Here is a 50,794-nt window from a genome sequence, read left to right as displayed (position 1 = left end):
CGATCTTCCAGGTAGCCGACTACGGCCTGGTGGGGGATCTGTTCGAGATCCTGCCGGAGCTGGAGAGCAAGCTGTAAACCTCCTCTAAAAAGCCCCGAAAGGGGCTTTTTTCGCTTCCAGCTTTTAATAACAATTAGCGAGTAGCTTATGCTGACCCAACTGACTGCCTCAATGACGCTGCCGGTCATCGGCTCTCCCATGTTCATCGTTTCCGGTCCTGAGCTGGTCATTGCCCAGTGTCAGGCGGGGATTATTGGCGCGTTTCCGGCGCTGAACGCCAGGCCTGCGGAAGTGCTTCGGGAGTGGCTTCAGCAGATTACCGCGACGCTGGACGCCTATAACGCTCAGCACACGCAAGAGCCCGCGGCACCGTTTGCGGTGAATCAGATCGTACACCCCACCAATGACCGCCTGGACCACGATGTAGCGCTGTGCGCGGAGTTCAAGGTGCCGCTGATCATCACCAGCCTGCATGCGCCCAACCGGGTGGTCGAGCAGGTACACGCCTACGGCGGCCTGGTGTTTCACGATGTGACGACGATCAGGCACGCCCAAAAAGCCATCGATACCGGAGTGGATGGGCTGATTCTGGTGTGCCATGGCGCAGGCGGCCATGCGGGGCGGCTCAACCCCTTTGCCTTCGTGGCAGAGGTTCGGCAGTTCTACGATGGGCCTCTGGTGCTGGCGGGGGCGATTACCAAAGGCGAGCAGATCGCCGCCGCGCAGGCGCTGGGCGTGGACATGGTGTACATGGGCACGCGCTTCATTGCTACCCGGGAAGCCAATGCCCAGCCTGCTTATAAGCAGATGGTGCTGGAGGCTGCTGCCGGGGATATCGTTTACACCAACCTGTTTACCGGCGTGCACGGCAACTATCTTCGCCAGAGCATCGAGCTGGCCGGGCTGGACCCGAATGCGCTGCCCGAGGGCGACAAGAGCGCCATGCGCTATGGGTCAGGTGGCAGCAGCAAAGCCAAGGCATGGCGGGATATTTGGGGCGCAGGGCAGGGGGTGGGCGGTATCACGACGCTCAACAGCGTGGCCGATGAAGTGGCCACCCTGCGGGTGGATTACCAACAAGCACGGGATCAGTTGCGACGGCGCTGACGAAAGGCGGCCACGCGCGCTTGAAAATCCTCCGTGGCTTTACACGCATCCTGCAGCGAGCCTTCCAGCGTCAAGGTGTCGTCGAGCGACAGGTTGGCTGCCTGTCGCAAGGCGCGTTTGGTGGCTCCCAGCGCTTGGGGAGATTGCGCCACCAGCGCCTGTGCCAGCCCTCGGGCTTCCGCGAGCACCTGATCATCCTCCACCACTCGATTGACCAGACCCAGCGCCACGCAGCGCTCGGCGTCGATGGGGGTGGCCAGCGCCGCCATTTCAAAGGCCTGGGCATGACCCAGCTTGCGCACCAAATGCCAGCATGCGCCGCCATCAGGAATCAGGCCAATAGTGATAAAAGCCAGCTTCAGGTACGCCGAGCGGCCCATGACCACCATGTCGCTGGCCAGCACATAGGAGACGCCAATCCCCGCAGCGGCACCGCTGACCGCTGCGATCACCGGCTTCTCCATGGTCATCATGGTGCGCAGCGCAGGAAGAAAGAGCGTCGCCAGCCGCTCGCTGGCGGGCTGTGTGGTGGCTTTCTCGAACTCTGCCAGGTCGGCACCGGCGCAGAAGGCGCTGCCTTCGCCGCTGAGAATCACGCAGCGCACCTGTGAGTCTGCCGCCGCCCTGACAAGGGCTTCGTTGAGTGCCAGGGCCGTGGGCTCGTTGAGAGCATTGCGCACCGCTGGGCGCGCAATGGCGATGTGGGTAATACCGTCTGCTGTTGGGTGGACCCGCACCAGCGGCGTGGCTTGCTGACTCATATTCGGCTCCTCAGGCGGCGTCCAGCTGTTCGCTCAGCGTTTCAAGGTGGAAGTCGCTATCGCCCAGGTAGTGATCGAACATGACCAGGTGCTTGGCATAGTGGGCCACGTAGCACTCTTCGGTCATGCCCATGCCGCCGTGCAGCTGAATGGCCTGTTCGGCAATGAAACGCGCTGATTCACCGCAGTACGCCTTGGCCGCGGCCAGCTTTGCATCCCGTTCCTGGGCGGGCAGTGAGAGGCTGGTGGCGGCAAGAATCGCCATGGAGCGCGACTGCTCCAGGTGCAGGTGCATGTCCACCATGCGGTGCTGCAGCGCCTGAAACGTGGCCAGCGGCAGGCCAAACTGCTTGCGCTCTTTCAGGTACGCCAGCGTCTGGTCGCAGGCGGTTTCCATGGCGCCGATGGCGTCGGCGCACAGCGCTGCCCGGCCCAGGGCCAATACCTCTGCCAGTGCCTCACCGGCGTCTTCGCTCAGGCAGTGCTCCAGCGGCAGGGACACGTCGTCCAACATCATGTCACCGGCGGGCTGGTCATCCATGGTGCGATAAGTGCGCTGCGAAACGCCCTGAGCATCGGCAGGCACGATGAACACGCCTAACTGGCCATTGGGCAGTTGGGCGGTGACCAGCGTGGCGGCGGCATTGGCCAGGTTCATGACCACGTCCTTGCGGCCATTGAGCAGCCACTGGCCGTTGTGCTGGCGCGCGTGGGTCGATATATCGAACGCGTCATAGCGGGCGGCGTGCTCTTGCCAGGCCAGGGCAAGCTGGTGCTCGCCTTCCAGCAGCGGCGCCAGCCAGCGCGCCTGCTGTGTCGGACTGCCACATAGCGCCAGCAGTTGCCCCGGCATGACCAGCCCAAACAGGTAGGCTTCCGGGACCAGGCCGCGCCCCAGTGCCTGCATGATGATCATCAGGTCGGTGCCGTCGCCGCCCAGCCCTCCCACGTCTTCGCTGAACGGCATATGCAGCAGCCCCAGTTCGGCAAAGGTGCGCCACAGGGGGCTGGCGGCGTGTGACGGCGCTTCCAGCAGGGCGCGGCGTTGTTCAGGGGATACCTGGTCGGCCACCAGGCGTGTCAGTGTCTCTTCGAGCATGCGCTGCTCGTCGGTGAGTGCGAAATCCATGGTGACCCCTTACATGCCTAGAATGGTTTTAGCGACGATGCTCTTTTGAATCTCGTTGGCCCCGCCATAAATCGACAGCTTACGCCGATTGAAATACTGAGCGCTCGCAGCAGCGCTCTGGGCGGCGTCGTCTTCCAACGTGTCGTCACCGTGGAGAAACTCGGGAAAGAACGGCAGCGCGGCAGGCCCCAGCGCACGGCGGGTCAGTTCGCTGAGCTCCTGGCGCAGCTCCGAGCCGCGTACTTTCAGTAGGGAGCTTTCTGCCCCGGGAACGCCGCCCTCCCGGGAGGCGGCAATCACCCGCAGGTTGGTGACTTCCAGCGCCATCAGCTCCAGCTCGGCTTTGACCACCCGTTGGCGAAAGCTGGGCAGCGCCAGCAGCGGCTTGCCGCGATGCTGCATACGGGAGGCCAGCGACTTCAAATGGCGCAGCGCCTGCTTGGCGTGGCCCAGCCCGGCAATGCCGGTGCGCTCGTGGGTGAGCAGGAACTTGGCGCAGGTCCAGCCCTGGCCCTCGTCACCCACGCGGTTCTCCACAGGTACGCGCACGTTATCGAGGAACACCTCGTTGACTTCATGGGCACCGTCGAGGGTGATGATCGGGCGCACGGTAATGCCGGGGGTCTGCATATCAATCAATAAAAAGCTGATGCCTGCCTGCTTTTTGGCCTGGGGGTCGGTGCGTACCAGGCAGAACATCATGTTGGCGTGCTGACCCAGGGTGGTCCAGGTTTTCTGGCCGTTGACCACATAGTGGTCACCGTCACGCACCGCACGGGTCGACAATCCGGCCAGGTCCGAGCCAGCGCCCGGCTCGGAGTAGCCCTGGCACCACCAATCCTGATTGTCGAGAATGCGCGGCAGGTAGTGTTGCTGCTGCGCGACACTGCCGAACTTCATGATCACCGGCGCCACCATGTTGACGCCAAAGGGGACGACCGTGGGAGCGTGGGCGGCGGCGCACTCTTCATCGAAGATATGCCGCTGCACCGGCCCCCAGCCCGGGCCACCGTGTTCGACTGGCCAGTTGGCGGCGAGCCACCCCCGTTCACTGAGAATGTTCTGCCAGCGCAGGTGGTCGTCGGCGCGCAAATGGCGCCCCAGGCGTACCCGCTCACGGATGTCCTCGGGCAGTGAGTCGCTGAGAAATTGGCGGACTTCCTCGCGGAACGCCTGCTCTTCGGGGCTAAACGTCAGGTTCATGAGTGTGCATTCCTGGCAGTGGTCGATGAGGTGTCGGAGGCGGGCTGGGCCAGCGTGGCCTGGCGGTGAGCCCCGCCTGAATGCCGGGGGTAGCCCAGGGCTTCCACCGAAAGCAGATCGATATCGCTTTCCCGGTAGCAGGCTCCCTGCTGGGCCAGGTCCAGGCTGGCCTGCTCCAGCGCCGTTTGGGTGCCCTGGGCAGGCGCTTGCGCGGCGGCGTCATGCAGGGTACTCAGCACGCCAGGGGAGCGCGTCACGACCACACTGGCCCGCAATGCCTTGAGGGTTAACGCCGCCCGCTGCTGGTCCAGCGCGCTGGCGTGGTGATTGACCAGTTCATGGAAGGCGCCATGCTCAGCCAGCACCAGGCTCAAGGAGGCCGAGGGCAGGTCTGTGTCAATGTGTTCGTCAATGTCTTTGTCAATGGCTGCGTCAATGGCTGCGCTGATGGGGGCAGTAAGTGGCCGCAGCGCTAGCGTGACGGCTTGGCCGGGGCAGGTGCTGGCATCCACGCCGGGCGCCAGCAGGCACAGTTCGGTGTTGGCGTCTGCTGTGGGTGTCAGCGTTATCCCCGCCCGCTGGGCGGCCTGCTGCAGCGTGTCGAACAGCGGGTGTTCACCGATCAGCGCTAGCTGGGTGAAGAGGGCCGCGTTCTCTACGCCGGGCACCAGGTGAGGGTTTCGGGCGGCAAAAAAGAGGTGGATCAGTCCTGCCCGTTGTGGGGAGTCCATGCAGGCCAGAAACAGTGCCCGCTCCTGGCGCAGGCCCTCTTCCAGCGATGCCGCCTGGGTGCAGGCATCGATGGCTTCGACGATGCGAAATGGCGAAAACAGCTCCGGGACGCTGCTTTCGAGCTGCGCCCGCATGGCAGCCATGACCTGAGGGTCGGCGTCGGGTGCGGGGAGCTGCCCGGTAATACGCGTTGTCTGCTCTCCCGCCAGCACTGCCCGTGCAGCGGTAAGCCCGGCTTCCAGCGGCGTTGCGGCGTCGCTGATGGCATCGAGGATTCCGATGGCATGGGCTTCCGTGGCCTCCACGAAGCGCCCGCTGGTGATGATGTCCAGCGCATTTGCCACACCCGTCAGCCGGGGTAGACGTTGGGTGCCGCCTGCGCCGGGCAGCAGGCCGAGCTTCACTTCTGGCAGGCCAACCCGAGTGCTTGCCAGCGCCACGCGATAGTGACAGCCCAGCGCGACTTCCATGCCACCCCCCAGCGCCGTGCCGTGCAGCGATGCCACCAGCGGTTTGGGGCATGCTTCCAGTTGGCTAATCACGTCTGGCAGAAGCGGCGCCTGGGGCGATTTGCCAAATTCGCGGATATCTGCCCCGGCGATGAACGTGCGCCCCTCGGCCATGACCACCAGCGCCTGGGCCTGCTGGTCGGCGATGCCTGCTTGCAGCGCGTCGAGCAAACCGCGCCGCACGGCCTGGCTCAAGGCGTTGACCGGTGGGTTGGCGATACTGATGACACCCACCTCGCCATGCCGCTGGTAGTGAACACTCATGATGGCTCCCGTGTTTCGCTATATGAAACTAAGCATTGTTATTTGGAATATACATCGATCATGGCGAAAGACGCCGTTGGAGTCAATAATTCAAAACATTGTTTTGCATTGCGGAATTTATGGCTTTGAATAAAAGGCCGCACAGTGGCGGCCTTGGGTAAAAGATGAGGCGAAATATGAAGCGCGGCGTGGGGCAGGCTTGTCGAGGTAGGCCTGGCGATAAGGTGCGCATGGGACACCCGCCACGTCAGCGTAAAGTGGCCCACCGCAGCTCGCCGTCTTTTCAGACAGAGCCTAGAACACTGGTTTCAACCCAGCCTCTTCCAGCGCGGTGCGACGCACCTGCATCCAGCCGTCGATGAACGCCGTTTCGTCTCCGGGGGCATCGGCTTGATACGCTTCCCAGGTCTCCATCAACAGCTGTTGCCGCGCTACCAGGGCGTTCTGATGGGCCTCCATGGCATCGTTCCACACGCCGGTCTGTTGGTAGTAAGCCACCACGGCATCGTGGAAGGGCACCACCCAGGTCAGGTTCTGGTTTTCCAGCGCATAGCCGCTGGCACCGGGGGCGTTGTCCTTGTAGTCGTCAAAGGACTCCACCAGCGTGGTGATCAGCCCGGTAACGGTTTCCGGTGCCAGGTCGGCGTTACTCACCATGATCGGGTAGGGGTAGCTGGCGCTGGCCAGCGGCTGCTCGGCATCGATACCCGCGCCAGAGGTCACGTCGTGGGGCTGAAAGTAGGGGGCTACCTCCAGCATGCGTGCCCAGCCTGCGTCATCGTCCGTGGGTAGCGCTGGCCACTGCAAGCCGCGTGGGCTAGCCGCCAAGCGCTGGGCCGCCGGAGTGACCGTGGTGGTAATCGCCGCATCGGCACGGCCGCTGATGATGCCGTCGAAGGCGGCGTTGTAACCGGGGAAATCGACACGCTGCACGTCATCCCAGGTCAGCCCGGCAAATGCCAGATAGGCTTCGGCGGCCTTGTTCAGGGCATCGTCGCCACGCAGGTAGGCTAGCCGCTTGCCCTTGAGGTCGGCGATGGAGTCGATCTCCACATCGCCAGCTACCGCCATGCCCAGCCCGAAGCTGGCCATGGCGGTGGAAATGACGCGAATGGGCTGAGGCCCCCAGTCCGGTCCGGCAAACATCATGACGCCTTCCGAGCCGTAGTAGCTGGCAATGCCGCAGGCACACAGATCCACGCGGCCGGTTTTGAGCGGCGTCATGCGCATGGTGTCGTTTTCACCGGGAATGACCCGGGACTGAGTGCCATGCTCCTCCTGAAGCAGCTGGCTGATCGCCATGATCTGGGCGTGGCCGCTGGTGCCCGTGCCATACGCCGTCCAGTTCAAGGTGCTGGGCATGGCGCTGGCGCTGCCCGCTGCCAGCAGGCCAGCGGTGACGCTACTGAGGGCGAGGGTAAGCGTTGTTCTTGTGTTCATGATATCTCCTCGTGGTGGGTATCAAGCGTTGGCCGTCAGCGAACGCTGGTGGTGGCGCTGGCTAAGCCGCGCAAGGGCAACCCCTGGCAATAGTGCTGCCGCGGCCAGGCCAATCAACTCCCACTGGCTCAGCGGAACCATGCCGCCCCCGGGGAGCGCCAGCAGCAGGCCCGCTACCAGCACCAGACCACGAATGACTGCCTCTTGCAGCATGCCGTATCCCAGCCGCCCGACGCCCATCAGATAGCCCTGCATGGCCGATGCGAACAGGATGATGCCGATGATGGCCTGAATGAATACGGCGACGATCACCAGTGGCTCGCCCTGCATGATCAGCGCCGGATTGAGGACGAACAGGAAGGGAATGAAGTAGATCACGCTGCCCAGGCGCATGGCCTGCAGGCCGGTCTCCATGGGGCGGGCGCCCGCCACCGTGGCGGCGGCAAAAGCTCCCAGCGCCACGGGGGGCGTGATGAAGCTCAGCATGCCCCAGTAGAGAATGAACATGTGCACTGCCATGGGGTCCAGGCCGCCGCCTTGAATCAGCGCCGGGGCCAGCGCCACGGCCAGGAAGATGTAGGCTGCGGTCACGGTCATGCCAATGCCCAGCACGAAGCTGGTGACCGCCCCCATGATCAGCAGCAGCGGTACGCTGCCCCCGGCGATGTTGATGAAGTCGTTGGCAATGGTGCCTGAAAGGCCGGTCATGGAGAGCGCGCCCACCAGCATGCCCACCCCTGCCAGAATGGCGATGAGTTCGGCAAACAGCTTGGCGGCCGAAGATAGCGTGTCGGCAACATCCTTCCATCCCCAGCGGTTCTGGCGGGAAAGCTGGTTGAGTACCAGCAGCAGGGCGGTTGCGTAGAACGGTGCCACCGCTTCGCGCTGCATGACCAGCAGCATCCACACCAGCAGGCCAAAGACGAAGATGAAGTACCAGCCCTCCTTGAGGGTTTGCCAGACCGACGGCAGCTCTGCCGCAGGCAACCCCTTGACATCATGGCGGGCAGCGTAAGCGTCGATCTGGATGAACAGCCCCAGAAAGTAAAGAATCGACGGAATGACGGCGGCCAGCGCAATGGTGGAGTAGGGCACGTCCAGGAACATGGCCATGACGAAGGCGGTGGCGCCCATGACCGGCGGCATCAGCACGCCCCCGGTGGATGCACAGGCTTCGACGCCGCCAGCGAACGAACGGCTCATGCCGATGCGGCGCATGGCGGGGATCGACAGCACCCCGGTGGTCAGGACGTTGCTGATCACGCTGCCGCTCATGGAGCCCATCAGCCCGCTGGAGAAAATCGATACCTTGGCAGGGCCGCCGCGCACATGGCCCAGCAGTGCAAAGGCCAGATTGATGAAAAACTTGCCGCCGCCGCTTTTTTGCAGCACGACGCCAAACACCAGAAAACCGATGACCAGCCCGGCAAAGGCCTGCAGTGGCACCCCCATGATGCTTTCGGTGCTCATGGTATGGTACATGGCCGTTTCAGACAGGCTGGACGGAAACGCTTGAATCGGGCCCGGCACGATATCCGCCACCAAGGGGTAAAGAGAGAACAGCCCGGCAATGATGGCAATCGGCAGGCCGCCCGCCCGGCGGGCAGCTTCGATGATGAGAATCCAGTAAGTGTAGCTGGCGTAAATGGCGATGTCCGGGGCCGAAAACGCCCAGCCGCGCTCGAGAATAGACACCGCGTTATAGACGAAGTAGCCGCCAATCAGCAAAGTGACGGCGCTGAGCAGGTAGTCGTACCAGGGGATGGGCTGGTCCTGCTGACGGCTGAGCATGGGCCATAGCAGAAAGACCAGCGGCAGCAGCAGTGCCACCACTGCGTAATAGAACTGGGTCTCGAGCCCGGTCACGAAGGTGAGCCAGCCCCAGTTGAACAGGTAATCCAGCGTCATCATCATCAGCAGCACGGTGACGGCGGCGGGCACCCAGCGAAGCGCGGGTGGCAGTTCGCGGATTTGGCTGATCTTTTCTTTGACCTGCGGGGCATTGGCAGGCGCGGTATCGGTGGTCATAGTGCGTTCCATCAATCAGCTGGGGCGGCGAGCGCCGCCCCGAGGCGAGTTACTCGAAAATCGGCTCGAATCCGGCGTCGGTCAATGCCGAGGCGCGGGCCGCCATCCACTCGGTAGTGAACGCGTCCGAGTCGCTGGGTGCGTCTGCCATGAACGCCTCCCAGGCTTGCAGCAGGACATTTTGCCGCTCGACCAGCTGATCCTGATGAGCCTGCATGTCATCGGTCCATACGTCGATTTCCTTGTAGTACTCCACCACCGCGTCGTGGAACGGCACCACCCACTGTAGATCCTGGTACTCCAGCGCGTAGCCCACGGCTCCCGGCGCGTTGTCCTTGTAATCGTCGTAATGGTCATTCATGGCTCGAATCAAACCATAGGCGACCTTGTCATCCAGGTCCTGATTGGCCACGACGATGGGATAAGGGTAGCTGGCGCTGGGGACCGGGTTATCGGCGCTGATGCCGCCCGCGCCTGCAGTGACTTCATGGGGCTGAAAATAGGGGGCAACTGCCGCCATGCGTTCCCAGCCTGCTTCATCGTTTGGGTCGAGTACCGGCCAGCTGATGCCTCTGGGGCTGCTGGCCAGCTGCTGCGCAGGGGGCGTCACGGTCGTCGTGAAGGAGGCATCCACATCCCCGGCGATGATGCCGTCGAAGGAGCGCCCGTAGCCCGGATAGTCGACGCGCTCGACATCGTCCCAGGTGAGCCCACCGAAGGCCAGATACGCCTCGGTGCCTTTATTCAAGGCATCGTCACCACGAACGTAGGCAATGCGCTTGCCGGCCAGGTCCGCAGGGGTTTCAACGCCCAGGTCGCCGGCCACGGCCAATGACAGGCCGAACGACGCGGTAGACGTGGTGATCACGCGCAGCGGCTGTGGGCCCCAGTCGCGATCAGCGAACATCATGACCCCTTCGGCGCCATAGTAGCTGGCGATACCGCAGGCGCACAGGTCGACACGCCCTTGTTTCAGGGGCGTCATGCGGGAAACGTCGTTGTCGCCGGGCAGTATGCGCACCGAAGAGCCGTAATGGTTCTGCAGCATGTTGCCGATGGCAACGGCCTGGGCGTAGCCGCTGGAGTTGGTGCCGTAGGCCGTCCACGCCATGGTGCGCGGCAGTTCTACTTCGCTGGCGTGGCTGACGGCCGCACCCAGTAGAGAAAGCGGCAGGGCGGCGATGAGCAGGCGGTGAGCAAATGGATGCATTTTCATGCTCCTTTATTGTGGTTGTGATGGTCGCTATCAGGTTGTTACGCTTTGCTACATTGTGTTTTGCTATGCGGTATTTGATTCTGCTGAGTGGTCAGGTGATAGTAGGTAAGCCGGTGGAGGCTGTCAACGCCGTTTGATGAAGTACCCAAAAAAGCCGATTGCTAAACGCAAAAAGCCGAGCAATGGCTCGGCTTTTCAATTGATTTTCAATGGCTTGGAAGATTGGGTTATGGGGAGAATTCACGCCAGGCAGCATAGGTGCTCAAAAATACCCGGCCAGACAGCGCTTCGAGAAAGTCGCTCTTTTTCAGTTGGTCCATCACCGGCCCCTTGACCTCGGCAAGGTGCAGCTTCACTTCGGAATCCTTCAGCCGTGCGTTGATGGCATCCAGGCTTTCCAGGGCAGAGGCGTCGATCAAATTGACGGCCGAACAGATCAGTACCACGTGTTCCAGCTCGGGTCGGCTGGCCACCAGGTTGTAGACGGTATCTTCGAGGTAGCGGGCGTTGGCGAAGTAGAGGCTCTCATCGATGCGCAGCAGCGCTGCATTTGGAGCGGTTTCGACATCATGGCGCTCGGTATTGCGAAAATGTTCGGTGTCGGGCACCCGGCCTACCAGCGCGCTGTGGGGGCGGCTGGTGCGATAGAGAAAAAGCGCGATGGAGAGCGTGACGCCGCCAATGATACCGGCCTCGATGCCTTCGACCAGGGTCAGCAGAATCGTGACCGCCATGGCGGCAAAGTCACTGCGGGAGTAGCGCCAGGTCTGGCGCAGCATGGGCATGTCCACCAGCGTCAGGATGGAGACCGTGATGGTGGCCGCCAGGGTGGCGATGGGCAGGTAATAGAGCCAGCCGGTGAACGCCAGCGTCACCAGCCCAATGCCCAGGGCGGCAAAGGCCCCTGCGGCCGGGGTCTGTGCCCCGGCATCGTAGTTGATCACGGTGCGCGAGAGCCCGCCGGTGACCGGCATGCCACTGGTGAAACCTGCCGCCAGATTGGCGGCACCCAGGCCGATCAACTCCTGATTGGGCGAGATACGCTGGCGGCGTTTGGCGGCCAGCATCTGGCCCATGGAGACCGACTCCACAAACCCCACCAGACTGATCAAGAGGGCAGGAACCAATAGTGCCCGCCAGAGCGAGGCATCCCCCCAGGGCAGGCTGAACGCGGGCAAACCGCTGGGAATCGTACCCACCACCGCCACACCCTGATAGGCCAGCTGCCAGTGCCAAGTGACCAGCGTCGTGATCAGCACGGCAAATACCGGGCCTGCCTTGGTCAGCAGGTCAGCCAGGGATGCAGGCACGCCTAGCCAGATCAACGAGCGTTTGCCGTAGCGGCGCAGCGCCACCAGAAACAGCAGCGTCCCCACGCCAATGGTTGCTGTGTAGGGATTGATGTCAGGCAGGTTGGGCAGCAGCGTCATGAGCCGTTCGACGAGCGTAAAGCCGCTGCTGGCAATTCCCAATAGGCCGCCCAGCTGGCTCACCGCAATCAGAATGCCGGAAGCCGTCAGGAAGCCAGAGATGACCGGGTGGCTCAGGAAGTTGCTGAAAAGCCCCATTTTCAGGCTGCCCATGACCAGCAGAATCATGCCCGAGAGCAGCGACAGCACCAGTGCGGCTTGCAGGTATTCGGCGCTACCGGGAGCGGCCACCGACGAGAGTGCCGCCCCCGTCATCAGCGCGATGATGGCCACAGGGCCCACCGCCAGGGTCCGGCTAGTGCCCAGCAGGGTGTAGAGCAGTTGGGGCAGTAGACTGGCGTAAAGCCCTACCACGGCAGGCAGCCCGGCCAGCAGAGCGTATGCCAGCGACTGGGGAATCACCATGACCGTCACGATCAGGCCCGCCATGAGGTCGGCCCCCAGCAGGCGCCGATGATAGTGGGGTAGCCAGGCAAGAATGGGCAAATAGCGCTTCAACATGAGCTCTCGCAGCGTTGGCCATATCAGGAAAAACGGGACCTGCAAAACGGAACATAGTTTAGCCTGTTTAGTTATAAAAATGTCATGTTCACTCGCCCAGGGGCCAAATATTACCTTTTGCTATCCCCCCAAAGTGCTACTTATTTCACCTGTGGAACTGGTTAAGCTGACTGAGTGGTAAACGCGGTCTGTATTGCGCCATGACTCGACGATCTCAACAATAAAAGAGTACTCATTATGCGACTGCTTCGCTGGCTGTTACCGCTGCTATTGATCAGTGCTGCCGTCGGGATGACCTGGCGAGGAGGCTTCTGGGCGTATGCTGGGCTCGCCAGCGCCCTTTTCGCGGGGGGCGCGCTGGTGGCCGCCGCCCTGTACGACGTGTACCGTGCCGATCATCAGCGTTTGGTATCGGTGCCCCGCAGTATCAGGCCGATTCAGGACTATGGTGCGCTACGTGGCATGGCGTATCGCCTGATGCATCGCGCCAGCAGTACTGCCATTGCCTCGGCAGAGGTGTCCCATTACGCCGACCTGATGGCCCAACGTCTCGCCAAACAAGAAAACATGGCCAGTGAGGCCTCTTCCAGCATGAGCGCCATCAACGCTGCCATCATGCAAGTCAGCGCCAGCGCGACACAGGTAGCAGCCCTGGCCGAGAGCGCCCAGCGGGCGAGTCATGACAATCATGATGCGCTGGCCGATATCATTCAGGACATGAGCGATGTTGCCGAGCGCTCCGGCCAGGCGTTGGATATGCTCACCGAGCTGAATGACAAGATCGAACGGGTGCGCAGCGTGACCTCGATGATCGAGGGGGTGGCCGAACAGACCCACTTGTTGTCGCTGAATGCGTCTATCGAGGCTGCCAGGGCCGGTGAGCATGGCCGAGGCTTTGCGGTGGTGGCGGGGGAGGTGCGCGACCTGGCGCTGAAAACGTCCACGGCCACCCAGAGTATCGATGGGCTGGTCAAGGATATGCACCAAAGCGGCCAGAGTGTCGTCAGCACCATGGGCGGGCTGATGACCCGGGTGCGAGACCGGGCTGAGGAGATGCAGCAGGTAGGGAGCAGCCTGGCCACCATTACCCAGGAGTTCGACCAGGTGCAGCAGGAAATCACCAGCGTGGCGGGTGCCATGGACAGTACGCGGGCCCACAGCCAGACCGTGGCGGACAGCCTCGACCAGCTGGAGCACGATGTAGATGAAGGGAACCGCCATATGCACGCCCTTGCCCAGCAAGCCCATGCCCTGATGGACGCGGCCGAGAGCGTGGACGCAGAGTTGGCCCAGCAGCGGCTGGAAGGGCGCCATCAGCAGGTATTCAAGGTGGCGCGTCAAACTGCCGACCAGATTGGCAAGCTGTTCGAAAAGGCCTTGAGCCGAGGCGAGCTATCGGAGGCCGCGTTGTTCGATCCGGATTATGCGGTGATCCCTGGGACCCAGCCGCCGCTTTATCATACCGGCTTCGATGCTTTCACCGACCAGCAGCTGCCCGCCCTGCAGGAGCCGCTGTTGGCAGGTCACGGCCTGAGCTACGCCATTGCCTGTGACCGCAATGGCTATGTGCCCACCCACAACGCGGCGGTGAGCCGTGAACCCACCGGCGACCCGCAACACGATTTGAAATATTGCCGCAGCAAACGCATTTTCGATGACCCCACCGGTCGCCGCTGTGGTGCCCATGAGCAGCCGCTGCTACTGCAAACCTACAAGCGCGACACGGGCGAGATCATGCACGACCTGTCGGTCCCCATTCATGTGCACGGCAAACACTGGGGTGGCTTCCGTGTGGGCTATCAGCCCGAACAAGCCGCACAGGCTCAAGCCCCAGAGCAGGTGCCTGCCACGCTGGCCTCAAGCGGCCGCCTGGCGCGGGCGTGATTGCCAGGACGACCATGAATAGAGCGCCAGGCCTGTCCAGATCATCAGAAACGTGACGAGCTGAATCAGGCCCAGCGGCTCTCCAAACACGGTCAGTGCAATCAAAAACTGAATGCTGGGGTTGATGTACATCAAGAACCCCAGGGTGGCCAGCCGCAAGCGGCGTGCGGCCCCGGCAAACGCCATCAGCGGCAGGGCCGTAAGAATACCGCTGACCACCAGTAACGCCGACATGGGCACGTCGTGCAGAAAATGCGACGTGCCTTGCCAGCTCATCCAGCTCAGCGCCATCAGTGCCAGCGGGAAGAGCAGCAGTGTTTCCACGAACAGGCCGGACAGCCCATCCAGCGGCACCTGCTTGCGAAAGAGTCCATAACTGCCGAAACTCAGCGCCAGCAGCAGGCTGATCCACGGCAACTCCCCCAGCATGACGAATTGCACGGCAATCGCCAGGCTGGCGAGACCAAGTGCCACCAGCTGTAGCCGGGCCATGACTTCCCTGAGCACCAGCATGCCCAACGCAACGTTGACCAGCGGGGTGAGAAAGTAGCCCAGGCTGGCCTGCAGCACCTGCTTGCTCTCCACGGCATAGATGTAGATGCCCCAGTTGAAGGCGATCAACAGCGCGCAGGCCAGCACCCTACCCAGGCGCCTGGGCTCGACCAGTGCGGCCACCACCGGAGGCCAGCGGCGCAGGACGCTGATCAGCCCGACCAGGAACAGGCATGACCACAAAATGCGGTGGATCAGAATTTCAAACGCGGGTATTCCATCGAACAGCGCAAAGAACAGCGGAAAACAACCCCACATGGTATAGGCGGTCAAACCGAACATGACGCCCTTGACCGCTTCAGGGTCTCTGGGTGCAGAGGGAAGCATAGCAGCCTCATTAACTAAAAATGCTAATCTAGCACACAATCGACCAAGACATTGATGCAAAGGAGGCATGGCATGAGCCAACTGAAAACCAGCCTGGTGCAGTGTGACTTGCGCTGGGAAGACCCCCACGCCAACCACACGCATTTGGCCAAACTGCTGGGCGACCTGGATAGCCGGGACACGGACTTGATCGTGCTGCCCGAAATGTTCGCCACCGGCTTTACCATGAACTCACGCGAGATGGCCCAGCCCATGGCCGACAGCCAGAGCGTGGCCTGGCTGCAAGCGCAGGCGCAGGCCAGGGGCTGTGTGATGACCGGCAGCGTGGCCATCGTGGAGGATGGCCACTACTACAATCGCATGGTGTGGGCGACGCCCGACGGCGAACTGCGCTACTACGATAAGCGCCACCTGTTCCGCATGGCGGGAGAGCATCAGCGATACGGCATGGGGTCGGCGCGGCAGATCGTCGAACTCAAGGGATTCAAGCTGCAGCTCAGCGTTTGCTACGACCTGCGGTTTCCCGTGTGGATGCGCCAGCAGCCAGCAGAAGGCGAGCATTTCGAGTATGATGCCGTGCTCTGCGTGGCTAACTGGCCCGCCCCGCGTCGCCATCCGTGGCGTACGCTGCTGCAAGCTCGCGCGGTGGAAAACCTCGCCTATGTGATAGGCGTCAATCGCGTGGGCGAAGACGCCAAGGGGCTGGCCTATAGCGGCGACTCCATGCTGGTCGATTTCAAGGGCGAACCGCTCATCGACCATCCTGCCCATACCGCGTTCATCGACACCGGAACGCTCGACAAGACGGAACTGGATGCCTTTCGTGACAAATTTCCTGCCTGGCAAGATGCCGATCGCTTTTCGCTGCTGCCGGGAGTGGGGCAATAATGCGCCTTGATCGTTTTTTGAGTGAAACCTCTGCGCTGACCCGCAGCCTCGCCAAGCGCGCCTTGAAAAATGGCGAAGTGACGCTGAATGGCGAGCCCATCAAGCAAGCCGCTACCCATATCGACACGGCCCAGGACGAGGTGCGTTTGAATGGCGAGCGTCTCGAGCTGGTGGGGCTGCGCTATATCATGTTGCACAAGCCCAGGGACGTGGAGTGCACCGCACGCCGGGGTCTGTATCCGCGGGTCATCGATATCATCGATGAGCCCAAGGTAGAACGCCTTCAGCCGGTAGGGCGCTTGGATGTGGACACCACCGGACTGCTGCTATTGACCGATGACGGGCAGTGGTCCCACCGGGTGACCTCGCCGCGCCACCGCTGTGCCAAGGTGTATCTCGCCGAGCTGGCCGAGCCCATGGAAGGTGAGGCGGCTCAGCAGGCGGTCGAGCGCGTGGCCGAAGGCCTGCTGCTGGAAGGTGAAGAGACTCCCACCCAGCCGGCCACGCTGCGTTTCATTACCCCGCAGCAGGCGGAGCTGACCATTACCGAAGGCCGCTACCATCAGGTAAAGCGGATGTTTGCTGCCTTGGGCAACCACGTCGAGGCGCTCCATCGGCACTCGATCGGTAGCCTTGCGTTGCCCGACGATTTGGCACCGGGCGAGTGGCGGGCGTTGACTCAGGAAGAGATCGACAGCTTTTAAACGGGCCATATTTATACCGTTATCTTATCTAGCCTGAAAAAATGACCACACCTTTGGATGTTTTCAGACGCTGGCGGAGAGGCTCGGATCGAGCGCTATCCGCCAGCGATGGATTTTGCCAGAAATGCCCTTGGTGATCAGCTTTTCAGCCTGCTCACGAAAGGTGAGCGGCATTCAAAAGCGCTTGGGTATACGGGTGGCGAGGGTTGGCCAGTACGTCAAGACAATCCCCCTGTTCGACCACCTCGCCATCTTTCAGCACCATGATGCGGTGTGCCATGGCGCGGACGACGGCCAGGTCGTGGCTGATGAACAGATAGCTGAGCTGCCGCCTGGCCTGCAGTTCCCGCAGTAGCGTGACCAGCTGCTTTTGCACGGTGCGGTCCAGGGCAGAGGTGGGCTCGTCGAGGACCAGCAGCTCGGGCTCCAGGATGATGGCCCGAGCCACGGCAATACGCTGGCGTTGGCCGCCTGAAAACTCGTGGGGGTAACGGTCGGCACAACTTTCGGGCAGGCCGACTTCCGTCAGGGTCTGGCGGACGCGCTCGCTGACCTCGTGGTCGCTCAGGCGCGGAAAGTGAAAGCGCAACCCTTCGCTGACGATGTCGAATACGGGCATGCGCGGAGAAAGCGCGCCGTAGGGGTCCTGAAACACCATCTGCAGCCGATGGCGCTGGCGCCGCAGGGCGTCTCCCGTCAGCTCGCTCAGCCGTGCATCGCCCAGGCTCACATCTCCCTCGCTGGCCACCAGCCGCATGATGGCCGAGGCCAGCGTGGTCTTGCCCGACCCGGACTCGCCCACGATGCCCAGGGTCTCACCGGATGCTATGTGCAGATCGGTGGCTTTCAGCGCTTCGAAAGCCGGGGGCTGGCGCTGGAACAGCCGCGTCTTGGGACGTTTGAAGCTGACGCGCAGCTGGCGGGCGCTCAGCAGGGCAGCGCTGCTGAGCGGCGCTGCAGGTCGGCCCTCCGGCTCGGCGGCGATAAGTGCTCGGGTGTAGTCGCTTTGCGGGTTGGCGAAGACCTGTGCGACGGGCCCGGTTTCTTCTACCTTGCCGCGATACATCACGCAGACACGATCGGCATGGCGACGCACCAGGTTGAGGTCGTGGCTGATCAGCAGCAGCCCCATGCCGTGGTGATCGCGTAGCTCCTTGAGTAGCGCCAGAATTTCCTGCTGTACCGTGACGTCCAGCGCCGTGGTGGGTTCGTCGGCAATCAACAGTGCGGGGTTGTTGGCGATGGCCATGGCGATCATGACGCGCTGGCGCTGGCCTCCTGAGAGCTGGTGAGGCCAGGCGTCCAGCAGCTCGTCGGGGCGGGGCAGTTGGACCTGCTCCAGCAGCGTACGCGCCCGCTGCCTGGCGGCTTGTCCGCTCAACCCCTGATGCAGGCGCAGGGTTTCCCCTATCTGCTTGCCAATGCGATGCAGCGGGTTGAGCGATGTCATCGGCTCCTGAAAAATGAACCCGACGCGGTTGCCCCGCAGCGTGTTCCAGTCCCGCTCACGCAGCTGGCTCAGGTCACGGCCTTCCAGCAGGCGCTGGCCAACGACCTGGGCATTGCTGGGCAGCAAGCCAATGGCGCCCAGCGCGGAGACCGACTTGCCCGAGCCAGACTCTCCGACGATGGCCAGGGTTTCCCCCGCATTCAGCGACAGTGACAGTTTGTCGACCACCACTTGGCCATCGAACGCCACGCTGAAGTCGTTCAGGTGCAGCAGAGGGGTGGAGCTAAGTTCAGACATGGGCGGCTTCCCCGGCAGCATTGGCGCCTTGCTTGACGTGGCGAGGGTCGAAGGCATCCCGCAGGCCCTCACCGATGAATACCAGCAGTGACAGCATAATGGCCAGCGTCATGAAGGCCGTGATGCCGAGCCAGGGCGCATGCAGGTTGTTCTTGCCCTGTGCCGCCAGTTCACCCAACGAGGGGGCGCCAGGGGGCAAGCCGAAGCCCAGAAAGTCGAGTGCTGTCAAGGTGCCGATGGCGCCGGTAAAGATGAACGGAATGAATGTAAGCGTGGCCACCATGGCGTTGGGCAGGACATGGCGCCACATGATGAGTCGGGAAGGAAGCCCCATGGCCTTGGCAGCCCGCACGTACTCCAGGTTGCGGGCGCGCAGGAACTCGGCGCGCACGATATCCACCAGGCCCAGCCAGGAAAACAGCAGCATGATGCCCAGTAGCCACCAGAAGCCCGGCTGCACGAAGCTGGCCAGAATGATCAGCAGGAACAGCACCGGCAGCCCGGACCATATTTCCGTGAAACGCTGGCCGATGAGATCCACCTTGCCGCCGAAATAGCCCTGCAGGCCACCGGCAATGACCCCGATGACCAGCGAGCCTGTGGTCAACACCAGCGCGAAAGCCACCGAGAGACGAAAGCCATAAATCACCCGGGCCATGACATCGCGCCCTTGATCATCGGTGCCCAGCCAGTGGCGCCCATCGGGTGGGGCTGGAGAGGGGCGGCTCATCTGCATGTCGAGGGTTTGATACGAAAAGGGGATGATGGGCCAGAGCGCCCAGCCATGGTCGCTAATCTGCTGTTGAATGAATGGATCGAGATAGTCGGTACGGGTGGGCAAAAAGCCGCCGAACTCGGTTTCCGGATAGTCGACCAGCAAGGGAACGTACCACTGGCCGTCGAACTGCATCACGATGGGTTTGTCGTTGGCGATCAGCTCCGCGAACAGGCTGATGATGAACAGTACGCCAAACAGCCACAGCGAGACGCGTGCCCGCCGGTTAGCCTTGAACGCCGCCCAGCGTCGCCGGGTAATTGGGGAAAGGCGGGAGGAGATGGCGCGCATATCAGGACTCCCTGGAGGCGAAATCGATACGTGGGTCGACCCACACGTAGGTCAGGTCAGAAATCAGCTTGAGCACCAGCCCGATGACGGTATACAGGAACAGGGTGCCGAAGATGACCGGGTAGTCGCGTTGCATGACGGCCTCGAAACCCAGTAGCCCCAGCCCATCCAGCGAAAAAATCACCTCGATGAGCAGCGCACCGGTAAAGAAAATGCCGATCATCGCCGAAGGTAGTCCGGCAATGATGATCAGCATGGCGTTACGGAACACGTGGCCATACAGGATACGCTGTTCGTCGGCGCCCTTGGCGCGCGCCGTCAACACATACTGCTTGTGGATTTCATCCAGGAAGCTGTTCTTGGTCAGCATGGTGAGCGTGGCGAAACTGCCGATGGCGGCGGCCAGTACCGGTAGCGTGATATGCCAGAAGTAGTCCTTGATCTTGCCCCAGGTGGAGAGGTCGGCAAAATCGGGGGAAGTAAGGCCTCTCAGCGGGAACCAGTCCAGATACGATCCCCCCGCAAACAGCACGATCAGCAGGATGGCGAACAGAAAGCCGGGGATGGCGTAGCCGACAATGACCAGCCCTGAGCTCCACACGTCGAATCGAGAACCGTGGTGCAGCGCCTTGCGAATGCCCAGCGGAATCGAAATCAGGTAGACCAGCAGGGTGGTCCAAAGGCCCAGCGAGATGGAGACCGGCAAGCGCTCGATCATCAGCTCGATCACCGGGCGGTCGCGAAAGAAGCTGGTGCCAAAATCGAAGGTCAGATAGTCCACCATCATGCCGATAAAGCGCTCATGGGCGGGTTTGTCGAACCCGAACTGCTGCTCCAACTGTTCGATGAAGCGTGGGTCGATACCGCGGGCGCCACGGGAGTCGTCACTGACCTGAATGTCGGCACCGCCCATGTCCAGGCGCGTACTGGCCATGGCGTCGGCCCCTTCGAAACGGGCCAGCATCTGGTCGATAGGCCCTCCCGGTGCTGCCTGAACGATCACGAAGTTCAGCAGCATGATGCCGAACAGTGTCGGGATCATCAGTAGCAGTCGGCGAAGTGTATAGCGTGCCACGGTGCACCCCATGAAATGAGAGTTGAGCCATTGTCTTGTTCTGCGTTCAGCGATTAACGGCGTCGGTTGCGCCGCTCCAGCGCCGCTTCACGCTCACTGTCGACCCACCAGGCATCCAGATCCATGGCGTAGGCCGGTGCTGGATCGGGGTAGCCAAACTTGTCCCACACGGCAATCCGGGTTTCTCCCGAGTGGTAGTGGGGAATCACATAGAACCCCCAGCGCAGCACACGGTCCAGCGCGTGGGTAATGGTATCGAGGGTTGCTCGATCCTCGGCGCGAATCAGCTGTTCCACCAGCGAGTCCACGGCCGGATGCGCCAGAGCCATGCGGTTACGGCTCTGTGGCGACTCGGCGGCCGCGCTGGTCCAGTAGTCGCGCTGCTCGTTGCCGGGGTTGTTGGATTGGGGGAAGTGGCTGATGACCATGTCGTAATCGTAGCTGCGCACGCGGTTCAGGTACTGGTTGATATCGACGATGCGCATGGAGGTCTGGATACCCAGGCGCGCCATGTTACGCAGCATGGGCTGTACCACCCGTTCCATGCCGGAGTCGTACATCAATACTTCCAGGCTAAGCGGCCGCCCCGTCTGCTCGTTGATCAATACGCCATCTTCCACCACGTATCCGGCGTCTTCCAACAGCGTCAGTGCACGCCGGAGTCGTTCGCGTAGCTCGGTGGGGTGCTCGATGGGCAGCGGGTCGGTAAACAGCCGCTCGGATCGATGCGACGCCAGCAGCTCGTCACGGAAGGGCTCCAGCAGCGCCAGCTCCTCTTCGGTAGGCAGACCGACGGCTTCCATTTCGGAGTTTTGAAAGAAGCTCTCGGTGCGGTAGTACGTATCGTAAAAGATATTGGTGTTTAGCCACGGGAAATCGAAGGTGAGGCTCAGCGCTTCGCGTACCCGTGGGTCCTGGAATTTCTCGCGCCGCAGGTTGAACACGAAGGCCTGCATCATCGAGGGATTGACGTCGGGCACGGTAATCCGTTTGACCTGCCCCTGGCGATAGGCCGGAAAGTCGTAGCCAATCGCCCAGGTGGCGGCGCGGGCATCGATACGAAAATCGGTCAAGCCCGCCTTGAAAGCCTCCCAAGCGATATCACGATCCCGATAGTACTCGTAGGTGATGCGGTCGATGTTATAGCGCCCGACATTGACGGGGAGATCCTTGCCCCAGTAATTATCGTCGCGCTGGTAGACGATACGGCGGCCAGGGTCGACCTCGCTGATGCGATAGGGGCCAGAGCCCGGATGGGCCGCCAGGGTGGGGGCGGTAAAGTCACGGGGTTCCCAATAGTGGCGCGGCAGGATCGGCATCTGCGCGACGATCAACGGCAGCTCGCGGGACTGAGTGTCGTTGAATTCAAAACGTACCTGATGTTCGCTGAGCGCCGTGACCTTTTCTACCCCGGCATAGTAGCTGGCGTAAAAAGGGTTGCCCTGTTCGCGCAGCAGGTCAAAGGTGAAGACTACGTCGTAAGCGGTGACCGGCTCCCCATCCTGAAAGCGTGCCTGCTCGTGCAGATCGAACTCGATCCACTCACGCTCAGGGTCCAGACGCACGCCACGGGCCAGCAGGCCATACAGGCTGAACGGCTCGTTGGGGTTGCTCTCCATCAGCGTGTCGTAAATTTGTGAGATGCCGGTGGCGGGAGTGCCGCGAATGATGAAAGGGTTGGTGGAGTCGAAACTGCCGCCTACAGCGGTATGGGTGATGGAACCGCCCTTGGGTGCCAGGGGGTTGACGTGGGGGAAGTAGGCAAAGTCTTCGGGCAGCTCAGGACTATCATAAAGCGATAGCCCATGCACCGTGGGGACGGGGGCGCTACCCTCGTCTGGCGGTGAGGCCCATAACGTGGCACTCAGCAATAGGCCACCGACCAGTAGAACTGCTTTCGACAACAACTCACCGCGTGGCATTGGTAACGTCCTGTAGTGGCAAAACCGGGGTGGTCACGGGGTTCAGGCCGCCCTAGCCACCCGATAATGAGAGCAGCTGACCGGGCTGTAGGGCTTCCGGGCGATCCAGCCCATTCCACCTGATTAAATCTTGCTGATCAAGCTTATAGCGTGCGGCAATTGTGGAAAGATTGTCGCCCCGTTCAACGCGGTGTACCGAAGGGGAGTCTGCTGCCACGTAGCTGCCGCTGGATTGTGATAGCTGTGCCAGCACCTGGGTGTCCACTTCCTCGGGTACCAGCAGCGTTTGTGCGCTGTTGGGGTCGATGCTGCCGTTCAACAGGCCCGGGTTCAGCTCGGCTAGCGCCGACTGGCTGACATCCAGCATGCGAGAGGCCTGTGCCAGGCTGACGGGCTGTTCCAGCTGTACCTTGGCAAAGGCCGGTTCCGCGTGAATGTCAGGCAAGCTGACACCATAGCGTTCGGGGTTGTCGATGATGGTGGCAATGGCCTTCAGTTTGGGAACGTACTGCATGGTTTCGTTGGGCAGCGTCAGATCCCAGTAGTGGCCTGCCAGGCCCTGGTTCTGGGCCTGCTGGCGTGCGCGATTGACCGTGCCTGCACCTGCGTTGTAAGCCGCCAGAGAGAGCATCAGGTCGCCTTCGTACCACTCGTCGGCCTGCATTTCCAGGTAATTGAGCGCGGCGTCGGTGGACGTCACTACGTCCAGGCGGCCGTCGTACTGGCCGTTGCGTACCAGGCCCAGTGCATCACCGGTGCCGGGCATGAACTGCCATAACCCGGCGGCGCCCATATGGCTGCGGGCGCTGGGGTCGAAGGAGCTTTCGACGAAGGGGATCAGGGCAATTTCACCGGGCAGGCCGCGTTCGGATACCTGCTGGGCAATCCAGGCAAGCCAGGGCGTGGCACGCTCGGTGATCGAGACGATATTCTGGGGGCTGGCGCTGTAGAGTTGAATCCACTCGTCTACCCGGGCCTGGGCATCGGCAGATAGGTGCTTCTCCTGCCACTGAAAACTCGAGCGCAGGATGCTCCAGGCATCCTGGGGCTGTAGTTCGAGGGCTTCCCAGAAGTGGTGCTGAAACGCAGAGGGTTGGGCCGTCAAGGCATTTTCCGCATTATCCAGCGCAGAGGAGGCGTCGTCGCTACTGGCGTGGGCGCCCCACTGAGGGGCCGTAGCAGAGGCTTGGGTATTCGCGGCGGCGGCCAAAAAAAGGCCCATAATAACCGTACTGCCGGCGCTCAATAACAAGCGCTGGCGAAGCGTTCGATAAGTCATAGTGTATTCGTTTCTATTCGATAGCGTTCTTAAAAACGGTTCTTCCACTCGCGCAGAGTGGTGAACGTAGCGAGTTCATCGTCATTTGCCCCTTGCTGGCCAGCGGCCAAGCGCACGCTTTCAGTGCCGACACGCAGGTAAGGGTTGATCGTCAGCTCGCGTCCTATCGTGCTGGGTAAGGTGGGCCTGCCTAGCGCCCTGGCCTTCTCGCACTCCTGTTGTGCGCGTGTTACAGCATCGTTGTCAGGATCCGCAGCACGTGCAAAGCTCAGATTTGCCTGAGTATATTCATGCGCTGCAAAGACCAGTGTTTCATGGGGGAGTTCCGCAAGACGACGCAGTGAGTTCAGCATTTGCTCCGGTGTGCCTTCGAAAAGACGTCCGCAGCCAGCATGAAACAGCGTGTCGCCACAGAACAGAAGAGCGGGAATACCCGGTGTAAAGTAGCTGATATGATCCAGCGTATGGCCGGGGGTCTCCATCACTTCGAAGGCGCGACCCAGCACTCTTACCTGATCGCCCTCGCCGACGCGCTGGTCGATACCTTGAATGTCCGGGTTATGGGGACCAATCACCAAGGGGGCGTAGCGCTCTTTCAGCGCCGCCAGCCCGCCGGTGTGGTCATGATGATGATGCGTGATCAAAATCGAATCGAGGGTCAGGGATTCTCGCTCGAGGAAATCGATCACGGGGGGCGCTTCACCGGGGTCCACCACGCAAACGCCTTGACTGTTATCCTGTCTTATCAGCCAAATATAGTTGTCGCTTAAGGCGGGTATCGGTGTCACGCTCATCATGGGCGAGATCCCTCGGAGTTTGTCAGACCTGCTCGAAAATTGCCGTGCGCCGCATCATGTGGCAGCGCGCCCTTCAAAAGCCCAATACTGTGGAGGCAAGAGTCGTTCATGTCAAATTCGCCGGATGTCACACGACTTGCCCGCTCTCTGGCTCAGGCCCGCGCCTATTGGCAAACGGATGCCGGGCGTTCGCTGTGGGAAGCCCAGCGCGCCTGCCTGGGGCCGGTGGTAGAAGGTCGAAAAGGTGGGCACAGCCTGGAGATGGGGATGGCCCCGCCATTGATGACCATGTCCAGTATTGCCCATCAGGTGGTCTGGGCGCCGAACAGAGAGAGCGCAGAGGGTGAGTCCACCCTGATTTGCCCCCCGGAACAGCTGGCGCTCCCGGACCGCTGTCTGGACGTCATGGCGATTCATCACTGGCTCGAATATTTGCCGGATGCGCACCATACGCTGCAGGAAGCCGCCCGTGTGACCGCCGACAACGGTGTGCTGGTGCTGTTTGGCTTCAACCCGGTAGGCCTCAACGGGCTCAGTCGCCGGTGGCGCAAGGCCGAATATCCGTGGCAAGGCCAGTGGCGCACGGTGAACCGCCTGCGGGACTGGCTCGCGTTTGTCGATTTCGAGGTGGAGCGCGTAGACTACTGCTGTTTTCGTGGCCCCATGAGCACCACTTGCCGCGAACGCTGGGAGCGGCTGGGCCGACGCCACAACATGCCGCTGGGTGAGAGTTACATGATTCAGGCGCAGCGTCGGCAGCGTCATGCCCCCATCCAGCGCGTCAAGTTTGGTTTGCGTACGCCGGTTTCGTCGTCTCTTGGCGTCACACGTACCAGCACAGCCGCCCGGCTACCCGCTGGAAAACGACGTATGGAAAAGGATAGTGAGCGTGAGTAACCAAACAGCCAGTGAGCTGCCCCGTGTCACGGTGTATACCGATGGGGCGTGTCGTGGCAATCCTGGCCCCGGCGGATGGGGAGTGCTGCTGGTCAGCGGTACCCATGAGAAGACCTTGAAAGGCTTCGAGGCGAACACCACCAACAATCGCATGGAGTTGATGGCGGCCATCATGGCGCTGCGCACGCTCAACAAGCCCTGTGAAGTGGCGTTGTGGACCGATTCGCAGTACGTCCGCCAGGGCATTACCCAGTGGATTCACAACTGGATGAAACGCGGCTGGAAAACCGCTTCCAAACAGCCGGTGAAGAATGCCGAGCTTTGGAAGTCACTGCACGAAGAGACCCAGCGCCATCGTGTCGAGTGGCACTGGATCAAAGGGCATAGTGGCCACCCCGGTAACGAGCGCGCCGACGCCCTGGCCAACGAAGCCATCGATGAGCATCAGAGGAGCAAGACCCCATGCGCCAGGTAATTCTGGATACTGAAACGACAGGTATCGACCCCAAGGATGGCCACCGTCTGGTAGAGATCGGCGCCGTCGAGATGGTCAATCGGCGGTTCACCGGGCGCACCTACCACCAATACATCAACCCCGAGCGTCATATCGATGCCGAGGTGGTGGCCGTCCACGGTATCGATAATGCCAAAGTAGCCAACGAGCCGGTATTTGCCCAGGTTGCCGACGATTTTTGGGCCTTCATCGAAGGTGCCGAGCTGGTCATTCACAACGCGCCGTTCGACGTGGGCTTCATCGACCACGAGCTGAACATGCTCAACAAGCGGCGTAAGTCGCCGGTATTGGGGCCGGTCAGGGAGCACTGCCGTATCCTCGATACGCTGGTCATGGCCCGCGAAATGCACCCGGGTCAGCGCAACAATCTGGATGCGCTTTGCAAGCGATATGACATCGATAACGGCCACCGGGTGCTTCACGGGGCCTTGCTGGATGCGGAAATTCTGGCCGATGTCTACCTGGCGATGACCGGTGGGCAAACGGCGTTGACCCTGGATGCCGAGAGTGGCAATGACCAGCGTAAAGAGCGCCAAGCCAACGAAGGGCTGTCGGTTCAGCGGCTGTCGCTGGCGCCAGGGCAGCTACGAGTGATTCGCCCCAGTGCAGAAGAGCAGGCCGCCCATCAGGCAAAGTGCCAAGCGCATCAGCTGCGCTGGCTGTCGGCAAGCGGTGAGAGTGGTACGGCCGATGCTTAGACGTGAAATTCCGCACCATGCGCGTGAAGGCCGAGTGATTCGCGTCGCGCGCAGCCATATAGCACCGGCACCGCTGGTGGGTGAGCTGTCTCCGCTTCAGCCCCATCAGCCCTGGGACGAGCACATGCAGCCCCTGTGCTACTGGCATGACGAGCCCGTGGCCTTGCAGGTCGAAAGTGCGCCGGGGGATGGCTGGATAGAGGGGCGCCAGTGGCTATCAGAACTGCCAGCCTCATGGTTTAGCCTGCTGGCCACGGCCTTGCAGGTCGGTGCCTGGCTGGAAAACCACCGTTTTTGCAGCCGCTGCGGTGAACGAGCCTCCAAACTGGAAGCCGAATTCGCCATGCACTGCTATGCGTGCGGGCATCGCAACTACCCGCGAATTTCACCCTGTATCATCACGCTGGTGACCCGGGGGGAAGCCATGCTGCTGGCCCGTAGCCCGCGCTTTCCGCCCGGGCGCTACTCTACCCTGGCAGGGTTCATCGAGCCGGGGGAGTCAGCAGAGGAGGCGGTGCACCGGGAAGTGTTCGAAGAGGTGGGGGTGCATGTGGATCAACTGCGCTATCACCACAGCCAGGCATGGCCTTTCCCGCATTCGCTGATGCTGGGCTATTTTGCGGAAGCGACCACTCAACGGATCATGATCGACGGGGTCGAAATCAGCGATGCTGCCTGGTTTTCGCCGCGGCAGCTGCCTGCGCTGCCGCCGCCTTACTCTATTTCACGGGACTTGATCGAAACGCACTTGGCCCGCTGGCGCTGAGGGCTTACCTGGCCGGAAACAGGCTAGTCAGCTTGGTGGCCAGCATGACATTGCCGGTCGCCTTGAGCTTGCCGGTCATGAACGCGGTCATGCCATTGATGTCGCCACTCATGATGCCCTTGAGGGTATCGGTGCTCAGGCTCAAGCTCACCGAAGGGTCGTCGTGTTCGCCTTCATGCACTCCCAGGCTACCGTCCTGAACCGAGAGATAGTGGCTGCCAGCATCGGAAAAATGAAACTGGAAAACTTCGTTCATGCCTTTGGCTGCTTCGGGGTCGAAGCGGGACTGCAGTTTTTCAAGGGTATTGGATGACATAAGGTATGCTCACGTAACAGTTGATGTGGATTGACGTTATCTCACGAGAGTATTTCAAACAGTTGTTTTAATCAAGCCTCGTTGACACTTCCTCACAATCTGCGGATAAAGCCCGTACACTAATACTTTCCAGCGTTTAAAAATACCTGAGGAGATGAGTCATGGCGGAATGGTTGGTGGAAATGGGCACCTTCCTGCTGCAAACCACGCTGGTGCTGGCAGCAGCGGCAGCGTTGCTGATGCTGGTGATGCGAAGCAAGGAGTCCCCGTCATCGGGATTGAGGCTACAGGTAGAATCCCTGAACGACCAGCGTCGAGCCCGTGGCCGGCGGCTGCGGGTCAACACGACCGAGCAGGGCGCCCGCAAGAAGCTGATCAAGGCCTTTCGTCAGGAAGAGAAGGCGCGGCAAAAGGCGGCCAAGCAGGGTAAGAGTCCTTCTGACGCTGTTCAAAAACTATGGGTGCTGGATTTCCATGGCGATATCAAGGCCTCCCAGGCTGAAACCTTTGCCCAGGAAGTGTCGGCGGTGATCGATGTGGCCAGCGCCAGTGACGAAGTGGTGGTGCGTCTGGAGTCGGCGGGCGGATTGGTGCACGCCTATGGGCTGGTGTCGGCTCAGTTGGACCGGCTGCGGGAAGCGGGGCTGACCACCACGGTGTGTATCGATAAAGTCGCGGCCAGCGGTGGCTATATGATGGCGTGTACCGCTCACCACATCAAAGCGGCCCCATTTGCGGTCATTGGCTCCATTGGGGTAGTGGCTCAGGTGCCCAATATCCACCGTTTACTTAAACGCAACGATATCGACGTGGAGCTGCTCACCGCTGGCAAGTACAAGCGTACCTTGTCCATACTGGGAGAAAACACCGAGGAAGGGCGCGAGAAGTTCATCGACGACCTCGAGAATACCCATCGTTTGTTCAAGTCTTTTGTGGCCAGCCACCGACCCGACATGGATATCGAGCAGCTGGCGACGGGAGAGATCTGGTACGGCAGCGAAGCGCTGGAACACAAGCTGATAGACAGCGTGGGCACCAGCGAAGCCTACCTGGTCGAGCGCATGGCCGATGCGCAGGTATACCGGGTGAAGCTGGAACCGCCGAAGACCATGGGGCGCCGGTTTGGCCTTGCGGTGTCGGCGGGCATCGAGAATGCGCTGGTGAAAGCGCTGGGGGTGGTCGAGTCAGCCGGTTGGTTGCGTCGTTGACCTGACAGCGTCAGGCCGCATAGTGCTGTGCCAGGGTACTGATGATTGCCCTGGCGCTGTCACTGTTGAGCGAGTAATAGATGGTTTGCGATTCACGGCGCGTATCGACCAGCTTGTCTCGGCGCAAAATGGCCAGGTGCTGGGAAAGCGCAGACTGGCTCAGCGACAGCTGTTGATTGATCTGCGTGACAGAGAGCTCCGTCTCTGCCAGCAAGCAAAGAATTTGCAGCCGTTTTTCATTGGCCAGAGCCTTGAGCAGCTGGGTGCCAGCCTCGATGGCGAGCCCATTGTGTTCCAGAAGGCGTGCAGCGGCGCTAGTAGAAGCAGACATGAAACTCTCCTTGCCTACACTGTAGTGACAGCGTTGTTATTGATTATGTAGCCATCGTCGCGTCGCGAGGATTGGGTTGTTGAATGATCATTAATTTAGCGCTTTTTGTCCAAATGCGCGATTAACGTTCTATCAATGGTAAGCGTCGATTTTTTGTCGACAATCTCTCTTTTCCATATTCGCTTTGGTCGAATTTAAGCCCATAGTATGAGGGTGAAAGCGCGCTTTGCTTTGTAGAGTGTCAACAATCAAGTTCACAACAATGACAAGGCCGCCATGAACCGTTACCACTCCATCTACCAGCAGTCGGTTGAACAGCCAGAAGCGTTCTGGGCCGCACAGGCTCGCAAACTGCCCTGGTATACGCCCCCCAGTACTATCCTCAGCTATGACGAACAGCGGCATGCCCGCTGGTTTGGTGATGGCGTGCTCAATATCTGCCACGCTGCCATCGATGTACACGTAGAGCAGGGCCGCGGCGAACAGGCGGCCATTTTCTGGGACTCGCCGGTTACCCGCGGCAAACAGACGCTCACTTACCGCCAGCTGCGCGACCGGGTCGCCAAGGTAGCCGGAGGCCTGGCGCAATTGGGCGTCACCAAGGGTGACCGGGTGGTCATTTACATGCCCATGGTACCGGAGGCGCTGATTGCCATGTACGCCTGTGCCCGCCTGGGCGCGGTGCACTCCGTGGTCTTTGGCGGCTTTGCCCCCCACGAGCTGGCGGTACGCATCGAAGATGCCGAGCCAAGGGTAGTCATTGCGGCTTCTTGCGGGGTGGAGGTCGACAAGGTGCTGCCTTACAAGCCCATCGTGGAGCGCGCCATCGAGCTGAGTAGCTTCAAACCCCAAGCGTGCGTGGTGTTCCAGCGCGACGCCCACCAGGCCGAGCTGCAGCCGGAGGATCACGATTGGGCAACGCTCGAAGCCAGTGCCCAGGCCGCTGACTGTGTGCCCGTCAAGGCGACCGATCCGCTGTATATCCTCTACACCTCCGGCACCACGGGCAAGCCCAAGGGCGTGGTACGCGATACGGGTGGTTACGCCGTGGCGCTGCACTACTCCATGGAGGCCATTTACGACCTGGCGCCGGGCGATGTGATGTTCACGGCTTCGGATGTGGGGTGGGTCGTCGGGCACTCCTATATCGTTTACGCGCCGCTGCTACGTGGCTGCACCACGGTGGTATACGAAGGCAAGCCCGTGCGCACGCCGGATGCCGGGGCGTTCTGGCGGCTGATCGAGGAGTACCGCGTCAAGAGCTTCTTTACAGCGCCCACGGCATTCCGTGCCATCAAGAAAGAGGATCCGGACGCAAAGCTACTCTCACAATACGATATCAGCAGCCTGAAACATCTGTATGTGGCGGGGGAGCGGCTCGATCCACCCACGTTCCATTGGCTGGATGACCTGCTGGACGTACCGGTGATCGATCATTGGTGGCAAACCGAAACCGGCTGGCCGATTGCCGCCAACTTGCCCGGCATCGAAGCCGTGCCCACCAAGGCCGGTTCGGCCACGTATCCCGTGCCCGGCTTCGACGTACGCATTCTGGATCGCGACGGCGAGCAGGCCGAGGCCATGCAGCAGGGCAGCGTGGTGATCAAGCAGCCGCTGCCGCCAGGCTGTTTGATCGGCGTATGGCAGGACCCGCAGCGTTTCCACACTGCCTACATGGCGGCTTTCCCGGGTTTTTACCTGACCGGGGATGGCGGCTATTTCGATGAGGAGGGCTACCTGTTCATCATGGGGCGCACCGATGACGTGATCAATGTGGCGGGGCATCGCCTCTCCACCGGTGAAATGGAGGAAGTGGTGGGGGCACACCCCGCAGTGGCCGAATGCGCGGTGATTGGCATTCATGACGAGTTGAAAGGGCAGCTCCCGATAGGACTGGTCATTCCCAAGGATGGCTTCCAGGGCGACGAAGCGACGCTGGAAGCCGAACTCATCGAGCGGGTGCGTGAACATATCGGCCCGATTGCCTGCTTCAAGCAGGTGCTGGTGGTCAATCGGCTACCGAAAACCCGTTCGGGCAAAATATTGCGCAAGCTGCTGCGCAATATCGCCGATGGCAAGTCCTACGGTATTCCATCGACCATCGATGACCCCACCAGCCTCGATGACGTGCATGACGTCATGTGTCAGCGTCAGGTAGGTACCGCAGAGCAAGCGAAGCCGCAGCAGGACTGAAACCAGCTTGGCCGCCCGGAGAGCCTGGGCGGCTTTCATTACCAGCGGGAAGGCGTATAATGCGCGCCCCAGTAGCGTCATTACGCTGTTCACGAGGGTTCCCTAACCCCTCTTGCCACCAAAAAAAGGTCTCGCTCCATGTTTGCGCTCACCGATCTTCAGCATCGCCGTTGCCTGACGGTAATGGTTCTCTTTCATATTGCCATCATTGCCGCCAGCAACTATCTGGTGCAGCTTCCCTTTACGCTGTTCGGCTTTCACACCACCTGGGGAGCCTTCAGCTTTCCGTTCATCTTTCTGGCCACCGACCTGACCGTACGCCTGTTTGGTAAAGGGCCGGCACGCGCCATCGTATTACGGGTCATGTTTCCCGCGCTGTTGGTATCCTATGTAGTGTCAGTGGTGTTTCCCCGTGGCAGTTTCGCGGGCCTTGAGGCGTTGGGCGAGTGGAACCTGTTCGTGGCGCGGATTGCCCTGGCCAGCTTCCTGGCCTACGTGCTGGGCCAATTGCTGGATGTGCAGGTCTTTGACCGGTTGCGCCAATGGGCCTGGTGGGTAGCGCCGGTCTGCTCCACTATCCTGGGTAACTTGGCGGATACTTTTGCCTTTTTTGCGACCGCCTTTTACAACAGCCCCGATCCGTTCATGGCCGCCCACTGGGTGGAAATTGCCACGGTGGATTACGTCATCAAACTGGCGATCAGCCTGCTGTTTTTCCTGCCGTTGTACGGCTTATTGCTGGCGTGGCTGACGCGCAGGCTGGTGGTATGGACCGGCCAGACAGGCGCCGAACCACGCACCGCTTAATCATCAAGGAGCCCCCATGACCGAACAGGCCACTGTCGACCTGCATGTGATCGATCTGCCCGCCGAGGTGGAAGCACCTCAGCAAGCGCCGCTGATCGTCATTCATGGATTGTTGGGAAGTGCCGACAACTGGCGCTCGCATCTCAAGGTGTGGCAGCGCCAGCGCCGGGTGGTGGCGGTGGATCTGCGCAATCATGGCCGCTCGCCCCATGCCGAAGGTATGCGCTACACCGCTATGAGTGATGACGTGCTGGCCGTGATGGACAAGCTCTCCATCGAGAACGCGCATATTCTTGGCCACTCCATGGGCGGAAAAGTGGCCATGACGCTGGCTCGGCAAGCTCCCGAGCGCTGCCTGTCGCTGATGGTGGCCGATATCGCCCCGGTGGCCTACCAGCATGGTCATGACGATGTGTTCGCGGCGCTGAATCGCGTCAGAGACGCCAAGCCTGCCAATCGCCGTGAAGCCGATGCGCTATTGGCGGAGCATGTCAGCGAGCGGCCCACGCGCCTGTTCCTGGCCACCAACCTGGTACGAGACGAGCAGGGGAGGATGAGCATTCGCGTGGGGCTGGACGAGATTCAGCGTGGCTATGAGCACATCATCGGTGAGCCGGAAGGAGAGGCTGCCTACGAGGGGCCAACGCTGGTGCTGCGTGGGGCCAACTCTCACTACGTGACGGATGAGATGCTGCCCAGGCTACGCGAAGTGCTGCCACGGGCCCGCCTGGTGACGCTGAAGAATGCTGGGCATTGGCTGCATGCTGATCAGCCAGAAGCGTTTCAGCAGGGGATCGACGCTTTTATTGCGGCGCACTCCTGACGCTGGCCCACTCAATCCAACCACCAATCCAGCCACTCAACCCAGCGGCTCGATCGACAGCCCGTGCTGATCGGCGTCGCGGATGAAGCGGTTGAGAATGCGGTAGGTATCCATGTCGAACTGCCCGGCAGGTGTTTTCAACGCCAGCGCAGCCTGCCGCGATGAGGCGCTGCCCAGATAGCACCAGTGATCGATCAAGTGATAGGCCGCCGGGCCCGTTGGGCGGCTCTGCTCGCGGAGAATGATACGGCCCGGCCACGGCCAGGCGCTTATCTGCAGGCCCGCCAGCGCCTGCTGGGCACGCAGCGTGTGCGCCTCTCGTGTTTCCTCGCCGCAACACGCCCCCCGGCATCGCCCCAGCTGGTGGGCAAAGCAGCGGCCCTTGCCCTTTTCCAGCCCCAATATCTGCGGGCAGAGCTGATGCGCTTCGGCCAAATGGCGCAGTGCCTCCTTGGCTTCCTTGGCGCTGCGGAACAGGCCAAACAGCTTCCCCGGCTGAGGTTGCCCCAGCAGCTTGCCATTGGCCAACGTGGGCTGCGCCGCATCGTCTGGCCAGTACCAGGTGTGTAGCTTGCCCTGGCGGCGTAGCTGGCGGTTCATGATGGGCATCAACTGCTTGACCAGCTGCGCTTCACGCAGTTGGGCGCTCAGGTCACCGGCCGTTTCCTCCCATTCCACGTGCTGGATCTGCTGGGCCAGGCGCATCTCCTTGTCATCCTGATGATCACGCTGGAAGTGGCCGAGCACCCGCAAGCGCAGGTTGACGCTCTTTCCCACATAGAGTGGCAGGCGGTTGTGCCCATAAAACAGGTAGACACCCGGTGCTTCCGGCAGCCCCGCCAGCTGCTCGCTGGGAAGGTGTGCGGGCAGGCTGCGGTGACGCTGCTCGTCAGCCAACGCCGCCTGCCAGGTGGGCGTATCGACCCGCTGTTGCCAGGTTTGCCAAAGGCCCCACAGGGCTTGCGCATCCTCTTCGGCTCGGTGGGCGTTGGTTCTGGGTACGTCGTAATGGGCCAGCAATGCCGTCAGATTGTGCCTGGGCAGCTGCGGTGCCAGTCGCCGGGCAAGGCGTAGAGTGCAGATTACCCTGGGGCGGTAAGCAATCCCGGCGCGTTTGAACTCGTTGCGCAGGAAGCCTGCATCGAAGCGAGCGTTGTGCGCCACCAGCGTGTCACGCCCCAACCACCCGTTGAGCTCCTCGGCAATGCAAGCAAAGGTGGGCGCATCCCTGAGCATTGCATCGTCGATCCCTGTCAGTCGGCTGATATGGGCCGGTACTCCCGTTGTGGGCTGGATCAGGCTGACCCAGCGCTCCACGACGTGACCGCCCACCATTTTCAAGGCGGCAATTTCCGTGATGCGGTCACGGGTAGCGCGTGTGCCGGTGGTTTCTATGTCGATGAAAATCAGTGGCGTATCGTTCATGCGGCTCCCGACTGGTCGCGCTTATGGCTCGGCCAGGGTATGCGGATTAATGGCCAGCCGCGAGGCAGGTAGCGTGGCCTCTATCGTGCCGGAGGCCAGCAGGTAACGTTCGAAGGCGCTGTAACGGCGCTCATCCAGGGCGGCCGGGCTCAGCGCCAGGCGGCGCACGATATTTGCCCAGGCGCCCTGGTTGACCGGGTTGTCGAGCACTGGCTGAGTGTTAATCACCAGTTGCCAGGCCTCGTCGGGGTGGTCGACGATCCAGTTGCTGGCCTCTTCCAGTGCGGTCACCAAACGCGACCAGGTGGCCGCGCGCCGAGTGACAGAATCGCTGTTGGCCAGCAGGATCAGGCCATCATGGCGGGGCATGTCGAGCGCCTGGTAACGCACCGTGTGGGTCACGATGCCATCTGAAGCCAGCTCTTCCGGCAGGGTTAGATAAAAACCGTCGGCAATGGCGTCGACGCGCCCTTCGCGCAGAGCGCCAGCCGCATCGAAGTGGACGTTTTCGGCGGGCGAGAACTCATCGATTTGCCGCAGGGACAGGGGCACCAGCGGTTCCGCCAGTAGGTCGCGCCCTTCGCGGGTCGAGAAGCCATAGTGGACTCTGCCCAATCCCTGGAGGGGGTCGGGCGAAGTGGCGGTGCCTGCCACGATCACGGCATTCAACGGGGTTTCGACCAGCGTGGCAATCCGCACGATGGGGGCACCAGCATGCACATTCAGGTGTAGCAGCGGCTGGCGCGACAGCGCCAGATCCACTTCTCCAGCCGCCAACAGTTTGATGGCGATGGTCGGGTCTGCAGGCGTCTGTAGTTCCACCTCCAAGCCTTGCAGCGCAAACAGACCGCGCTCCTTGGCAACGATCAGGGGGGCATGCTGGGGGCTCAAGTACCAATCGAACATCAGGCTCAGGTGCTTCATGGGCGGAGGGTCCAGAGGCGGCGGAGGCACCAGTGCCATGCTGGGCGCATCGTCTTCACTGGACGCTTGTTCCGGGGCAGCTGTGTCAGGCTCGTCGCTTTCGACGGGCGCCGCTTCTACCTCGGGGGGGGGATTGCTTGGCCACAGCCCTTTAGGCAGCACCAGATCACTTTCAAGCTGCAAGGGGGCGGGGTGAGTGTCGGGTGTTTCTGTATCATTTGCGTAAGTGGCTGAAATTGAAAATAATAAAAAAACCGTTAGCACCAGGGTGACGATGGAACGGGCACGCAATAATGCGTTCAACATAACCTGAACTCCAGAGGGTACGACGGCGGAGTTTAGCTGTCTGGGGAAGTCTCTGGCTAGCCCTGGGGCCATCTGGCCAACTCGCCCAGTAAAATCCGCTTGGGCATGCAATAATAGAATGGCATTGATGTAGAGACGGAGACTCATGGACGCAATTTATACCTTCTTTCTGGTAGGCGGTTCCCTCATGGCGCTCAGCATTCTGGCGAGCCGCTTGTCCTCCATGATGGGCGTACCGCTGCTGCTGATCTTCCTGGGGCTGGGGATGCTGGCCGGGGAGGAGGGCTTATTGGGTCTCGAGTTCGATGACTACTCCATGGCCTTCACCATCGGCCATCTGGCACTGGCCATGATTTTGCTGGATGGTGGGTTACGTACACGACTCAAGACGTTTCGCGTGGGGTTTCGTCCAGCCCTTTCGCTGGCAACGCTGGGGGTGTTCATCACCAGCGCCATCGTGGGCGTTATCGCCATGTGGGTCTTCGACCTCACCTTGATTCAGGGACTGCTGGTGGGGGCTATCGTCGGCTCCACCGATGCGGCGGCCGTGTTCTCGATGCTCAGTGGCCGTGGGGTGAACTTGAACGAGCGGGTTGGGGCAACGCTGGAGATCGAATCAGGCACCAACGACCCGATGGCGATTTTCCTGACGCTGATGCTGGTCGAGATGCTGGTGGGGGATATTGGTGGCATCAGTGAGACGCTGCTGTTTTTCGTTTCTCAGTTCGGCATCGGCCTGCTGGTGGGCGTGGCGGGCGGCTGGGGCAGCGCCAAGTTGTTGCGCTGGCTGGACCTGGCGCCAGGCCTCTATTCCATGCTGGCGCTTGCCCTGGGATTCAGTGTCTTTGGCCTTACCAGCGTGCTGGGCGGCAGTGGCTTCCTGGCCATTTACCTGGCCGGGTTGATGATCGGCAATCAGCCAGGCAGGCACCTCAACTTCATTCTACCGGTGCATGACGGGCTGGCCTGGTTAAGCCAGATTGGCCTGTTCCTGGTGCTCGGCCTGCTGGTAGCACCCAGCCAGCTCTGGGAAGTCGCGCTGCCAGCCAGTTTAGTGGCGTTGGCATTGATCTTTGTCGCGCGGCCGCTGGCGGTACTGATCACCATCAAGCCGTTCTTCAAGTTCCGCTGGCGCGAGACCTTCTTTATTGCCTGGGTAGGCTTGCGGGGTGCCGTGCCCATCGTGCTGGCCATTTTCCCGGTCATTGGCGGCGTCGAAAATGCCTCGCTCTACTTTAACGTGGCCTTCGCCGTGGTGCTGATGTCGCTACTGATTCAAGGCGGTTCGCTCAACCTGGTGGCCCGCTGGTTGAAAGTGCAGGTGCCCGTGGGCACCACGCCCAATCGGCGCGGCCCGTTGGGCATCCTGCCGGAAAACGATTTTGAAATGTTCGTCTACACGGTGGAAAACCAGGACCTGGACGATGTGCCTATCCGGCTGCTGCGGTTTCCCTCCGGCGCCTTGATCTCGTCGCTGTTCCGCAACCACGTCATGCTCCACCCCAAGGGCAGCACCCGACTGAAGCTGGGCGATGTGATCTGCGTGATTGGTCGCAGTGAAGACCTGGTGGCCCTGAACCGCTTGTTCAATGGCGATGCCAAGCTCAAGCAGGAGCGGGCGTTCTTCGGTACCTTTACCCTGGACGGCACCGCTCAGATGCAAGACATCGCCCAGGCCTATGGCCTGACCCTGAGCCCCGGCGAGCAGGAGATGACCCTGGCCGAGTTCGTCTCCCTGCGGGTAGGCGGCCACCCGGTGGTGGGGGACGACGTGGACTGGCACGGCATTCACTGGGTGGTCAGCGAGATGGAAGGCGGCGACATTACCCGGGTAGGCTTAAGACTCTACTAATTGATTCAAAAGGCGTTGACTTCCAAGGGAAAGCTGTTATTATACGCACCCATAAGCCGGAGGGATGGCAGAGCGGTTGAATGCACCGGTCTTGAAAACCGGCATAGGTTAATAGCCTATCCAGGGTTCGAATCCCTGTCCCTCCGCCACTTATTTGAAAAAGCTCCTGATTCGTCAGGGGCTTTTTTTATGCGTGTGATTTGGCCGAGAATGTATTTATCTCCATCTGTATTCGTTGCCAGCGCTACTTAAAGGGACGCTATCGTCAGGGCGCCTGCCTGCTTGATACCATGGATATGTATCAGGTGGGCCTTGTCGATTAACCAGTACCTGTCGACGCGGGGTTTATCTTGCTGCTGATGAGCAACATGCCTATAATAGATTTCAACAACACCCCCCAAGCCTATCCTGCAGCGCGCTGCGGTGATGCTCAAACCGGGGGGTTACTATTTTGGGGCTTCCAAAATGTACTATGACAAGCCTCCTATCCCTATTGAGCAGCAAGTGTCGCTACTCCGCAAGCGGGGCATGAATGTGCCAGATACCGCTCGTGCCGAGCATTACCTCACGCATATTGGCTATTACCGCTTAAGCGCTTACTGGTTGCCTTTTGAAGAGCCTAATGCGCTCGCTGACGTTGGGCGTACCCACCGTTTCGTTGCAGGTACCTCGTTTGATGATGTGCTCCAGCATTATATATTTGACCGTGAGTTACGTCTGATTTGTCTTGAAGCCTTGGAGCGGGTGGAAGTCTCCCTGCGCTCGTTATGGGTGAATGCATTTGCTCTTCAAAAAGGACCGCATGCGTATTTGGATGCTCAGTACTTTCATTGTCCTTACAAACACGCCAAGCAGGTGGCCAGAGCAGCCAACGATCTACAAGACAATGAAGAGGCGTTTGTAAAGCACTATCGCCAGAAGTATCGTGGGGCTGGATTGCCCCCTATCTGGATCATGGCGGAAACACTGACATTTGGAGCGCTATCGCAGTGGGTTGAACTCACCATGCCTACAGAAATTAAAAAGGTAGTGATTCAGCAGCTTGATCTACCGACCATCGAAATAGCCCAAGGCATTTTTCATAACCTCAGTCAGCTGCGTAATGTGTGTGCCCATCATGCACGCTTATGGAACCGTCGCTTCTCGAAAAAATATCCCCACATCCGTAGGATGCCGCTTCTCTTGCATCCAGAAACATCCGGTGAACAGGCCCGTTACATCTATAACCATTTCGTGATGCTTGGCCACCTGATGGTGGTAATCAATCCTGGAACATCCTGGCCGCGGCGGTTGTATAGCCTTCTGGAAAAGCAGACCGAAGCCACCCACGTAGCGATGCACCTTCCCGATCACTGGCGGACAGCACTGGCTGCCACTGGCCCGAAGGGCAGTTTCAAGTGATCAATCCGCCCACGAAGGGCTATTTCCAAAGCGCCACCAGATAGCTTATGTTGTTAAATCGACCAACAGGATGGTGACTCTATGAAACGGATATTAGCGGTAGCGATGACGATGGCGATGGTGGGCGTTGCTTTTGCAGACCCGACCATCGATGCTTCCAACCCACGATACTTTGACCGGTCCCTCGATGAAATTCGCGCTTCACTGGATGACAGCGAGGCTGAACGCTTCGACGAGGCCGTGAATACGCTGCTGATGCGCCGTTCCCAGCAGGGGCTGACCATCGTTCAGCTCAGTGAACTGCGTGATGACGAGCTGGAAGCCCTCGCGACCGAGGCCCGGCGCAGTTTGCACGGGTTGAGTGGGCCGCAAGTGCTGGCCCTGTCAGGGGACTTGCCCGAGAAAGACAAGGAAGGCCATGAGCTGGAAGAGCCCATTGCTCAAGAAATGCTGAGCCGGTTCGTGGTGGAAAGTGCCGAGTATCGGTTAAGCGATGAAGGGGGGGCTGGCAGCACGCCGGTGATCGAACTTCGAGTGACCAACAACACGGGCGAACCGGTGGCACAGGCCCATTTTCGAGGCGTACTGCAAAGCCCGGGGCGGTCGACGCCCTGGGTGGATGAAACCTTCTTCTATACCATTTCCGGGGGCATCGAGCCCGGTGAAACGCTGGAGTGGAGCCTGGCCCCGGATAGCACCGGAGCATGGGGGAATCCGTCGATCAGCGACGATGCGCAGTTGAGTATCGAGGTTCTGCGCCTGGATGGCCCCACCGGTGACATGCTGTGGGAAAGGCCTTGAGAAAGCGCCTGACATGACGCATCAAAACCCGCCAAGGCGGGTTTTGATCGAGGTATCACTTGCGCAGGAGCGCACCATGGATAAAGTATTTGCCTGGGACCATCGCCGAGAGCGGGTGGTCTATCGAATACCGGGGCATCGTCATGACGATGGGCGAGAGGATAGCGACCTGTCGCCCGTGTGGCTGGCTGCTCAGCCCGACGATTTGCCGGAAGGCGTGGCCGTGAAAGACTTGCGCAAGGTCGACGTGGATGAGTAGCCTTATGGCTGCTCGTCGTGTGTTTGCTCGTTGAGAGTATTGGCCACATCGTCGGCTTCGGGCTTGGTGGCGCCTCGATGGCGAACCAGCTCGCCGTCGCGTTCGTTTTCATCCCTCGTGTCGACCACCCACCACTCGGGCTGGTCGTCGATTTCGGCACCTTCCTTTACTGCACGGTAGACGGCAAAACGTTCCATAATCCTCTCCTTGGTCATGATGGGTACGTTAACCCTAGCGCATATCGGCAACGGTTGCCGAAAGTTTGTTAAGCTTATCGGCTACTTGAGCGTGTAACAGGAGCCCTGCCTGTGTTTCAGCCGTCCCGCTGGCTGGTCAATGGCCATCTTCAAACTGTTTATAGCCCGCTGTTACGTCGCCGTGCGGCCCTGTCGCGCCACCGTGAACGCCTGACCCTGCAGGATGGGGATTTCATCGACCTGGATTGGTATGGGCCTGAAGGGCCGCAGGTGCCTTGTGCTGTGTTGCTGCATGGTCTGACGGGCAGTGCTTCTTCTCACTATATCGTTGGCCAGCAGCAGGCCTTGGCGGCCATGGGCTGGCAAAGCGTTGCGGTGAACTGGCGTGGCTGCTCCGGTGAGCCGAATCACCGAGCCCGAGGGTATCACTCCGGGGCCAGCGAAGACCTGGCCGATATCGTGGCCCAACTGGTAGGGCGGGCGCCGCAGAAACCGCTGGCCGCCGTCGGTTACTCCTTGGGTGGCAATGTGTTGCTGAAGTACCTGGGAGAAACCGGCGAGCAGTGCCCTTTACAGGCCGCTGTGGCGGTGTCGGTTCCCTTTCGGCTCGACCACTGTGCCGACCGTATCAGCCAGGGGGCGTCCAGGGTGTATCAGGCGCGCTTTCTGCGTGACCTGCGCCGCTACGTGGAGAACAAGCGTCACGCGTTCGAAGCCCAGGGCCGCGAGGAAGAGTTGGCACGTTTGAGCGCTTTGCAAAGTCTGGAGGGGATGCGCACCTTCTGGGACTTCGATGGTCGCGTGACGGCGCCTTTGCATGGGTTTGCCAGTGCGGCCGAGTATTATCGCCGTTGCAGCAGTGCTTACTTCATTGGCCGCATCGCAAGACCCACGCTGGTGATTCATTCGTCGGATGACCCTTTCGTTTATCCTCATAGCGTGCCGCCGAGCGGTGAGTGGGCGTCTTGCGTCACGCTGGAGCTGCATGCACAGGGGGGCCATGTGGGATTTATCGAAGGCACGCCATGGCGGCCACGCTATTATCTCGAACACCGCGTGCCACACTGGCTCGCCGAACAAATAGCCGTACACGCCGCCGTGTCCTGATCACTTGAATAGGCAAGTCGAGGTTATTCATGTCTGGATTTCTGAAGCGTTTGAACGAGGTCGGGTCACCCCGCATTGGCCTGGGCTGCATGAACCTGTCCCATGGGTATGGCCAACGCGTATCGGACGCCGAGGCCATCCGTGCCCTGGAAGAAGCCTTCGAGATGGGATATCGCCATTTCGATACCGCCACGCTGTATGGCGGTACGGCCAACGAGCGGCTGCTGGGGAGCGCCCTGGCCAACAAACGTCACGCGCTGCTGCTGGCCAGTAAAGGCGGAATGGCCATGGACATGGAGCGCGGCCAACGGGTGATCGACGGTCGTCCCGCTACCTTGCGCAGACAGTGTGAAGAGAGCTTGGCGCGTCTGAAAACCGATCATCTCGATATCTACTATTTGCATCGCCTTGACCGTCAGGTGCCGATCGAAGAGAGCGTGGGCGCGCTCGGGCGCCTGGTAGAGGAGGGCAAGCTGGGCGCGGTGGGGCTATCGGAGATTTCAGCAGCGACGTTACGCAGGGCTCATGCCGAGTACCCCATTGCGGCCGTTCAGTCCGAGTATTCGCTGTGGACCCGCAACCCCGAAATTGCCCTCAAGCAGGCCTGTGAAGCGCTTGGAGTGACGTTGGTAGCCTTCAGCCCCCTGGGCAGAGGCTTCCTGACGGGCACGATGGACACGCATACGACGTTCCCTCAGGGCGACATGCGGGCCAACATGCCACGCTTCACGGGCGATAACCTGGTGCAGAATGTACAAGCACTGGCTGATGTCAAGGCGCTGGCCGCACACCAAGGGTGGACGCCTGCCCAGTTGGCGCTGGCCTGGGTCTGTGCACAGGGGGAGAACGTCGTACCGATACCGGGCAGCTGTTCTACCCAGCACATGCGTGAGAACCTGGCGGCAGAGAACCTTCGCCTCGATGCGGATGTATTGGCCAGCCTCCGTCAGATGATGCGCCCAGAGACGGTAGCAGGCAGCCGTTACAGCGATGCACAGCAGGCGGATATCGATACCGAAGAGTTCTGACGCGCCTGGGGCACTTTATTTTTTCGGCGCCGTTGCATTCTTTCAGCATTTGGCTAACATCCAAATTATGCTAACAGGCTGTTAGCCTCCTAAGGAATACCGCCATGTTGAAAGGTCTGATTATCTGTTTCGCTGTACTGTTTGCCCAGTTGGCGGTACTGAACGTGATCGATGCGCGTCTCTACAACGCTCAGGATGCCCGCCAGTCTGCTTCTACCGTGGTGACACCGCATCGGGATGAAGAGGGCGATAGCGAATCGTCCGTGTAAGGGGTAGCGTTGTTCGTTGACTGTGGCTGGATAAAAAAACGACGGCAGCTTTCAAAGCTGCCGTCGTTTTTTTGGTGCTGATTAAAGCATCTCTGCCAGCCACTGTTAAAACGTGGCCCAGGACTGCTGGTCGGCGCGTTCGTGATAGCGCTCGCTGCTGAATACGCTGAAGGACTCACCATCGACCTTATAGCGTGTGGCCGCCAAGGCGAAACAACCTACGGAAGAGATGATGACAGGGATCTTGTGGCGCATTGTCGTGTCCAATGTATGTTGGGAAATATCAGCATAGTTGAATCGCCACTCGAGGCGACAACGCAAGACACTCGTTGCGTTTAAAGACAAAAACTTGCGTATGGAACCTGAGGACGGCATTCTTGTCCGTTGTGAGTATGACCATATAGGGAGCACTGATAATGGCTTTTAACGATTCCAACCTGGCAAGAGCACAGACCACCACGGTCAGTGGTGCCAGTGCCAACAAGGTTCTGCGCAACACCTACGCGCTGCTGGCAATGACGCTACTGTTCTCTGCCGTCATGGCAGGGGTGTCTGTGGCCATGGGCATTCAGCAGCTGAACATTTTCGTGTTCTTCATCGGCGCCTACGGCCTGATGTTCCTGGTGCACAAGACTGCCAATTCAGCCGCGGGCCTGTTGGCAACCTTCGCGTTCACCGGTTTCATGGGCTTTACGCTGGGCCCCATCATCTCGGCCTACCTGACACTGCCCAACGGTGGCGCGCTGATCATGAACGCGCTGGCCATGACGGGGCTGACGTTTATTGGTCTGTCGGCTGTGGCGCTGACGACCAAGAAAGACTTCAGCTTCCTGGGCAACTTCCTGCTGGCTGGCGCGATCGTGCTGGTGCTGGCCATGGTAGCGGGGCTGATCTTCAACATTCCGGCGCTTTCCTTGATGGTGTCCGCGGGCTTTGTGCTGTTCGCTTCGGCGGCAATTCTGTATCAAACCAGTGAGATCGTTCACCGGGCGGGCGAAACCAACTACATTCTGGCGACCGTCACTCTCTACGTCTCGATCTACAACCTGTTCATCAGCTTGCTGTCCATTCTGGGCATCATGAGCAACGATTGATGTAGCAGGGATGCTCACTGAATGAGAGCATCATGCAAGTACCAACAGACCCTACCCAGTAGGGTCTGTTTTTTTGGCTTCGCTAAAACGAGAGGTGAGCCATGCAGTATGGCCTGTTAGTGATGGGCGCTCCGTATTCAAGTGCCGCTCCTCATTCAGCGCTGCGCTTTGCCCATCAGATCATTGCGTGTGGGCATCGGGTTGCCGGTGTGTTCTTCTACCGCGATGGGGTTCACAATGCGTCGTCGTTGATGACGCCGCCTCAGGATGAGCTCAACCTGCGCGAGGCGTGGGTTGAGCTCCATCATACCCACGGTGTGATGCTCGATGTATGCGTGGCAGCGGCCTTGCGTCGGGGGTTGCTCGATGAGTCCGAGGCGAAACGCCATGGCAAGAGCGTGGCCAACCTGGAGGCTCCGTTCTCGCTGACCGGGCTTGGCCAGCTTTTAACGTTACAGCAGCAGTGTGATCGCCTGATCACCTTTGCCTAGGAGCCATTGATGAGCACTTCTCAACGTCTGGTGATCATTCGTCATGGGCCCCATGCGTCCAACGCCTTGCGTGAAGGGCTGGATGTGGCCTTGGTGGCGGCGGCATTTGGTGAAGAGGTAAGCCTGCTGTTCATGGGGCAGGGGGTGTTTGCGCTGCTCAAGGAGCAGGGCGCTGGCGCGCCGGGCCAAAAAGCGACGCTGCCGACGATGAACATGCTGGAAATGTACGACATCAACGACCTGTGGGTGCCCCAAGAAGCGCTGGACGAGCTGAGCTTGACGCCCGATCACCTGCGGGAAGGGGTCAAGTGCTTGCCAGCAGCGGAGCTGCCTGAGCTGTTGGCACGTCATGAACAGGTACTCACCTTTTAATGGGCGACATACGATGCTGCATATAGTCAACAAACCACCTGAGCACAGCGCCGCACACCAGATGCTGGCAGTCGTTTCCCCGGGTGACACGGTACTGCTCATCGAAGACGCCGTTCAGGCCGTGCTGCACGATGCCTGGCAGGGCTGGCGCATGGAAGGCGTGGAGGTGCTGGCGCTGCATGACGATGTGGTAGCCCGCGGGTTGAGTGGATATGCATCTGACAAGCCGTTGGCGGATATGCCAATGTTTGTCCGCTTGACCGAACAGCACCCGCAGATCTTGACGTGGTATTGATATGAGTAATGAAGATTTATACCGTTATCTTGATTCGGCTAAAACAATCCAACTTGACCCTGAGGGCTATCTGGTAGAGCAAGGCCAGTGGTCAGAAGAAGTAGCGGAGTGGCTGGCGAACGACGAAGGCATGTCGTTGACGACAGAACACTGGGAAATCATCCATGTGGTACGAGACTTCTATGCCCGTTACGAGATGGCACCTGCGATGCGCCCGTTGGTCAAGGCCACCACACAAGCACTGGGAGCAGAAAAAGGGCGCTCGATCTATCTGATGACGCTCTTTCCTGGCAGCCCGCCGAAACGTATTGCGCGGATTGCCGGTTTGCCCAAGCCGACCAACTGTCTTTGAACGAGCGCCTGCTGATCATGGCAGGCGCTATACCAGGTCTCCTCGCGTACAAACCGAGAGCACCACGGCATCGTCCTGGCTGGTCGACACCAGCGCGTGGCCCATGTCGCTATCGAAATAGATGCTGTCACCCTCTGCCAGTACCAACGGGGCATAAAACTCGGTGTACAGCATGATATCGCCGTGCAATACCATCAAAAACTCTTCGCCGTCGTGACGCACCCACTGATGATATTCGTCAAAGCTACGGGCGCGCACGATGGTCTTGAACGGGATCATGCGTTTTTGCGCCAACTGATGCCCCAGTAGCTCGTGTTCGTAGGTGGGGGGGGGGTGCAGCTGCCCTTTGCCTTTGCGGGTAAGATCACGACGGCCCATGGTGTAGCGCTCACGCTTGGGCGGCGTAAACAGCTGCGGCAGGTCGATATTCAAACCGCTGATTAGCTTCTGAACCACGCTAAAGGTTGGCGAGACCTGATCATTTTCGATCTTGGACAGCGTCGAGCGGGCAATACCGGTACGTTGGCTCACGTCTTCCAGCGTCCATTGGTTGGCCAGACGGATCTGCTTAAGTCGCTCACCCAGGCGCAGCGGCTCGACAAAAGGTTTTCGCCCTGAGGCAATGCGCAGCGCGGCATGCTCTTCGGAGGTCGCGGTCATAAAGGTCACGTAGTGAGAGCGTCAATGAGTGAGAACGTCAACGAGAGCCGCATGGTACCACAGGCGAAAGAGGCGCGGTGGCGCCCTAGGGCGTATCGGTGAAAGGCAACCCCAACAAGGCCTTGAGATGCGCTTCACTGCTGCTGGCCAGCGAGGTCAGGTTATAGCCGCCTTCCAACACGGACACCACTCGGTTGTCGGCATACAGGGCCGCTATCTCCATGGCCAGGTGCGTCACCCAGTAAAAGTCCTCGTCCTCCAGGCATAGGTCGCCCATGGGGTCCTCGCGGTGAGCATCGAACCCCGCCGATAGCATCACCAGGTCCGGTTTGAACGCATGCAGCGCTGGTAGCCACTGGCGTTCGATGGCTGTGCGAAACGCCGCGCTGTCGGTGCCGGCCTCCAGCGGTGTATTGACCACGTTCTGCCACTCGCTGCGCAGGTAGCGCCATGGATAGAAGGGGTACTGGAAGCTGGTACAGACCAGCACATCGGGGTCATTCTTGAAAATATCGATGGTGCCATTGCACTGATGGACATCGAAATCGAGTATGGCGATACGCCGAGCGCCATATTTTGCGCGGGCATGGGCAGCGCCCACCGCTACGTTGTTGTAGAAGCAGAAGCCCATGGCGTCGGCAGCTTCCGCATGGTGCCCAGGGGGTCGGACAGCACAAAACACGTTGTCTGCCTGCCGTTTGTAAACCTGATCGACGCCACGAATCACCGCTCCGGCCGCCACTCTGGCCGCTTTCAGGCTCTCCGGGTTCATCATGGTATCGCTGTCCAGCGTTACGATTCCCTCATCGGGCACGCACTTTTCCAGCGCTTTCAGGTGGCGTAGGGGGTGCACCCGTGCAAGCGCCTCATCATCCGCTTCCTTGGCATCCCCCTGCATGGTTTGTTGCAGCAGCCCGCTCAGCGACAGGCGTGCCCGAATGGCTTCCAATCGCTCAGGGCTTTCGGGATGTTCCGGCCCCATATGGTGCAATACGCAGTGGGGGTGGGTAAGGTAGGCGGTAATCATGCAAGTGCTCCGGTGACAGTAAAGCCACCTTAATCGCCCCGGGGGCTTGCGCGACAGTGTCAATAAGTCGTACACAGTAGGGACCCATGTCAGAGGAGATGCCTTCGTGAGCACACGCTTTCTGCACCATTTTTTCGAGCCTCGCTCCATTGCCGTGTTTGGGGCGTCTGAAAAGCCTGAGTCGCTAGGCGGGCTCGTGTTGGGCAACGTGCAGGAGGCGGGCTTCAAAGGTGCGCTATGGGCGGTGAACCTGAGGGGCTACGACAGCGTATTTGGGGTCAAATGCGTCAGAAATGTCGACGAGCTGCCGGAAGTCCCTGACCTGTGTGTCATCTGCTCGCCTATCGAGGGCGTGCCTCGTTTGATCCGCAAGCTGGGCAAGTTCGGCGCCAAGGCCGCGCTGGTGCTGTCAGGCGGCGCCTACCTGGACCGCGAGGAGGGCGACAAGGGGTCGATTCGTCAACGCATGCTGCAGGCCGCTCGGGAATCCGGCATCCGAGTGCTGGGTCCGGAGTGCATGGGGCTGATCGTGCCTGGCAAAAAGCTCAACGCCTCTTATGCCAGCCAACCCATCAAGGCCGGGCGGGTCGCGTATCTGGGCCAGTCCGGCATGTTGGCCAATGCGATGATCGACTGGGCAGCCGGGCGGGACGTGGGCTTTTCCCATCTGATTACCGTGGGTGACAGCGTCGATGTGCTGCTGCCGGATTTGATCGACTACGTGAATCAGTATTCACCGGCCCAGGCCATCCTGCTGCACCTCGAACGGGTCACCGACGCCCAGCACTTCATGACCTCCGTGCGGGATGCCTCGCGCAACCGGCTGGTGGTGGCCATCAAGAGTGGTCGAACCCCGCAATCGGATATTTCCGGCATGCCGCCGACGCCGGGTATCGCCAATCGTGACGTAGTGTTCGATGCTGCCTTTGCCAGGGCAGGGGTAGTGCGAGTGAATGACTCGGACGAGATGCTGGATGCGCTGGAAACGCTGTCGCGCATGAAGCCGCTGCGCGGAGACCGCCTGGCCATCGTGTCCAATGGCCTGGGCCCCGCCATGCTGGCCATCGACAAGCTGATGAGTGCCGGAGGCACGCTGGCCGAGTTCGACGCCGACACCCAGGCGGCACTGCACAAGAACCAGGTCGACATGAGCAAACCGGGGGAAAACCCGGTGGACCTGGGGGGCAACGCCACGCCGGAGCGTTTCGTCGAGGCGCTGCAAATCGTCACCGCAGACCCTAATGTCGATGCGGTACTGGTGGTTCACGCCCCCACTCGTCTTGCGCCGTCGGTGGCCACTGCCCAGGCACTGATCGATCACCGCAAAACCTTCAAGCGAAACCTGCTGACCAGTTGGATGGGGCTCAAGGAAGCTCTGAACGCCCGCCATGTCTGTAACCTGGCGGGGATACCCACCTACACGTCGCCGGAAAAAGCGGTCAAGGCCTTCATGCACATGGTCGACTATCAGCGGGTGCAGGCGCTACTGCATGAGATTCCGCCCAGCCTGCCGTTTTCCACCAGCCCGGCCATTCGCGCCGAGTGCCGCGCCCTGATCAAACACGCCAAGGAGCAGGGGCGGCAAACGCTGACCCACTCGGAAACCGCCCAGGTGCTGGAAGCCTACGGCATCCCTACGGCAGAAAGTGTCTACCTCCAGTCGCCGGAAGAAGCTTTGCAGGTGGCAGACCGCTTTCCGGGGCCCAAGGCGTTGAAAGTGATTCACGACGGCAACTGCCGACCCTATCGTTATCGCAAACATCCTCACAAGCTGTCCGCAGGCCTGCTGCAGGACCTCGAAAGCGCCCAACAGGTGGCCGATGGCGTGCGCCAACTGGGTGACAAGGTCCGCGAGAAATTCCCTGAACACAGCGTGCGTGAGTACTGCCTTCAGCCCATGCAGCGGGGCAAGCACTCCATGCAGATTTGTGCCGGCATCACCCGAGATCCGGTGTTCGGCCCGCTGATCGTGTTTGGCATCGGGGGCTACAAGGTCAACGTGCTGGCGGATCGGCAGGTGGCCCTGCCGCCACTGAACATGAGCCTGGCCTCGGATGTGGTCGGCCGCACCCATGCCGCCTCATTGATCCGAGAACACTCTGCCGACCCCGAGCGGGACATTCAGCGGCTCTGCCAGCTGCTGGTCAAGCTGTCACAGATGGCCTCCGACCTGACCGATCTGCGCGGCCTGGAGCTCAACCCGCTGCTGCTCAACCGTGACGGCATGCTGGCGGTGGATTTTGCCATGGATTTGGGCACTCCCGCCCGGTTCGCCATCATGCCGTACCCGGAAGAGCTGCGGGAATGGGTTTCCCTGAAAAACAGTTGGCAGGTGGAAGTACGGCCCATTCGAGCAGAAGATGCGCCGCTGATCACCGCCTTTCACCGGCAGCTGTCGGAGGAGAGCATCCGTTTTCGCTATTTTCACAACAAGTCCAGCCTGACTCAGCGCGACCTCTCGATTCTCTCGCACATCAATTATGATCGGCAGATGGCCTTCATTGCCGAGCATCAGCACGACGATGGCAGCAAGGAGATGTTGGGGGTGGTGCGGGTGTGGAACGACCCCGACAACATTCGCACCGAGTTCTCGATCATCATTCGCGATGATTTGCAGGGCCTGGGGATCGGTAGTCTGCTGATGAAAAAGATGATCGATTACTGCACCAGCATCGGCACCCTGGAAATGATCGGCAAGATCATGGTGGACAACCACCCCATGCGGGCGCTGATGAAGCACCTGGGGTTCCGCTGCCGCTATAACATGGAGGAGCAGGTGATCGATGCAGTGCTGAGACTCAACGAGCCAGATAGCGAATGGCAGCGCCATCGCCTGGAGAGTTTACCGGATTAAAGGTGGGTACTGCCTGAGGAGCGGCCTCCTCAGGCAAGGTGATATGGAAAGTAATGTCAGGGCGCCAGGCGGAAGCGGCTCCACTCGCCACCGTCGCGGCGCTCGTAGCGCAGGCGGTCGTGCAGGCGGCTTGGCTGGCCTTGCCAGAACTCGATCATTTCAGGATTGACCCGGTAACCTCCCCAGTGAATCGGGCGCGGAATCGTTTGACCTTCATACGCCTGCTCGAAGCGCTTCTGACGCTCCTCGATCCAGTTGCGGTCAGGAATCACCACGCTCTGGGTAGCGATCCAGGCGCCCAGCTGGCTGCCGCGAGGGCGGCTGGCAAAATACTCGTCTGACTCTGCCGCCGGAACCTGCTGGACAGGCCCTTCGATACGCACCTGCCGCGACAGCGACGGCCACCAGAAGGTGAGTGCCGCGTAAGGCACGTTATTGAGCTCGCTGCCTTTGTGGCTGTGGTAGTTGGTAAAAAACACCATGCCCTGAGCATCGAAGCCCTTGAGCAGTACCACGCGGGCATGAGGGCGCCCCTGGCTATCCACCGTGGCCAGGGTCATGGCATTGCCATCCTGGCCTTCCTCTTCCAGGGCAAGGCTGAACCACTCATCGAACAGCACAAACGGGTCGCTGGGGGCGGCGGCTTCTTCCAGACGTCCACCTTCGTAGTCGCGCCTGACATCGGCAATGTTACGTGTCATGAGCGGATCTCCCTTGCTTTCATCAATTGTATGCGGGTTATGTTCGCTGGTCTGTGCGTAAAGCTCAAGCATTGATCATGCCTCGCTTTGCTACCTGTGCTTGTGACGGCGATAGCAACGTGGATAATGAGACCCCTTGCCAGCGCCATGACAGAGGAACGGGGAATGCAGAAGGAGACAAGACGCATTGCAGTATGGGATGTACTGATACGCCTGTGCCACTTGGCCTTGCTGGTCGCGGTCGCCCTGGCCTTTTACACGACCA

General features: G+C 60.6%; 49 protein-coding genes, 1 tRNA gene and 2 pseudogenes (1 of these 52 cut by a window edge). 28 read left to right on the top strand and 24 right to left on the bottom strand.

The genetic code is table 11. The annotated features are described in order from the left end of the window. Positions 1 to 77, top strand: a pseudogene (locus tag CWI66_RS18275) (FAD-binding protein); the annotation flags it as partial. Positions 78 to 147: 70 nt separating this feature from the next. Further along, entirely contained in the window at positions 148 to 1,107 is a 960-nt protein-coding gene (locus tag CWI66_RS01375) for an NAD(P)H-dependent flavin oxidoreductase (protein ID WP_100730721.1), read from the top strand. Here CWI66_RS01375 and CWI66_RS01370 read toward each other — a convergent pair. The 8 genes from CWI66_RS01370 to CWI66_RS01335 all read right to left on the bottom strand — a co-directional run bounded on the left by CWI66_RS01370 (position 1,089) and on the right by CWI66_RS01335 (position 12,320). Further along, the gene (locus CWI66_RS01370; RefSeq protein ID WP_100730720.1) at positions 1,089 to 1,868 is read right to left on the bottom strand and encodes an enoyl-CoA hydratase/isomerase family protein; all 780 of its coding nucleotides are present in this window, start codon (positions 1,866 to 1,868) and stop codon (positions 1,089 to 1,091) included. The genes CWI66_RS01375 and CWI66_RS01370 overlap by 19 nt on opposite strands. Before the next feature lie 10 nt (positions 1,869 to 1,878). Continuing rightward, positions 1,879 to 2,997 carry an acyl-CoA dehydrogenase family protein gene (locus CWI66_RS01365; protein WP_100730719.1) on the bottom strand — a complete coding sequence of 373 codons (1,119 nt, stop codon included), beginning with the start codon at positions 2,995 to 2,997 and terminating at the stop codon, positions 1,879 to 1,881. Between the two features lie 9 nt (positions 2,998 to 3,006). Further along, positions 3,007 to 4,200: an acyl-CoA dehydrogenase family protein gene (locus CWI66_RS01360; protein WP_096922951.1), complete on the bottom strand. Its 1,194-nt coding sequence runs from the start codon at positions 4,198 to 4,200 to the stop codon at positions 3,007 to 3,009. Continuing rightward, entirely contained in the window at positions 4,197 to 5,705 is a 1,509-nt protein-coding gene (locus tag CWI66_RS01355; RefSeq protein WP_100730718.1) for an enoyl-CoA hydratase/isomerase family protein, read from the bottom strand. The genes CWI66_RS01360 and CWI66_RS01355 overlap by 4 nt, the downstream gene beginning before the upstream one ends. Positions 5,706 to 5,999: 294 nt before the next feature. Next, positions 6,000 to 7,145 (bottom strand): TAXI family TRAP transporter solute-binding subunit, encoded by a 1,146-nt coding sequence (locus CWI66_RS01350; RefSeq protein ID WP_100730717.1) that lies wholly within the window; start codon positions 7,143 to 7,145, stop codon positions 6,000 to 6,002. A 21-nt stretch (positions 7,146 to 7,166) separates the two neighbouring features. Next, positions 7,167 to 9,173, bottom strand: a complete 2,007-nt coding sequence (locus CWI66_RS01345) for a TRAP transporter permease (RefSeq protein WP_100730716.1) — start codon at positions 9,171 to 9,173, stop codon at positions 7,167 to 7,169. A 49-nt stretch (positions 9,174 to 9,222) separates the two neighbouring features. Then, a complete protein-coding gene (locus CWI66_RS01340; protein ID WP_100730715.1) occupies positions 9,223 to 10,383 on the bottom strand; it encodes a TAXI family TRAP transporter solute-binding subunit in 1,161 nt (386 codons plus the stop codon). Positions 10,384 to 10,616: 233 nt separating this feature from the next. After that, positions 10,617 to 12,320, bottom strand: coding sequence for a SulP family inorganic anion transporter (locus tag CWI66_RS01335; protein ID WP_100730714.1), 1,704 nt, complete (start codon positions 12,318 to 12,320; stop codon positions 10,617 to 10,619). Between the two features lie 237 nt (positions 12,321 to 12,557). On the opposite strand from CWI66_RS01335, the gene CWI66_RS01330 reads away from it, so the two are divergent. Continuing rightward, positions 12,558 to 14,204 (top strand): methyl-accepting chemotaxis protein, encoded by a 1,647-nt coding sequence (locus CWI66_RS01330; protein ID WP_100730713.1) that lies wholly within the window; start codon positions 12,558 to 12,560, stop codon positions 14,202 to 14,204. Here CWI66_RS01330 and rarD read toward each other — a convergent pair. Next, positions 14,178 to 15,083: an EamA family transporter RarD gene (gene rarD / locus CWI66_RS01325; protein WP_100730712.1), complete on the bottom strand. Its 906-nt coding sequence runs from the start codon at positions 15,081 to 15,083 to the stop codon at positions 14,178 to 14,180. The genes CWI66_RS01330 and rarD overlap by 27 nt on opposite strands. Positions 15,084 to 15,155: 72 nt before the next feature. Between rarD and CWI66_RS01320 the strand changes: the two genes are divergently transcribed. After that, complete coding sequence (locus CWI66_RS01320) at positions 15,156 to 15,971, top strand: amidohydrolase (protein WP_100730711.1); 816 nt, start codon at positions 15,156 to 15,158, stop codon at positions 15,969 to 15,971. Continuing rightward, entirely contained in the window at positions 15,971 to 16,675 is a 705-nt protein-coding gene (locus CWI66_RS01315) for a pseudouridine synthase (protein ID WP_081135740.1), read from the top strand. The genes CWI66_RS01320 and CWI66_RS01315 overlap by 1 nt, the downstream gene beginning before the upstream one ends. Before the next feature lie 154 nt (positions 16,676 to 16,829). On the opposite strand, the gene CWI66_RS01310 is transcribed toward CWI66_RS01315, so the two are convergent. The 6 genes from CWI66_RS01310 to gloB are packed head-to-tail and all read right to left on the bottom strand — an operon-like array spanning position 16,830 to position 24,561. Then, entirely contained in the window at positions 16,830 to 18,422 is a 1,593-nt protein-coding gene (locus CWI66_RS01310) for an ABC transporter ATP-binding protein (RefSeq protein WP_232710683.1), read from the bottom strand. Next, positions 18,415 to 19,488, bottom strand: coding sequence for an ABC transporter permease (locus CWI66_RS01305; RefSeq protein ID WP_100730709.1), 1,074 nt, complete (start codon positions 19,486 to 19,488; stop codon positions 18,415 to 18,417). The genes CWI66_RS01310 and CWI66_RS01305 overlap by 8 nt, the downstream gene beginning before the upstream one ends. A 1-nt stretch (position 19,489) precedes the next feature. Further along, positions 19,490 to 20,563, bottom strand: coding sequence for a microcin C ABC transporter permease YejB (locus CWI66_RS01300; protein ID WP_026001690.1), 1,074 nt, complete (start codon positions 20,561 to 20,563; stop codon positions 19,490 to 19,492). A 53-nt stretch (positions 20,564 to 20,616) separates the two neighbouring features. Beyond that, a complete protein-coding gene (locus CWI66_RS01295; RefSeq protein WP_100730708.1) occupies positions 20,617 to 22,485 on the bottom strand; it encodes an extracellular solute-binding protein in 1,869 nt (622 codons plus the stop codon). A gap of 52 nt (positions 22,486 to 22,537) precedes the next feature. Beyond that, entirely contained in the window at positions 22,538 to 23,764 is a 1,227-nt protein-coding gene (locus tag CWI66_RS01290) for a transglycosylase SLT domain-containing protein (protein ID WP_100730707.1), read from the bottom strand. A gap of 29 nt (positions 23,765 to 23,793) precedes the next feature. Then, the gene (gene gloB, locus CWI66_RS01285) at positions 23,794 to 24,561 is read right to left on the bottom strand and encodes a hydroxyacylglutathione hydrolase (protein ID WP_100730706.1); all 768 of its coding nucleotides are present in this window, start codon (positions 24,559 to 24,561) and stop codon (positions 23,794 to 23,796) included. 108 nt (positions 24,562 to 24,669) lie between these two features. Between gloB and CWI66_RS01280 the strand changes: the two genes are divergently transcribed. The 4 genes from CWI66_RS01280 to nudC are packed head-to-tail and all read left to right on the top strand — an operon-like array spanning position 24,670 to position 27,436. Further along, a complete protein-coding gene (locus CWI66_RS01280; protein WP_100730705.1) occupies positions 24,670 to 25,458 on the top strand; it encodes a class I SAM-dependent methyltransferase in 789 nt (262 codons plus the stop codon). Further along, the gene (gene rnhA / locus CWI66_RS01275; RefSeq protein ID WP_100730704.1) at positions 25,451 to 25,933 is read left to right on the top strand and encodes a ribonuclease HI; all 483 of its coding nucleotides are present in this window, start codon (positions 25,451 to 25,453) and stop codon (positions 25,931 to 25,933) included. Before CWI66_RS01280 ends, rnhA begins: the two co-directional genes overlap by 8 nt. Beyond that, a complete protein-coding gene (gene dnaQ / locus CWI66_RS01270) occupies positions 25,921 to 26,670 on the top strand; it encodes a DNA polymerase III subunit epsilon (protein ID WP_100730703.1) in 750 nt (249 codons plus the stop codon). Before rnhA ends, dnaQ begins: the two co-directional genes overlap by 13 nt. Continuing rightward, positions 26,663 to 27,436: an NAD(+) diphosphatase gene (gene nudC, locus CWI66_RS01265; RefSeq protein WP_081194282.1), complete on the top strand. Its 774-nt coding sequence runs from the start codon at positions 26,663 to 26,665 to the stop codon at positions 27,434 to 27,436. The genes dnaQ and nudC overlap by 8 nt, the downstream gene beginning before the upstream one ends. A gap of 4 nt (positions 27,437 to 27,440) precedes the next feature. Here nudC and CWI66_RS01260 read toward each other — a convergent pair whose 3' ends face one another. Continuing rightward, positions 27,441 to 27,752 (bottom strand): SCP2 sterol-binding domain-containing protein, encoded by a 312-nt coding sequence (locus CWI66_RS01260; RefSeq protein ID WP_016913883.1) that lies wholly within the window; start codon positions 27,750 to 27,752, stop codon positions 27,441 to 27,443. A gap of 161 nt (positions 27,753 to 27,913) precedes the next feature. Between CWI66_RS01260 and sohB the strand changes: the two genes are divergently transcribed. Next, positions 27,914 to 28,960 (top strand): protease SohB, encoded by a 1,047-nt coding sequence (gene sohB / locus CWI66_RS01255; protein ID WP_100730702.1) that lies wholly within the window; start codon positions 27,914 to 27,916, stop codon positions 28,958 to 28,960. Between the two features lie 10 nt (positions 28,961 to 28,970). Here sohB and CWI66_RS01250 read toward each other — a convergent pair whose 3' ends face one another. Beyond that, positions 28,971 to 29,291 carry an ArsR/SmtB family transcription factor gene (locus tag CWI66_RS01250; protein ID WP_016913881.1) on the bottom strand — a complete coding sequence of 107 codons (321 nt, stop codon included), beginning with the start codon at positions 29,289 to 29,291 and terminating at the stop codon, positions 28,971 to 28,973. 255 nt (positions 29,292 to 29,546) lie between these two features. On the opposite strand from CWI66_RS01250, the pseudogene CWI66_RS01245 reads away from it, so the two are divergent. The 3 genes and pseudogenes from CWI66_RS01245 to CWI66_RS01235 form a co-directional block, all read left to right on the top strand. Beyond that, positions 29,547 to 31,484, top strand: a pseudogene (locus tag CWI66_RS01245) (propionyl-CoA synthetase); the annotation flags it as partial. Between the two features lie 138 nt (positions 31,485 to 31,622). Continuing rightward, entirely contained in the window at positions 31,623 to 32,291 is a 669-nt protein-coding gene (locus tag CWI66_RS01240; RefSeq protein ID WP_100730700.1) for a 7-cyano-7-deazaguanine/7-aminomethyl-7-deazaguanine transporter, read from the top strand. A 16-nt stretch (positions 32,292 to 32,307) separates the two neighbouring features. Then, positions 32,308 to 33,114: an alpha/beta fold hydrolase gene (locus CWI66_RS01235; RefSeq protein WP_100730699.1), complete on the top strand. Its 807-nt coding sequence runs from the start codon at positions 32,308 to 32,310 to the stop codon at positions 33,112 to 33,114. Positions 33,115 to 33,150: 36 nt separating this feature from the next. On the opposite strand, the gene CWI66_RS01230 is transcribed toward CWI66_RS01235, so the two are convergent. Beyond that, on the bottom strand, positions 33,151 to 34,539 hold the full coding sequence (locus CWI66_RS01230; protein ID WP_100730698.1) for an exonuclease domain-containing protein: 1,389 nt from the start codon (positions 34,537 to 34,539) through the stop codon (positions 33,151 to 33,153). 21 nt (positions 34,540 to 34,560) lie between these two features. Beyond that, positions 34,561 to 35,625 carry an ABC transporter substrate-binding protein gene (locus CWI66_RS01225; RefSeq protein WP_332867947.1) on the bottom strand — a complete coding sequence of 355 codons (1,065 nt, stop codon included), beginning with the start codon at positions 35,623 to 35,625 and terminating at the stop codon, positions 34,561 to 34,563. Positions 35,626 to 35,914: 289 nt separating this feature from the next. Between CWI66_RS01225 and CWI66_RS01220 the strand changes: the two genes are divergently transcribed. The 5 genes from CWI66_RS01220 (at position 35,915) to CWI66_RS01200 (ending at position 40,082) form a co-directional block, all read left to right on the top strand. Beyond that, entirely contained in the window at positions 35,915 to 37,621 is a 1,707-nt protein-coding gene (locus tag CWI66_RS01220; protein WP_100730696.1) for a potassium/proton antiporter, read from the top strand. Positions 37,622 to 37,679: 58 nt separating this feature from the next. Further along, positions 37,680 to 37,770: transfer RNA gene (locus CWI66_RS01215), tRNA-Ser, on the top strand. Between the two features lie 316 nt (positions 37,771 to 38,086). After that, positions 38,087 to 39,022, top strand: coding sequence for an Abi family protein (locus tag CWI66_RS01210; RefSeq protein ID WP_157808939.1), 936 nt, complete (start codon positions 38,087 to 38,089; stop codon positions 39,020 to 39,022). An 81-nt stretch (positions 39,023 to 39,103) separates the two neighbouring features. After that, a complete protein-coding gene (locus CWI66_RS01205; protein WP_157808938.1) occupies positions 39,104 to 39,823 on the top strand; it encodes a DUF6694 family lipoprotein in 720 nt (239 codons plus the stop codon). 76 nt (positions 39,824 to 39,899) lie between these two features. Next, positions 39,900 to 40,082, top strand: coding sequence for a hypothetical protein (locus CWI66_RS01200; protein ID WP_081135673.1), 183 nt, complete (start codon positions 39,900 to 39,902; stop codon positions 40,080 to 40,082). 2 nt (positions 40,083 to 40,084) lie between these two features. Here CWI66_RS01200 and CWI66_RS01195 read toward each other — a convergent pair whose 3' ends face one another. Further along, positions 40,085 to 40,279 (bottom strand): hypothetical protein, encoded by a 195-nt coding sequence (locus tag CWI66_RS01195; protein ID WP_016913870.1) that lies wholly within the window; start codon positions 40,277 to 40,279, stop codon positions 40,085 to 40,087. 111 nt (positions 40,280 to 40,390) lie between these two features. Between CWI66_RS01195 and CWI66_RS01190 the strand changes: the two genes are divergently transcribed. The 3 genes from CWI66_RS01190 to CWI66_RS18140 all read left to right on the top strand — a co-directional run bounded on the left by CWI66_RS01190 (position 40,391) and on the right by CWI66_RS18140 (position 42,683). Further along, the gene (locus tag CWI66_RS01190) at positions 40,391 to 41,386 is read left to right on the top strand and encodes a hydrolase (protein WP_100730693.1); all 996 of its coding nucleotides are present in this window, start codon (positions 40,391 to 40,393) and stop codon (positions 41,384 to 41,386) included. A gap of 29 nt (positions 41,387 to 41,415) precedes the next feature. After that, positions 41,416 to 42,414: an aldo/keto reductase gene (locus tag CWI66_RS01185; protein WP_100730692.1), complete on the top strand. Its 999-nt coding sequence runs from the start codon at positions 41,416 to 41,418 to the stop codon at positions 42,412 to 42,414. A gap of 104 nt (positions 42,415 to 42,518) precedes the next feature. Beyond that, positions 42,519 to 42,683: a hypothetical protein gene (locus CWI66_RS18140; protein WP_016913867.1), complete on the top strand. Its 165-nt coding sequence runs from the start codon at positions 42,519 to 42,521 to the stop codon at positions 42,681 to 42,683. Between the two features lie 105 nt (positions 42,684 to 42,788). Here CWI66_RS18140 and CWI66_RS17930 read toward each other — a convergent pair whose 3' ends face one another. Continuing rightward, positions 42,789 to 42,938, bottom strand: coding sequence for a hypothetical protein (locus CWI66_RS17930; RefSeq protein ID WP_157808937.1), 150 nt, complete (start codon positions 42,936 to 42,938; stop codon positions 42,789 to 42,791). Between the two features lie 161 nt (positions 42,939 to 43,099). Here CWI66_RS17930 and CWI66_RS01180 point away from each other — a divergent pair, with 161 nt between their 5' ends. From CWI66_RS01180 to CWI66_RS01160, 5 genes are all read left to right on the top strand, one after another. Then, positions 43,100 to 43,777, top strand: a complete 678-nt coding sequence (locus CWI66_RS01180; RefSeq protein ID WP_039177898.1) for a Bax inhibitor-1/YccA family protein — start codon at positions 43,100 to 43,102, stop codon at positions 43,775 to 43,777. 101 nt (positions 43,778 to 43,878) lie between these two features. Continuing rightward, positions 43,879 to 44,268 carry a sulfurtransferase complex subunit TusD gene (gene tusD / locus CWI66_RS01175; protein ID WP_100730691.1) on the top strand — a complete coding sequence of 130 codons (390 nt, stop codon included), beginning with the start codon at positions 43,879 to 43,881 and terminating at the stop codon, positions 44,266 to 44,268. A 9-nt stretch (positions 44,269 to 44,277) separates the two neighbouring features. Then, a complete protein-coding gene (gene tusC / locus CWI66_RS01170) occupies positions 44,278 to 44,640 on the top strand; it encodes a sulfurtransferase complex subunit TusC (protein WP_100730690.1) in 363 nt (120 codons plus the stop codon). A gap of 13 nt (positions 44,641 to 44,653) precedes the next feature. Continuing rightward, positions 44,654 to 44,935, top strand: a complete 282-nt coding sequence (gene tusB, locus CWI66_RS01165) for a sulfurtransferase complex subunit TusB (RefSeq protein WP_100730689.1) — start codon at positions 44,654 to 44,656, stop codon at positions 44,933 to 44,935. Position 44,936: 1 nt separating this feature from the next. Continuing rightward, positions 44,937 to 45,287, top strand: a complete 351-nt coding sequence (locus CWI66_RS01160) for a TusE/DsrC/DsvC family sulfur relay protein (protein WP_100730688.1) — start codon at positions 44,937 to 44,939, stop codon at positions 45,285 to 45,287. Between the two features lie 27 nt (positions 45,288 to 45,314). Here the strand turns inward: CWI66_RS01160 and CWI66_RS01155 are convergent, their stop codons facing one another. Then, positions 45,315 to 45,947, bottom strand: coding sequence for a helix-turn-helix domain-containing protein (locus CWI66_RS01155; protein ID WP_100730687.1), 633 nt, complete (start codon positions 45,945 to 45,947; stop codon positions 45,315 to 45,317). Between the two features lie 85 nt (positions 45,948 to 46,032). Next, positions 46,033 to 46,974, bottom strand: coding sequence for a histone deacetylase family protein (locus tag CWI66_RS01150; protein WP_100730686.1), 942 nt, complete (start codon positions 46,972 to 46,974; stop codon positions 46,033 to 46,035). A gap of 106 nt (positions 46,975 to 47,080) precedes the next feature. On the opposite strand from CWI66_RS01150, the gene CWI66_RS01145 reads away from it, so the two are divergent. After that, on the top strand, positions 47,081 to 49,828 hold the full coding sequence (locus CWI66_RS01145; protein ID WP_100730685.1) for a bifunctional acetate--CoA ligase family protein/GNAT family N-acetyltransferase: 2,748 nt from the start codon (positions 47,081 to 47,083) through the stop codon (positions 49,826 to 49,828). Between the two features lie 56 nt (positions 49,829 to 49,884). On the opposite strand, the gene pdxH is transcribed toward CWI66_RS01145, so the two are convergent. Beyond that, positions 49,885 to 50,529 (bottom strand): pyridoxamine 5'-phosphate oxidase, encoded by a 645-nt coding sequence (gene pdxH, locus CWI66_RS01140; RefSeq protein WP_100730726.1) that lies wholly within the window; start codon positions 50,527 to 50,529, stop codon positions 49,885 to 49,887. 165 nt (positions 50,530 to 50,694) lie between these two features. Between pdxH and CWI66_RS01135 the strand changes: the two genes are divergently transcribed. Next, positions 50,695 to 50,794, top strand: the beginning of a protein-coding gene (locus CWI66_RS01135) for a cytochrome b/b6 domain-containing protein (RefSeq protein WP_100730684.1). 593 nt of this gene lie beyond the right edge of the window; 100 of the gene's 693 nt are visible here — the first part of the coding sequence; it begins with the start codon at positions 50,695 to 50,697; its stop codon lies off the right edge, out of view.

The organism is Halomonas sp. 141 (assembly GCF_002810305.1).
GTDB classification, from domain to species: domain Bacteria; phylum Pseudomonadota; class Gammaproteobacteria; order Pseudomonadales; family Halomonadaceae; genus Vreelandella; species Vreelandella stevensii.
The sequence above is the reverse complement of the archived record's forward strand: the minus strand, read 5'-3'. Positions and strand labels throughout refer to the sequence as shown.

Bases quoted from the DNA above. Each gene is read 5' to 3' on its own strand.
- CWI66_RS01375 (WP_100730721.1), top strand. From the start codon at position 148: ATGCTGACCCAACTGACTGCCTCAATGACGCTGCCGGTCATCGGCTCT.
- CWI66_RS01370 (WP_100730720.1), bottom strand. From the start codon at position 1,868: ATGAGTCAGCAAGCCACGCCGCTGGTGCGGGTCCACCCAACAGCAGAC.
- CWI66_RS01365 (WP_100730719.1), bottom strand. From the start codon at position 2,997: ATGGATTTCGCACTCACCGACGAGCAGCGCATGCTCGAAGAGACACTG.
- CWI66_RS01360 (WP_096922951.1), bottom strand. From the start codon at position 4,200: ATGAACCTGACGTTTAGCCCCGAAGAGCAGGCGTTCCGCGAGGAAGTC.
- CWI66_RS01355 (WP_100730718.1), bottom strand. From the start codon at position 5,705: ATGAGTGTTCACTACCAGCGGCATGGCGAGGTGGGTGTCATCAGTATC.
- CWI66_RS01350 (WP_100730717.1), bottom strand. From the start codon at position 7,145: ATGAACACAAGAACAACGCTTACCCTCGCCCTCAGTAGCGTCACCGCT.
- CWI66_RS01345 (WP_100730716.1), bottom strand. From the start codon at position 9,173: ATGACCACCGATACCGCGCCTGCCAATGCCCCGCAGGTCAAAGAAAAG.
- CWI66_RS01340 (WP_100730715.1), bottom strand. From the start codon at position 10,383: ATGCATCCATTTGCTCACCGCCTGCTCATCGCCGCCCTGCCGCTTTCT.
- CWI66_RS01335 (WP_100730714.1), bottom strand. From the start codon at position 12,320: ATGTTGAAGCGCTATTTGCCCATTCTTGCCTGGCTACCCCACTATCAT.
- CWI66_RS01330 (WP_100730713.1), top strand. From the start codon at position 12,558: ATGCGACTGCTTCGCTGGCTGTTACCGCTGCTATTGATCAGTGCTGCC.
- rarD (WP_100730712.1), bottom strand. From the start codon at position 15,083: ATGCTTCCCTCTGCACCCAGAGACCCTGAAGCGGTCAAGGGCGTCATG.
- CWI66_RS01320 (WP_100730711.1), top strand. From the start codon at position 15,156: ATGAGCCAACTGAAAACCAGCCTGGTGCAGTGTGACTTGCGCTGGGAA.
- CWI66_RS01315 (WP_081135740.1), top strand. From the start codon at position 15,971: ATGCGCCTTGATCGTTTTTTGAGTGAAACCTCTGCGCTGACCCGCAGC.
- CWI66_RS01310 (WP_232710683.1), bottom strand. From the start codon at position 18,422: ATGTCTGAACTTAGCTCCACCCCTCTGCTGCACCTGAACGACTTCAGC.
- CWI66_RS01305 (WP_100730709.1), bottom strand. From the start codon at position 19,488: ATGCGCGCCATCTCCTCCCGCCTTTCCCCAATTACCCGGCGACGCTGG.
- CWI66_RS01295 (WP_100730708.1), bottom strand. From the start codon at position 22,485: ATGCCACGCGGTGAGTTGTTGTCGAAAGCAGTTCTACTGGTCGGTGGC.
- CWI66_RS01290 (WP_100730707.1), bottom strand. From the start codon at position 23,764: ATGACTTATCGAACGCTTCGCCAGCGCTTGTTATTGAGCGCCGGCAGT.
- gloB (WP_100730706.1), bottom strand. From the start codon at position 24,561: ATGATGAGCGTGACACCGATACCCGCCTTAAGCGACAACTATATTTGG.
- CWI66_RS01280 (WP_100730705.1), top strand. From the start codon at position 24,670: ATGTCAAATTCGCCGGATGTCACACGACTTGCCCGCTCTCTGGCTCAG.
- dnaQ (WP_100730703.1), top strand. From the start codon at position 25,921: ATGCGCCAGGTAATTCTGGATACTGAAACGACAGGTATCGACCCCAAG.
- nudC (WP_081194282.1), top strand. From the start codon at position 26,663: ATGCTTAGACGTGAAATTCCGCACCATGCGCGTGAAGGCCGAGTGATT.
- CWI66_RS01260 (WP_016913883.1), bottom strand. From the start codon at position 27,752: ATGTCATCCAATACCCTTGAAAAACTGCAGTCCCGCTTCGACCCCGAA.
- sohB (WP_100730702.1), top strand. From the start codon at position 27,914: ATGGCGGAATGGTTGGTGGAAATGGGCACCTTCCTGCTGCAAACCACG.
- CWI66_RS01250 (WP_016913881.1), bottom strand. From the start codon at position 29,291: ATGTCTGCTTCTACTAGCGCCGCTGCACGCCTTCTGGAACACAATGGG.
- CWI66_RS01240 (WP_100730700.1), top strand. From the start codon at position 31,623: ATGTTTGCGCTCACCGATCTTCAGCATCGCCGTTGCCTGACGGTAATG.
- CWI66_RS01235 (WP_100730699.1), top strand. From the start codon at position 32,308: ATGACCGAACAGGCCACTGTCGACCTGCATGTGATCGATCTGCCCGCC.
- CWI66_RS01230 (WP_100730698.1), bottom strand. From the start codon at position 34,539: ATGAACGATACGCCACTGATTTTCATCGACATAGAAACCACCGGCACA.
- CWI66_RS01220 (WP_100730696.1), top strand. From the start codon at position 35,915: ATGGACGCAATTTATACCTTCTTTCTGGTAGGCGGTTCCCTCATGGCG.
- CWI66_RS01210 (WP_157808939.1), top strand. From the start codon at position 38,087: ATGTACTATGACAAGCCTCCTATCCCTATTGAGCAGCAAGTGTCGCTA.
- CWI66_RS01205 (WP_157808938.1), top strand. From the start codon at position 39,104: ATGAAACGGATATTAGCGGTAGCGATGACGATGGCGATGGTGGGCGTT.
- CWI66_RS01200 (WP_081135673.1), top strand. From the start codon at position 39,900: ATGGATAAAGTATTTGCCTGGGACCATCGCCGAGAGCGGGTGGTCTAT.
- CWI66_RS01195 (WP_016913870.1), bottom strand. From the start codon at position 40,279: ATGGAACGTTTTGCCGTCTACCGTGCAGTAAAGGAAGGTGCCGAAATC.
- CWI66_RS01185 (WP_100730692.1), top strand. From the start codon at position 41,416: ATGTCTGGATTTCTGAAGCGTTTGAACGAGGTCGGGTCACCCCGCATT.
- CWI66_RS18140 (WP_016913867.1), top strand. From the start codon at position 42,519: ATGTTGAAAGGTCTGATTATCTGTTTCGCTGTACTGTTTGCCCAGTTG.
- CWI66_RS17930 (WP_157808937.1), bottom strand. From the start codon at position 42,938: ATGCGCCACAAGATCCCTGTCATCATCTCTTCCGTAGGTTGTTTCGCC.
- CWI66_RS01180 (WP_039177898.1), top strand. From the start codon at position 43,100: ATGGCTTTTAACGATTCCAACCTGGCAAGAGCACAGACCACCACGGTC.
- tusD (WP_100730691.1), top strand. From the start codon at position 43,879: ATGCAGTATGGCCTGTTAGTGATGGGCGCTCCGTATTCAAGTGCCGCT.
- tusC (WP_100730690.1), top strand. From the start codon at position 44,278: ATGAGCACTTCTCAACGTCTGGTGATCATTCGTCATGGGCCCCATGCG.
- tusB (WP_100730689.1), top strand. From the start codon at position 44,654: ATGCTGCATATAGTCAACAAACCACCTGAGCACAGCGCCGCACACCAG.
- CWI66_RS01160 (WP_100730688.1), top strand. From the start codon at position 44,937: ATGAGTAATGAAGATTTATACCGTTATCTTGATTCGGCTAAAACAATC.
- CWI66_RS01155 (WP_100730687.1), bottom strand. From the start codon at position 45,947: ATGACCGCGACCTCCGAAGAGCATGCCGCGCTGCGCATTGCCTCAGGG.
- CWI66_RS01150 (WP_100730686.1), bottom strand. From the start codon at position 46,974: ATGATTACCGCCTACCTTACCCACCCCCACTGCGTATTGCACCATATG.
- pdxH (WP_100730726.1), bottom strand. From the start codon at position 50,529: ATGACACGTAACATTGCCGATGTCAGGCGCGACTACGAAGGTGGACGT.